The sequence below is a fragment of the Streptomyces sp. NPDC096040 genome (assembly GCF_040303265.1).
Classification (GTDB): Bacteria; Actinomycetota; Actinomycetes; order Streptomycetales; family Streptomycetaceae; genus Streptomyces.
In genome coordinates this window covers 56,966-113,088 of record NZ_JBEOTA010000011.1, presented here as the reverse complement: position 1 = coordinate 113,088, position 56,123 = coordinate 56,966, and the positions used below count along the sequence as shown (strand labels likewise).

Genomic DNA, 56,123 nt, shown 5'->3' with positions numbered 1-56,123 from the left:
GCATGGCGGTAAGTGCCGCCGGCCCACGGACGGCGGCCGCGGCCCAGAGCACGGCGACCGGCACGATCTCGGACGTGAAGCACGTGGTCGTCCTGATGCAGGAGAACCGCAGCTTCGACCACTACTTCGGGCGCCTCAAGGGCGTCCGCGGCTTCGCGGACCGCAGCGGCATCACCCTGAGCGGCGGCTACCCGGTCTTCAACCAGCCCAACGGCTCCGGCCGGCAGTACCCGTGGAAGCTGAGCGCCACCCCCGACGCGGGCGGTCAGGACGGCGAGACCCTCGCCCAGTGCAACGGCGATCTGCCGCACTCCTGGTCCTCCCAGCACTCCGCCTGGAACAAGGGCCGCCTCGACAACTGGGTCGCGGGAGTCGGCAATGTGCGGTCGCTCGGCTATCTGGACCGCTCCGACATCCCCTTCCACTACGCGCTCGCCGACAACTACACGATCTGCGACGCCTACTTCTGCTCCACCCTCAGCGCCACCGGCCCCAACCGCACCTACCTGTGGAGCGGCAAGGTCGACTCCGCCAGCTACGACGGCGGTGACGAGTCCGGACTGACCTGGCAGAACTACGCCGAGGCACTGCAGAACGCCGGGGTGACCTGGAAGGTCTACCAGAACGCCCAGGACAACTACGGGGACAACGGCTGCGCCTACTTCAAGAACTTCGCCGGCGCCAAGGCGGGCAACCCGCTGTACGACCGGGGCATGGCCTCCGTCCCCGGGGTGACGGGCTCCACCCCCGACGACATCGCCGCCGCGATCAGGGCCGACGCCGTCGCCGGCACCCTTCCGCAGGTCTCCTGGGTGGTCGCCAACCAGGCGTTCTCCGAGCACCCCTACGCCCCGCCCGGCGACGGTGCCCACTTCGTCAACCTGGTCTACCAGGCGCTCGCCGCCGACGAGGACGTCTTCAACTCGACCGTCCTGTTCCTCAACTACGACGAGAACGACGGCTACTTCGACCACGTCCCGCCCCCGGCGCCGCCTGCCGGCACGGCCGATGAGTTCCTGAACGGCGTGCCCTACGGCTTCGGGTTCCGCGTCCCGATGATCGTCATCTCGCCCTGGACGCGCGGCGGCTGGGTCTCCTCCGAGGTCTTCGAGCACACCTCGGTGCTCCGATTCCTGGAGACCTGGACCGCGGCCCTCGGCAAGCCCGCCAACTGCCCCAACATCAGCGCCTGGCGGCGCACGGTGAGCGGCGACCTGACCGGCGTCTTCGACTTCACCAACCCGGTCTACGGCGCCGTCTCCCTACCCGCGACCAGCGTGATCGGCTACTCCACCTGCGGCCCGCTGCCCAACCCGGTGCCCACCACCAACGCCCTGCCCACCCAGGAGTCCGGCACCCGCCCGGCCCGCGCGCTGCCCTACCAGCCCAACGGGTACCTGGACCACCTGGAGTTCGGGACCGGCGGCAAGATCCTCGCCTGGTTCACCATGGCCAACCAGGGCGCCCCGGCGACCCGGGCAGCCCACCTCTCCATCCACCCGAACGCCTACCGGGACACCACGCCCTGGCAGTACACGGTGGCCGCGGGCGGAACCGCCTCGGACTACTTCAACATCGGCACGGGCTACGGCGGCGGCAAGTACGACCTGACCATGGCCGGCCCCAACCGCTTCCTGCGCCGCTTCCAGGGCGACGCCACCAAGGCCGGCAAGTCCGCCGAGGTGAGCACCCGTTACGCCGTCGAACCCGGCACTGGCAAGCTCGCCATCTGGTTCAAGCTGACCAACTCGGGTGCCGTGCCGGTGAAGTTCACGATCATCTCGAACAACTACCGCACCGACGGCCCATGGACGTACCCGGTCGCGGCCGGTGCCTCGGTCGAGGACTACTTCAACGCCGTCGCCTACCAGGGCGGCTGGTACGACTTCACGGTCACGGTGGACTCCGACGCGACCTGGTCGCGCCGGTTCACCGGCCATCTGGAGACGGGCTCCGCGAGCGTCAGCGGCTGACGCCTTCGGCGTACAGGTCCGGGCGCGGGGCGAGTTCGACGGTCGTACGGCCGCCGGACTCCAGCGCCCGGACCCCGGCCTCGGCGACCACGGAGGACGCGTAGCCGTCCCAGGCGCTCGGCCCGGTGACCCGGCCCTGCCGGGTGGCGTCCACCCAGGACTGCACCTCGCGGTCGTAGGCGTCGGCGAACCGCACCAGATAGTCCTGCGGCACCTCCTCGCGGGCGGCGCCGGCCGAGGTGACCAGCATGGTGTGGTCCTCGCCGATCCGGGCGCTGCCCCGCTCGCAGACCGCCTCGCAGCGCACCTGGTAGCCGAAGCCGCAGTTGACGAAGACCTCGACGTCGACGAGGGCGCCGCCGTCGGTCTCGAAGAGGACCAGCTGCGGGTCCAGCAGCCCCTGAGGGGCACCCGAGGAGGGCTGCGGGCGCAGCACGGTCACCGCGGTCAGCTCCTGGCCCAGCAGCCAGCGGGCCGCGTCGATCTCGTGCGAGACCGAGCTGTTGATCAGCATGGCGCTGGTGAAACCGGGCGGCGAGGACACGTTGCGATGGGTGCAGTGCAGCATCAGCGGCCGGCCCAGGCCGCCGCCGTCCAGCAGGGACTTCAGGCGCCGGTACTCGCCGTCGTAGCGGCGCATGAACCCGATCTGGGCCAGCCTGCGTCCGAGCCCGGCTTCGGCCTCCACCACCCGCAGCGCACCTGTGGAGTCCGGCACCATGGGCTTCTCGCACAGCACCGGCAGCCCGCGCGTGAAGGCCGCGAGCAGCGGCTCCTCGTGCGCGGGGCCGGGGGAGGCGATCAGCACGGCCTGGACACCGGGCGCGTCCAGGGCGGCCAGCGGATCCGCGTGAACGGTGACCCCGTCAAGACCGGCCACCGCCTCCTTGGCGCGATCGAGGTCGGGGTCGGCGACAGCCGCCACCCTCGCACCGCTCACCACCTGGTCGAGCCGTCGTATGTGGTCCGCACCCATGTGTCCGGCACCCAGTACCGCGACGCCCAGCAGCTCAGCCACGCCCACACTCCCTCTCAGCCGACGATCATGTTCCGAGCCTAGACGTCGGCCGAGCGAGCAGGTTCGTCAGTAGCGCAGCACCCCGGCGATGCCGTTCTCGTCGCCCAGGGTGCCGTCCGGGACGAAGCGGACGTCGGCGCCTGTCTCCAGGCAGCGCTCGACGATCTCGTCCACGATGTCGTCGCGGGCGTCGAGGTCGCCGCTCGTGGCCGGGACCAGGTGGTCGCCGTCGTCACGGACGGCGGTGCGGTAGTTCTCCTCGACGGCCAGGAGCCGGACGCGGCCCTCGCGGGCGCTCTGCCAGACCTCGTCGACACCGGCCGCGAACGTCTTGTGTCCGCGCGCGGATTCCAGTTCCCGGGTCACCGACGCGGTGTTCCGGCGGGCGTCCGCCTCCAGCAGCGGCCGGATCACCTGCCACACGGCCTCCGGACCGGCGTGCGTGAGACCGCCGTGCTGCACGGGGATGCTGTGCCTGGTGACGTTGCCGAACTCCTCCCACAGGGACAGCGCGGCCTGCTCGCCGGTGACGTAGAGGCGCCTCGGCGCCTCACGCAGCAGCGCGGCCATCATGGTGTCCGCGTCCCGCAGGAAGCGCTTGGTGTCCTCGTCGCGGAAGGTGCTGGGCATGTCGCCGATGCGCTGGAGCCGCTCGGCGTCGAAGTTCTCCTGGCTGCGGATCAGCGGGAAGCCTCCCGCCTCGCTCTCGGTGACCCGGTCGACCCCGCCGTTCCACAGCGTGACGCGGTCGGCCGAGATCGACAGCACCCAGAACGGCCGCTCGGCGGCCTGGGCCGAGACCAGGTTGCGGGTGAGGAAGGTGTCCGAGAGCACCACGCGCTCGGGCACGCTGCGGGCCAGCGACCACACCTGGTGCTCACCCGGCGCGGCGAAGATCACCAGACCGTCCTCGGCATGTGCCAGATCGATCTCGGCGAGGGCCCGGTCGAGCTGGTCGAAGACGTCGCTGCGCCGCTCGCGGGTGACCGCGGGATCGGTTTCCAGCTGCTTCTTCGCCTCGGCCACGACATTGCGCAGCCGGACGGGATCCTGGGCGTTGTCGGGCTCGCGGCGGTGCGTCGGCGTCAGCACGGAGACGGCGGGGTAGGGGCGCGGGCGGCGCAGCTCGGCGAGGGTCGAAGGACTGAGTGCGTGCTCCATATCAGCACCATAGGGCCGATTCGCCATTGCGGCATTTGGGGTAATTCTCCCAGTGGAGGTGAGCGTGATGGCCCGGCTGACCGTCGACGGCGACGAGGTCGTCGTCCGCCTGGGCGGGCGGGAGCGGCTGCTCGCCCACCGTGGCCGGGTCAGGGTGCCGCTCGCGCAGGTGCGCGCGGCCTCGGTGGAGCCCGACTGGTGGCGGGTGCTGCGCGGTGAACCGCACCCCGGCCACTTTCTGCCCGACCGGTTCTGTGTCGGCGCCTGGGAGCACCCCGGCGGGCGGGACTTCGTCGCCGTCCACGGGCACGGCCCGGTCGTCCTGGTCGAGTTGGAGCCGTCCGCGCCCTTCGCGCGGCTCGCGGTGTCCGCGGACGACGCCGAGGCCACCGTGGCGGCCATCAGGCGCACGCTGTAACCGTGTTGAGGCCGGCTTCCCGATGACGGTGGCCGGGGCGGCCGGTTACCGTACCCGGCAGTAACCGGATCGCGCCCCAGGAGGCCCCCATGCCGCAGCTCGAAGTCGACGGAGCGGCGCTGACGTACGACGACGAGGGCCCCCGCGACGGCGCCGCCGCGCCCCTGGTGTTCATCCACGGCTGGACCGCCGACCGGCACCGCTGGGACCACCAGATGGCGCACTTCGCCGAGTTGCGCCGGGTGATCCGCCTCGACCTGCGCGGTCACGGCGAGAGCACCGGGGCCGGCGTGAAGACGATCGCGGAACTCTCCGAGGACGTCGTCGCCCTCCTCGACCATCTCAAGGTGGATCGTTTCGTCCCCGTCGGTCACTCCATGGGCGGCATGATCTCCCAGACCCTCGCGCTCACCCATCCCGAGCGGGTCGAGCGGATGGTGCTGGTCAACTCCATCGGCCGGATGACGTACAGCCGCGGCCGTGGTCTGCTGATGGCGGCCTCCACCCTGGCGCCGTTCAAGCTGTTCGTCGCCGCGAACATCCAGCGCGCCTTCGCACCCGGTCATCCCCGCGAGGAGATACGGGAGTACATCCGCGCCTCCGCGGCCACCCCGCGCGAGGTCGTCATGACGTTGTACGGCGCCATGCGGGCCTTCGACGTCCTCGACCGGGCCGGGGAGATCGCCGCGCCCACCCTGATGGTGCACGGTTACCACGACATCCAGCTGCCGGTGGGGCAGATGCTGCGGATGGCCAAGGCCTACCCGGACGCGGTGGTCCGGATCATCGACGCGGGCCATGAGCTTCCCGTGGAGCGGCCGGCCGAGCTGACGGCGGCGCTGGACCGGTTCCTGACGGCGGCGCCGTAGCGCGAGGACGCGACAGCGACAGGTGACCGGCGCCCGGGAAAACCGCGGCGCCGGTTCCGCTTGGGGAACATTTTGCGCTTGGCGTGTTCCGGGCGGGCGGAGCCCGGTCTGGGGCGGAATCGCGGGCCTCGCGCGGGCAAAGCACGGCCGAAAGAGGAGGCCGAGGCGGCCGTTCGTGTTACAGCCAGGTTGACCGTGCCGGGTCCCGGGCGCACGCTCGTTATATAGGTGCTGAATACAAGTGGTTCGCTCGGGCAATCGCCTCCGCCGTGGAGCCGCAGGTGGCGCGGGTTGTCCGGCAGACCGGCAGCAGGAGGTAACGCATGTGTGGCATCACCGGCTGGGTCTCCTTCGACCGTGACCTCACCACCGAGAAGCGCGCATTGGATGCAATGACGGAGACCATGGCCTGCCGCGGCCCCGACGACCGGGGTACCTGGAGCGAGGGCCCCGCCGCCCTGGGCCACCGTCGGCTCGCGATCATCGACCTGCCCGGCGGCCGCCAGCCCATGACCGTCCGTACCCCGGACGGCACCGTCGCGATGGTCTACTCCGGCGAGGCCTACAACTTCACCGAACTGCGCCGCGAACTCGCCGCCCGCGGCCACGAGTTCACCACCGACTCCGACACCGAGGTCGTGCTCCGCGGCTATGTGGAGTGGGGCGACACCGTCGCCGAGCGACTGAACGGCATGTACGCCTTCGCCGTCTGGGACGGCCGCCACGACCAGCTCGTGATGATCCGCGACCGCATGGGCATCAAGCCGTTCTACATGTACCCGACTCCGGACGGCGTCCTGTTCGGCTCGGAACCGAAGGCGATCCTGGCGAACCCGCTGGTCCGCCCCCGGGTCGGCCTCGACGGACTGCGCGAGCTGTTCACCATGGTCAAGACCCCCGGGCACGCGGTGTGGGAGGGCATGCGCGAGGTGGAACCCGGCACCGTCGTCACCGTCGACCGCCACGGACTGCGCACCCGGGCGTACTGGCGGCTGGAGACCCGCCCGCACTCCGACGACCGCGACACCACCGTCGCCACCGTCCGCGAGCTCCTCGACGACATCGTGCGCCGCCAGCTGGTCGCCGACGTGCCCCGCTGCACCCTGCTCTCCGGCGGCCTCGACTCCTCGGCCATGACGGCCCTGGCCGCCCGGCAACTCGCCGCGCAGGGCGAGAAGGTCCGCAGCTTCTCCGTCGACTTCGTCGGCCAGGCCGACAACTTCGTCGCCGACGAACTGCGCGGCACCCCCGACACACCCTTCGTGCACGACGTGGCCAGGCTCGCCCGCACCGACCACCAGGACATCGTCCTGGACGTGAACAGCCTCGCCGACCCCGCCGTCCGCGAGCGGGTGATCCGGGCCCGCGACCTGCCCGCCGGGTTCGGGGACATGGACGCCTCGCTCCTGCTGCTCTTCCGGGCCGTCCGCGACCAGTCCACCGTCGCGCTGTCCGGGGAGTCCGCCGACGAGGTGTTCGGCGGCTACCTGCAGTTCTTCGACGAGGAAGCACGCACCGCCGACACCTTCCCCTGGCTGTACATGTTCGGCCGGCACTTCGGCGACGACACCGACGTCCTGCGCACCGACCTCACCAAGTCCCTCGACCTGGAGTCGTACATCGCCGACGGCTACCGCTCCGCCGTCACCGGCGTACAGCGCCTCGACGGCGAGAGCGACTTCGAGTTCCGGATGCGCCGGATGAGCTATCTCCACCTCACCCGTTTCGTGCGCATGCTGCTCGACCGCAAGGACCGGATGAGCATGGCCGTCGGCCTGGAGGTCCGGGTGCCGTTCTGCGACCACCGGCTGGTCGAGTACGTCTACAACGCGCCCTGGGCCCTGAAGTCCTTCGACGGCCGCGAGAAGACCCTGCTCCGGGAGGCCACCCGGGACGTCCTCCCGCAGTCCGTGTACGACCGGGTCAAGAGCCCTTACCCCTCCACCCAGGACCCGGAGTACGGCCGGGCCCTCCAGGAGCAGGTCAAGGAGCTGCTGACCCGGCCCGACCACCGGGTCTTCGACCTCGTCGACCGCGAGAAGGCGGAGCGGGCGGCCCACCGGACCGGGCTGGGCAGCCAGGTCGCCCGGCGCGGCCTGGAACGCACCCTCGACCTGGCCCACTGGCTCGACCTCTACGCCCCCGAAATCACTCTCGCCTAAGGGCCAGCCCGGCGGATCATGACACACACGCATGCCCCCACCGCGTCGCCGCCCGCCGCGGTGGGGGAGGCTGACTGTCCACGCCTCCTCCGCCTTGCAGCTGCACGCACCACACCCCGCTCACCGGCGTACATGAGGCACCGCTGGGTTCCTGCGACGTGATCCGCCAGGCAGGCCCTGAGCCTCAGCCCGACGAGTCGGCGGTGGCGCCGCGGCTGTCGCCGTCCGCCGGGCAGGAGCTGCCGTCGGCCGGCAGCGTGCCGTACAGCAGGAAGTCGTCGACCTTGCCGTGCACGCACTTGGAGGACGTGTACCCGGTGTGGCCGTCGCCCCTGTTGTCCAGCACCACGGCCGACGCCCCGAGCCGCTTCGCCGTCTCGATCGCCCAGCGGTACGGCGTCGCCGGGTCGCCGCGCGTGCCCACCAGCAGCATCGGGGCGGACGATACGTTCTTCACCTTGTCGCGAATGAAGTCCGTGCCGCGCGGCCGGCCGTAGCACAGCAGCACCTGGGTGAGCCGGAACCGGCCGAAGACCGGAGACGCCTGCTGGTACTCCTTGGAGAGCCGGTCGACATCCTGGGTGAGCCGCCGGGCGCTCGGCCGGTCGGGATCGTCGGCGCAGTTGATCGCCATCAGGGCGGCCGACAGGTTGTCCACGGGGATGTCGCCGCTGGCCACGATCCCGCTGCCACGGCGCTGCCCGACGGGGAGGGCGTAGCCGCCGGAGGCGATGTTCTGCACCCCCCGGGTGTCACCGTCCTCGATCAGGGAGGCCAGCGCCCGCTCCAGCAGCGGCCACAGCTCTTTGCTGTACAGCCCCTGCCCGATGGCGCCCACCAGGTCCTGACCGGAGAAGGGGCCGCCGAAGTCGGACGGGACCGGGTGCTCGTCGAGCGAGCGCACCAGCTCCACGACCGCGTCCCCCGCCTTGCGCCGGTCCTGCCCGAACGGGCACCCGAGGTCGGTGACGCACCAGTCGAGGAAGTCGTCCAGTGCCGTCTGCTGTCCCTGGGCGCCCGCCACCCCCTGCTCGGCCAGTGACTCGGTCAGCGTGTCCACTCCGTCCAGGGCCATACGGCCCACCTTGTGCGGGAACTGCGCCGCGTACACCGCGCCGAGCTTGGTGCCGTAGGAGAAGCCCAGGTAGTTCAGTTTCTTGTCGCCGAGCGCCTGGCGGATGACGTCCAGGTCCCGGGAGGCGTTCACCGTGCCTATGTGGGACAGCACGGGCCCGGAGTTCTCGGTGCACCGGACCGTCAGCTGCTTGAGCATCTTCATCAGGGCCTGCGGATGGGCGATGTCGGGGGGCTTGTCGGTGCCCGCGCCGTCCGAGGACTCGTCCAGGCCGTCGCCGCAGCTGACGGGGGAGGAGCGGCCGACCCCGCGCGGATCGAAGCCGACCACGTCATAGCCGTTGGTCAGGCTCATGAAGTCCTTGCCGCCGAGCCCGAGCCCACTGACGCCCGAGCCGCCGGGGCCGCCGAAGTTCAGCAGCACCGAGCCCCGGGACTTCCCGGTCGCCCGGTAACGGGACAGCGCCAGGTCGATGGTCCCCTTGGCCGGTTTCGCGTAGTCGAGCGGCACGGTCACCTTGGCGCACTGCATGTCCTTGGGCAGCTCCACGTCCTTGCACGCCGTCCAGCGGGCCTTCTGCCGGTAGAAGCGGGTCAGGTCCGGCTCCTTGCCGCTCGCCGCCGCGGTCGCGGGCAGCCCCGCGCCGAGCAGGGCCAGCGCGACGGCTCCGGCGCCGGCGCAGCGACGCACGGCGGGCCGGGTACGGGGCATGGCCGGCATCGAGGGCCTCCAGGGACGCTCCGTGGCGGACCGGAAACGGGGCTTTCGATCACCATAAGCGGGCGTCGGTGAGCACGCCTCCCGGCGAGCCGGCCCGAGCGGGGTGCCGTATTCTGACGCGATCACCGGCTTCAGGCCCCATTACACGATTTTGCCACGGGTTCGATATCAGTGTCGCTCGATGGGGTGAAATGTCGATCGGCCATAACTCACATGGTGCGTTCACGGTTTAACCGGTGCGGGCGAGCGCCCGCATCAATTTCTGGAAGGCAGGGAACCTATGAAACGGGTTACCCGAAACGGTGTGATCGCCGTCGCCGCCGCCTCCGGTGCGATGGCCGTGGCGGGCCCGTCCTGGGCCGACTCCGGCGCGGACGGCACCGCGGCCGGTTCGCCCGGGGTGATCTCCGGTAATGGCATCCAGTTGCCGGTGCATGTCCCGGTGAGCGTGTGCGGGAACACCGTGGACGTGGTGGGGCTCTTGAACCCGGCGGCCGGCAACACCTGCGCCAACGAGGGCGGCGACGCAGGCAAGGGCGCGCCCGGCGGCTCGGCCACGACCGGCGGCGCGTCCGCGCAGGGCACCGAGGACGACTCGCCCGGGGTGATCTCCGGCAACGGCATCCAGCTGCCGGTCCACCTCCCGGTCAACGTCAGCGGCAACAGCGTGAACGTGGTCGGTGCACTCAATCCGGTCACCGGCAACACCTCGGTGAACACCTCCGGCGACCACCCGAACACGCCGGAGACCCCCACCCCGGAGCCGCCCGCCCCCACCCCGGTCAAGACCCACCCCGGCCCCAGGACGCACCCCGTCCAGCCGCCGGCCGCGGTGACCACGCTCGCCCACACCGGGACGGACCTCACGGGCCCGGCCGTCGCGGGCAGTGCGGCGCTGTTGCTCACCGGGACCGTGCTGCGCCGGCGCTTCGGGCGGGGCCGCACGCGCTGACCGTCCGGCACGCGGCCGAGGCGGCGCGCCGAGAAACGTGCCTGCAGGCCCCACCGGACCCCGACCGGTGGGGCCTGCGCCGTGCACCTGTCCCGGTGCGCCGCCTCGGTCAACAAGCCCACCGAAGTGGCTCGTTGTGCATGGCGACGGCTTGATCCCGGCGTGGTGCGACGCCCGGTGATCGGGAAGGATGCTGCGGACGCGGCGCCGGTCGCCGCCCCCGTCCGAACCAGCCGCTGAATGGAGCGCATCGATGACATCTCCGGCCCCCCAGGACCTCGTCGTCACCCAGGCCGCGTCCGACGACTGGCCGGTGGTCCGCGGCTGGGCCGCGGACGAGGGCTGGAATCCGGGGCTGTCGGACGTGCCCGCCTTCTTCGCCCAGGACCCCGAAGGGTTCTTCATCGGCCGCATCGACGGCGAACCGGTGTCGGCCGTCTCCGTCGTCAACTACAGCGCCGACTACGCCTTCCTGGGCTGGTACCTGGTCCGCCCCGACCTGCGCGGCCACGGCCACGGCCTCGCCACCTGGAAGACCGCACTGGCCCACGCCGGCACCCGCACGGTCGGCCTCGACGGCGTGGTGGCCCAGCAGGACAACTACCGCCAGTCGGGCTTCGAACTGGCCTACCGCACCGCCCGGTTCGTGGGTTCCGCCCCGGCCGCCGAGATCCCCGAGGGCGTCCGCCCGGCGCGCGCCGCCGACCTGCCGGCCGTCACGGCGTACGACAGCGCCTGCTGCCCGGCCGACCGGCCGCGGTTCGTGGCCGCCTGGCTGACCGGCACTGGCCACCGGGCCTTCGTACGCCATGACGGCGACCGACTCACCGGCTACGGCGTGATCCGCCCCGGCCAGGACTGCCTGCGCATCGGCCCCCTGTTCGCCGACACCGCCGAGGACGCCCGCGCCCTGTTCACCGCCCTCGTCGCCGAGGCGGCCGGCCGCCAGGTCGCCGTCGACGTGCCCGAGACCAGCGCGGCGGGCGTCGCCCTCGCCGAAGGGGCCGGATTCACGCCCTCCTTCGAGACCGCCCGCATGTACACGGGCCCGGTCCGCGACTACGCCCTGGAGCGGGTCTTCGGGGTGACGACGCTCGAACTCGGCTGAGCGGACGAGCGGTCGCGTCGCCTGCCGTACCGGCGGCGGGAAACGCGTGCCGCCGTCCCAGCACGACGATCGCGAGCGCGGCCGACACCAGCGGCAGCGCGGTCCAGGGCAGCGCTGCCGCCCCCAGCCGGTCCAGGGCGAGGCCGCCGACCAGGGAACCCGCGGCGATGCCGGTGTTGTAGACGGTGGTCTGCAGCGAGGCCGCCGTCCAGGACGTGCAGCAGATCCGCGGCCTGCTCGACTCCGGGCTGACGACGGAGATGATCCGCGCGATCCTCCCGTATCTCTCCGACCCCGACCAGATCCATCCGCCCCGGGCGTGCGTGACCCCGGAGACGGCGGCGCTGCTCAGCGGGCACGTCGAGCGCATCCAGGCCCGCATCGACTGCCTGGCCCGCAACCGGGACCGGCTCGCCGCGTACATGGCGGCCGTGCGGCCGCGCGGGGCCGGGTAATTGCGTTGCCGCGGGGGTCGCGCGGATGGTGGAGTGCTCTGATGGATCATCAAGCGGTGCTCGCTCTGTACGACCGTGACATGCGCGAGGGCGCCCGGCCCGACGGTCCCGGCGCGCGTGTCGAGCGCGTGGGCTCCGTGGTGCGCCAGGTGGCGGACGGCGAGGGATGGAACGGCGTTGTCTGGTCGGACCTGGACGGGGCGACCGCGGATCGAGCGATCGCCGAGCAGATCGACCGTTTCCGGGGGCTGGGCCGCGACTTCGAGTGGAAGCTGTACGGCCACGACCTCCCGCCGGACCTGGGCGCGCGGCTTGTCGAGGCCGGATTACGGCCCGAGCCGGAGGAGACACTGATGATCGCCGAGGGTGCCGGACTGACCGTCGACGCCGGACTTCCGGACGGCGTGCGGGTGGTGACCGCCACGGACGCGGTGGGCGTCGATCTCGTGGTGGACGTCCACGAGAAGGCATTCGGCACGGACGGTTCGCGGCTGCGGCACCGGCTGCTTGCGCGGCTCGCCGAGCAGCCCGACACCGTGGTCGCGGTCGTCGCCCTGGCCGGGGACGAGCCGGTGAGCGCCGCTCGGATGGAGTTGGTGCCGGGGACGCGATTCGCCGGGTTGTGGGGCGGCGGCACGGTGGAAGGGTGGCGGGGGCGCGGTGTCTATCGCGCCCTCGTCGCCCACCGGGCCCGTGCCGCCGCGACTCACGGTTATCGATATCTGCAGGTGGACGCCTCTGCGATGAGCAGGCCGATCCTCGAGCGACTGGGTTTCCAGGCGCTGAGCACGACCACGCCGTACATCTACGCGATGTGAGCGGCGCGCTCCAGCGGTCGGCGCGCTTCGGCCACCAGACCGCTCCCGCTACCGGCGCGCCCTGGTCCGGTCCAGCGCCGCGATACCCAGCGCCGCCAGTGCGATCTGGATGAACCACTCGATCCAGTCCGGCCCCTTGGTGTCCGCCACGCCGAACCCGGCCGCGATCGCCGACCCCAGCAGCGCCGCCACGATGCCGACGACGATCGTCAACAGAATGCCGATGTGCTGGCGGCCGGGAACGACCAGGCGCCCCAGCACACCGATGATGATACCGATGATGATGGCACTGATGATGCCCGAGATCTCCATGTCCGCCCCTCTTCGTCTGAACTCCGCTGGAATCCAATCTGCCCGCTCAATCCGCAGGCAGTCCCGTCCGGTTGTTACAGCGGTTTTCTGTTCACCGACCCGACATGCCATGTACCTTTCAACGAGTCGACGCGTGTAGAAATCTCAAACGAGTTCTACGCGCGCAGAGTTGGCGCCCGCACCGCCTCTACCCCACCCCCTCACGGAGGTTCGCCGGATGCTTGGATCCAGCAGATCCCGCCGCAGAATCACCACCGCCCTGGCCGGGTTCGCCCTGCTCGTCACGGGAGCCGCCCTCCAGGTCGGCACAGCCGCCGCCCCCGCCCACGCGGCCACCACCTACCGCGTCCTGTTCGACGACGGCCATGCCGAGGAGGCAGGCAACGCGGACTGGATCATCTCCACCAGCAAGCCCGACCCGCTCTCCCAGGACTCCTCCCCGTCCTCGGAGACGGACTGGACCGGCGCCCTCTCGTCATGGGGCGTCGATCTCCAGAAGACCGGCAGCTACAGCCTCAAGACCGCCACCAGCGCCCTGACGTACGGCGGTTCGACGACCACCGACCTGTCGAAGTTCGACGCGCTGGTGCTCCCCGAGCCGAACACGCTGTTCACGACCGCCGAGAAGACGGCGATCATGAACTTCGTGAAGAACGGCGGCGGTCTGTTCATGATCTCCGACCACACCGGCGCCGACCGCAACAACGACGGCTACGACGCGGTCGAGATCCTCAACGACCTGATGACGAACAACAGCGTCGACTCGACCGACCCGTTCGGGTTCTCGATCGACACGCTCGACATCAGCTCCGGCTACCCGGCCGCGATCAGCGACAGCACCGACCCCGTGCTGCACGGCTCGTTCGGCACCGTCACCAAGAGTCTGATCGCCGACGGTACGACCGCCACCCTGAAGCCCTCCGACAACTCCAGCGTCAAGGGTCTCCTCTACCGCAGCGGTTACTCCGGCAACACCGGAGCCTTCTTCGCCACCAGCACCTTCGGCAGCGGGCGGGTCGCCTTCTGGGGCGACTCCTCGCCCATCGACGACGGCACGGGCCAGTCCGGCAACACGCTGTACGACGGCTGGAACGACAGCGGCGCCACCAACGCGGCCCTCGCCCTGAACGCCACCGCCTGGCTCGCCGGGAACGGCAGCAGCAGCGGCGGAGGCGGTGGCGGTGGCGGTGGTGGTGGTGGTGGCACCTGCACCGCCGCCCAGCTGCTCGGCAACCCCGGCTTCGAGTCCGGAAACACCACCTGGACCGCCAGCAGCGGGGTCATCACCAACTCCACCAGCGAGGCCGCCCGCACCGGCTCCTACAAGGCCTGGCTCGACGGCTACGGATCGGCCCACACCGACACGCTGTCCCAGTCGGTGACCATCCCGTCCGGCTGCTCCGCGACCCTCAGCTTCTATCTGCACGTGGACACCGCGGAGACCACCACCAGCACCGCCTACGACAAGCTGACGGTGACCGCCGGATCCACCACCCTGGCCACGTACTCCAACCTCAACGCGGCCTCCGGATACGTCCTGAAGAGCTTCGACGTCTCCTCCCTGGCCGGCACGACGGCCACGATCAAGTTCAGCGGCGTCGAGGGGTCGACCCTCCAGACGTCCTTCGTCATCGACGACACCGCGCTCAACGTGAGCTGAGCTGGGCGGACGGTGCCGGCAGCCCCGCCGGAACCGTCCGCTCCACCGCGTTCCAGCCGGAGACCCGCACCCGGGGCTGCGAGCCGTGCAGGTCGGCGATGCGGTAGGTGGCCGTCAGGGTCGCCGACTCGCCCGGCCACAGGCTGACCTCGTTGTCCGACCAGCGCACCGGCAGCACCGGCCTGCCGTTCGCGTCGACCAAGTGGACGTCCGTCAGCAGGGACGGGGTCTTGTCCGTGCCCGTGTTGCGGACCGTCACCGTGGTGGTCGCCATGCCGTCCGCGGCCGTGGTCGACGCCGTGGCCGTGACCGGCACCTGGGCCATCGACGTCAGCCCCTTCAGTTCCGCGTAGCTCGTCGTCGGCGTGTGGTACCAGTCCGTGCCCGCCCAGTCGAGGGTGTCCGGCTTGGTGGAGAGCCAGTAGACGTTGCGGCTCACCTCCTTACCCGTCGCGTCGGTCAGGACCAGCCGCGCCAGGTACGTGGACGACAGTCCGCTCACCGACGTCGGCAGGGTGAGCGCGGTGGTGTGCGCGCCGTCGCCCTTGACCGAGACATCGGTGACGCTCTGGTCGTACTTCTGGGTGCCGTCCGGGTTGAAGAGCGTCGCCCGTGCGGTGAGCCGGGACGCCGAGGTGTGCCGGTTGTTCACCACGGCCACGGAGCGGTCGTCGTACGAGTACTGGATGTGCAGGGCCTCGTTGGCCTTCTTCGCGCCGAAGTAGGCGCCGCCCTGGTCGAGATAACGGTCCATCAGCTGCCAGTGCAGGGACGTCCAGCCGCTGTTGAACATCCAGTAGACGACCCCGGTGGACGGCTTCGAGGAGTCGGTCTGGTTGCGTCCGTACGCCTCGTACTGGGCGCGGACGTTCTCGTACTGGGCGAGCTGCGCCTTGCGTACGTAGTCGGTGAGGCTCTTCGGGGCGCCGTAGCGGCCGGTGAGAGCCTCGTCGTAGATCTTGAGGGTGCCGAAGACCGGGGACGGGGAGCGGTGGTACTGCTTGAGGTCCGGGTTCTTCCAGAGGGTGTCGAGCTCGGCCGGGGTCATCATGCGGCGCAGGGTGTCGAGGGTGGGGATGTCCGGGCCCGCGCTGGTCTCGGAGTTGAAGCCGGTGGCGCCGCCCTCACGCTTGGCGTACCAGTAGTTCGGCGGGATCCAGTCGTAGGGGCCGGTCATCTTCATGCCCGAACTGCCCAGCTGCGGAGTGGAGTTGTCGGAGGCGGCGGAGACCACGGGGGTGGCCCAGTCGGCCGCCTTCAGGGCGTCCAGGTAGGTCTTCTCGATCTTCGCGTCGGGCGCGAAGTCGCTGCCGATCAGGAAGGAGACGACGCTCGGATGGTCCCGCAGCCGGGCGGCCTCGGCGGTCATGGAGGCCTGGGCCACCGGGTAGTCGGCGGCCGTCCACTTCTCGCCGCGCTCGCCGTCGCCGTTGACCTGGCCCTCCCACTTGTCGCAGCACTCCCAGCCGGGCAGCGTGAGGATGCCGTACCGGTCGGCGATGTCGAAGAACTCGTCGGGCTCGATATGGCCTTCCAGACGGATGGCGTTGAGTCCGAGGTCGAGCGCGTACTTCAGGCGGTCCTCGGCATAGGTCCGGTCCCAGCGCAGGAACTCGTCCGGTGACCAGCCGCCGCCCTTGATCAGCAGCCTGCGGCCGTTGATCGAGTACTGGCGGGCGCCGTCGGAGTTCAGCGGTGCCTGGACGTCACGGATGCCGAAGCTCTGATGCGCGGTGTCCGACGCCGTGCCGACGACGGAGGCGGTGAGATCGAGGTCGTAGAGCGGCTGGCCGCCCATGCCGGCCGGCCACCACACCTTCGGGGACGTGAGGTGCAGGCCCGGGACGTCGGCGGGGGTGAAGGTCACGGTCTTGGTCTGGTGGGCTGCGAGGGCGACAGACCGGGTGACGGCCACTCCGGCGACCGTGCCGGAGACCTCGGCCGTGACCGGCGTGTCGGAGTCGTTGCGGGCCTGTGCCCTCACCGTCAGGTCGGCCGTCGCCAGGGACGGCACCGCGAGCCTGGTCACCACGTGCGCGTCGCGCAGCGCCACCGGGCCGCCGCGCCGGACCAGGACGTCACGGACGATGCCCATGTTCTGGTCGGGGGGCGGCTGGAGCCAGTCGATCCAGCCCATGGTGAGGTTCTTGTCCGGGTCGTTGGGCTGGATACGGAAGGCGACCGTGTTCGTCCCGGACCCGACCAGCGAGGTGACGTCCAGCTCATGGTGGGTGTAAGCGCCGGTCACGTCGGTGGTCGTCGCGACCTGGCGGCCGTTGACGTACACGTCCGCCGCCGAGATCACCCCGCTGAAGTCCAGATAGGTGCGCTGCGAGGTGTCCGTCACGGTGAAGTCGCTGCGGTACCACCAGGGCACCTGGAAGGGCGACTTGGGGATCTTCTGCAGATTGGTGGAGACGAACGGGTCGGGGTACGCACCGTCGGCGAGGAGCGCGGCCAGCACCGTGGAGCGGGCGCCCGCCGGATACCAGCCCTTGGCCGGGTAGCCGGGGGAGGAGACCGCCGACGCCGAGTCGCTCACGTCGGCCGTCGACCGGATCGCATAGCCGGACAGCGGGGTCTGCGACCCGGCGGTGGACGGCACACGGGTGATCCGGGCGTGCCCGTGGGCCAGGTCGCGGGCCCCGGCCCAGGCGCTGGTGTTGAGTGAACAGAGCAGGCCCAGGGCCACGGCGGCCGTGGCGAGGCGGTGTCCGGGGCGGCGAGGGAACACGGTGGTCTCCAGGCTCGTAAAGTTAGGAAACTTTACTAACCCGGCTCAAACTAGGGTCCTGAGAGGGCCGTGTCAATCACCATGGCGCCCGCGCGAGTTGGCGGCGCAGGATTCAGGACGTGGCCGACCTGCGCTCGAAGACCAGGTCACGGGCGGTCCCGAGGGCCGTGGCCACCGCGCCGAGCAGCACCGCGTCCTCGCCGAGCCGGCTGGGCGCGAGCTTCGGGCGCAGCGGGGTGAGCGTGCGCAGATGGTCCCGGACCGGGCGCAGCAGCAGGTCGACGCTGTGGCCGACCCCGCCGCCCAGCACCACCAGGTCGGGATCGAGTACGGCCGCGGCCGCCGCCACCGTGTGCGCGATCCGCTCGCCCTCGAGCCGTACCGCCTCGACGGCGGCGGGGTCCCCCTGGCGGGCCGCGTCGAACACGGACTTCGCGGTGAGCTGCCCGCTCATTCCGAACCGGCGCGCCGCCTCGACCACGGCCACCCCCGACACCGCGTCCTCCAGCCGCTCGGATTTGCGCTGCCGCCCGGGCCAGGGCAGGAAGCCGATCTCCCCGGCGAGCCCGTGCGCCCCCGTGAACAGCCGGCCCTCGCTGACGACCCCCATCCCGAGACCGGTGCCGATCATGATGTACGCGAACAGCCGGCTGCCCGCCCCGACGCCGTACGTGTACTCGCCCAGCGCCGCGAGATTGGCGTCGTTGTGCACCTCCAGCGGGACGCCCAACTCGTCGTGCATCCGGTCGAACAGTCCCGCGCGCCCCCAGCCCGGCAGATGCATCGCGTACCGCACCCGCCGCTGCCGCTCGTCGTACACACCGGGCGTGCCCACCACCCCGTGCACCACCTCGGCCGGATCCACCCCCGAGTTGGCGACGACCTGCCGTGCGGTGGTGACCAGCAGGTCGGCCATCGCGCCCGAACCACGGGCCCGGTTGCGCACGTCGGAGCGGGCGACCAGGGTGCCGTCCAGGTCGGCGACCGCCACCCGCAGCCAGCCGCGGCCCACGTCGACGCCGAGCGCGTACCCGGCCGCCGGGTCGGGCGCGTACAGCACGGCCGTGCGGCCGCGCTCCGGAGCATGGGTGCCGACCTCGTGGACCATGCCCGCCGACTCCAGTGCCGCGAGCGCGCTGGAGACCGTCGGCTTCGAAAGCCCGGTCTCACGGGCGAGTTGGGCGCGGGAGGCGGAACCGAGCAGGCGCAGCCGGTCCAGCAGCAGCCGCTCGTTGGTGCTGCGCAGTCGCTGCCGGCTCCAGGGCTGTTCCTGCTGCTCTACGACGTCGCTGGCGGCCATCACACCATTCTCACCGATTCCTGACGCATACTTGACGCATCTAGTAAGGCTCCTTAACTTTATCGGCCATCCCGCCGAATCGGCCGCTGCCCGTCGTCCGCGTCCCGCTCTTCCCTCAGTGCCTCGCTCAGGAGCCCCTATGTCCGGTAGTCCCGATAGTCCCGGTAGTCCCCTCGGTCCTGGTAGTCCGCCGTCCGAAGGCGGTTTCGTCCGGCGCGTCGGCCAGTTCCAGGCCACCGCCATCAACATGAGCCAGATGTGCGGCATCGGCCCGTTCGTGACCATCCCGCTGATGGTGGGTGCGTTCGGCGGCCCGCAGGCGGTGATCGGCTTCGTGGCGGGCGCCGTGCTCGCGCTCTGCGACGGCCTCGTCTGGGCCGAGCTCGGCGCCGCGATGCCCGGCTCCGGCGGCAGTTACGTCTATCTGCGCCAGGCCTTCCAGTACCGCACCGGACGCCTGATGCCGTTCCTCTTCGTCTGGACGGCGATGCTCTTCATCCCGCTGATCATGTCCACGGGCGTGGTCGGCTTCGTCCAGTACCTGGGCTATCTCGCCCCCGGCCTCGGCCGGACCTCGGGCGACCTGATCGGGCTCGGCATCATCGCCCTGGTGGTGCTCCTGCTCTGGCGGGGCATCGAGCACATCGCCCGGATCACCGCCGTCATGTGGACGGTGATGATCGCCTCCGTGCTGCTGGTGATCGTCGCCGCGGCGAGCGACTTCAGCCCGCACCTGGCGTTCACGTACCCGGCGCACGCCTTCGACCTGACCAGCGACCACTTCTGGCTCGGCTTCGCCGCGGGCCTGACCATCGGCATCTACGACTACCTGGGCTACAACACCACCGCCTACATGGGCGCCGAGATCAAGGACCCCGGCCGCACCCTGCCGCGCTCCATCCTCTTCTCGATCGTCGGCATCATGGCTATCTACCTGCTGCTGCAGATCGGCACGCTCGGCGTCATCGACTGGCACCGCATGACGAACCCGGACGACATCGCCTCGACCTCGGTCGCCTCGGCTGTCCTGGAGAAGACCTGGGGCAAGGGCGCCGCCGACACCGTGACCGTCCTGATCCTGATCACGGCGTTCGCCTCGGTCTTCACCGGCCTGCTCGGCGGCTCCCGGGTGCCGTACGACGCGGCCCGGGACCGGGTCTTCTTCCGCCCCTACGAGAAGCTCCACCCCAAGCACCGCTTCCCGATGCTGGGCCTTGCCACCATGGGCGTGATCACCGCCGTCGGCTTCCTGATCGGCCGCCACACCGACCTGGCCACGCTGATCCAGCTGCTCACCACCGTGATGGTGATCGTGCAGGCACTGGCGCAGATCGTGGCGCTCACGGTGCTGCGCCGCCGCCAGCCGGCGCTGAAACGGCCGTACCGCATGTGGCTCTACCCCGTGCCGAGCATCATCGCCTTCGCCGGCTGGTGCGTCATCTACGGCTACGCCGACAAGAACTCCCCGGGCCGCCACCCCATCGAGTGGTCCCTGGCCTGGCTCGCCCTCGGCTGTGTGGCGTTCCTGATCTGGGCGCGCCTGGAGAAGGTGTGGCCGTTCGGGCGGAAGGAGGTCAGCGAGGAGTATCTGACGCCCGAGAGCCCGGTAGCGGTGTAGTCTCCCAGACACACGTCAGCCTCACCCGGCGCGGTCAACTCCCGTCGGGTGAGGCTTTTTTCATGTCCGACACCACTGAAACCGACGTCGTCGTCCGTCCGGCCTCCGTCGAGGACCGCTCTGCCGTCGAACGGCTGTGGCTGATGTTCCGCCACGACCTGTCCGAGTTCCGCCGGCTGCTGCCCAACCCCGACGGCACGTTCCGTAGCGAGCGCGTCGAGGACGCCTTCTCCTCGCCCGACTGGGCGCCGTATCTGTTCGTGCAGGGCGAGCATCCGGTCGGCTTCGCCTTCGTCCGGGGGCTGGGCGGACCCGTGCGGGTGCTCAACAGCTTCTTCGTGGCCCGAGGCGCACGCCGGACAGGCGTCGGGCTGCGGACCGTGCGCGAGGTCCTCACCCGGCATCCGGGCAGCTGGGAGATCGCGTTCCAGTACGAGAACCCAGGCGCCGTCGCCTTCTGGCGGCGGGTCGCGGCCGAGCTCGCGGGCGACGCCTGGACGGAGGAACCCCGTCCGGTTCCGGGCCGGCCGGAGCTGTCGCCGGACGTGTGGATCTCGTTCGATCTGGGGGTATGAGTGCGTGCAGCCCACCGCGGACGTTGACATGCAGGCAGGTGCCTGCATAACGTTGAGTGTGCGAGCAGAGGGCGACAGTGGAATGGACCAGGTCTTCAAGGCGCTGGCCGACGACACGCGCAGACGGTTGCTCGACCGGCTGCACGAGCAGAACGGGCAGACGCTGGGCGAGCTGTGCGAGCGCATCGCGATGACCCGGCAGTCGGTGACCGGGCACCTGGCCGTCCTGGAGGCCGCGAATCTGATCAGCACCGTGCGGCGGGGGCGGGAGAAGCTGCACTACCTCAACCCCGTGCCGCTCCACGAGATCCAGGAGCGGTGGATCGACAAGTTCGAGCGCCCGCGGCTGCGCGCGCTCGGCGACCTGAAGCGACGAGCCGAGGAAGCCATGAGCGACAAGCCCCGCTATGTCTATGTCACCTACATCGCCAGCACCCCCGAGAAGGTCTGGGACGCCCTCACGGACGCCGACCTGACCGCCGTCTACTGGGGGCACTCCAACGTCTCCGACTGGCGGCCCGGCTCCCGCTGGGAGCATGTGCGCACCGACGGCTCCGGCATCGCCGACGTGGTCGGCACCGTCGTCGAGAGCGAGCGCCCGGCCCGGCTGGTCACCAGCTGGGCCGCGCCGGAGCGCGAAGGGGAGCCGGACCGGCACTCCCGGGTCACCTTCGACATCCAGCGGCGCGCCGACATCGTCCGGCTCACCGTCACCCACGAGGACCTGGACGGAGAGGACGAGCTGCGCGGCGTCTCGGCCGGCTGGCCCGCTGTACTCTCCAACCTGAAGTCCCTCATCGAGACCGGCAGCCCGCTCCCGCAGGAGCCCTGGCTGGTGCCCGGCCGGTGACCGCGGCGGGGCCGGTCCGCCGTCACCGGACCGACCCCGCGTCCTCCCTTCCAAGGGGGAGTTCGGTGTGGCTACGCCAGAGGCGTCCGCCGGGCCGTCGAAGCGGCACACACCAGCCCGAGGCAGAAGGCCAGTGCGCCGATGACGATGTTGTTGATGATGACGCCCGTGTCCGGGCTGCGGCCGACCACCCAGGGCGCGACGATCATCCAGAGGCCCATGGCGCACATGGCCCAGCTGAGGCCGTACATGCGCTCCGGAGCCCGGGTGAACCCCAGCGCCAGCAGGCCTATCGCTATGCCGATGATCAGGTTGTGGGTCATCAGCGCCGGCTGGCTGGCCGTGTAGTGGAGGATCCACGGGGACGCCGCGCAGTACAGACCGAGCAGGAACACCGGTCCGTCCACGAGGGCCACATCACGACCGCCGAGCATGCGGTCGTAGCGCTCCCGCATCTCTCCGATATCGGGGTGGCTCGTTATGTCGCTTCTGCCGTGCGAGACGTTGGCCATGAGTCGTCTCCTTTGACTGTGCAGGCCTGACCGCGTCTGGTGCGTGCGGAAATACGCCGCTATCGGACATTGTGCCCTTATTTCTTCTTTATGTGTAGAGCGGGACGCGGATACCGGAAACAGGCGGGGAGCAGGGCGTCCCCGGCCGTCGAGGAACCGCTGACCGCCGCCGTGGAGTGGGACGCAAGTGGGCGTCGTCCGGCGGCCGTTACGACGAGGTCGAGCACCTGGTCGAGCACCTGCTGTCCTGGCATGTCTCCACCGCCCCTGCGCCGTCGCACCCCGCCGCCCGAGCGGCAGGGCGCCGGACCCGTCGCCCCTGGTGGGGGGGTGAAAGGCGCGCGCCGCCGTCCCCTGGTCGTGCTGGGCGGACCCGGCTGGTCCGGTCCGAGGCAGGGGGCCATGCGCGGGGCTGCCTCAGTCGCGGGCGCGGGCTCGCTTGAAGCGGGCGAGGCCCTCGGAGAGCTCGACGACCGGGTCCGGGTAGCCGTCCTGTCCGGCCCGGTCCGGACCCCGCAGCTTCCAGGGCTCGTGCACCGCCGGGCCGTCGATTCCGGCGAGTTCGGGAACCCAGTGGCGGACGTACGCCCCGTCGGGGTCGTAGCGCCTGGCCTGGGTGACGGGGTTGAGGACGCGGTTGGGGCGGGTGTCGGTGCCGGTGCCCGCCATCCACTGCCAGTTGAGCTGGTTGTTGGCGACGTCACCGTCGACCAGGAGGTCCAGGAAGTGGCGGGCGCCCACGCGCCAGTCGACGTACAGGGTCTTGGCGAGGAAACTCGCGGCCAGCAGCCGGCCCCGGTTGTGCATCCAGCCCTCGTGGCGCAGCTGGCGCATCGCCGCGTCGATCACCGGGTATCCGGTGCGGCCCTCCTTCCAGGCCTCGACGTCCTCGCGGGCGGCGTACTCGGAGCGCCAGCGATCGTGTCTGGTCCGGTAGTCGGCGATGGCGGCCGCCGGCCGGGCGGCGAGCACCTGGCGGTGGAAGTCACGCCAGGCGATCTGCCGTACGAAAGCCTCGGCGCCGGGGCCGGCCGCCTTGCGTGACCGGTGGACCAGTTCGACGGGGGAGAGCGTCCCGAAGTGCAGATGGGGCGAGAGACGGGAGGTGGCGTCGCCCGCCAGGTGGTCGTGGCGTTCCTCGTACGTGCCGATCCCGCCGCGCAGCCAGGCCGACAGACGCTTGCGGCCCTCCGTCTCCCCGCCGGCCGCCAGGCCCTCGGACACTCCGGAGAGGCCGGTGCGGGAGGGCAGACCTTCGGAGCCGACCCCGTCCGGGACCCGCACGGTGCGCGGGACGGCGAGCGCGTCCCGCAGCCGCACGCCGGACCACCGGCGGAAGTACGGGGTGAAGACGGCGAAGTGGTCCGAGGAGGCCGGGGTGAGGTCGCCGGGTGTCACGGCGGTGGTCACGGTGTCGTGCACGTGCAGGCGCCGTCCCTCCGACTCCAGCGCCCGGCGCAGCCGCCGCTCCCGCAGCAGGGCGTAGGCGCTGACGTCGCCGGCCAGATGCACTTCGTCGGCGCCCGTCTCGGCGGCCACCTTGCACACCTCCTCGACGACGTCGCCGGAGCGCACCACCAGCCGTCCGCTCCTCTCCCGCAGACCGCCGTCGAGGTCCCGCAGGCAGTCGGCGAGGAACGCCAGCCGGTTGGGCACGGCGAACCCCGCGTCCGTGACGCCCTTGTCGCGTACGAACAGCGGGACCACCTCGCCGGCCTCGTTCGCTGCCCGCAGCGGCGGATGGTCGTGCAGGCGCAGGTCGGCGGTGAACAGGACGACCGAGACGCTCATGGTGCTTCTCCGGGGTCGAATGGCTGGCGGCCGGTGAGGTGCTTCCGGCCCGGCGGGCACCGCGGATGCGGTCGTCAGCCGCCGGGCGTGGGTTCCCTCGCGGGGGTGGCCGGGATGCGGGCCGCGGCGAGCGCGATGTTGCGGGCCATGCCGCCGAACACGACCGCGTGGAAGGGGGAGACGCTCCACCAGTAGGCGTGGCCGAGCAGCCCGTGCGGATGGAAGAGGGCCCGCTGGCGGTAGCGGGTACGGCCGGCGGGGTCCGTGTCGGCGTACATCTCCAGCCAGGCGAGACCCGGCAGCCGCATCTCGGCCCGCAGCCGCAGCAGACGGCCTGGCTCGATCTCCTCCACCCGCCAGAAGTCCAGCGAGTCGCCGGCCCGCAGCCGGACCGCGTCCCGCCGCCCCCGGCGCAGCCCCACCCCGCCCACCAGCCGGTCCAGGCGTCCCCGCACCGCCCAGGCCAGGGGGAAGGAGTACCAGCCGTTGTCGCCGCCGATCCCCTCGATCACCTGCCACAGGGCCTCCCGCGAGGCGTCCACGATCAGCTCCCGCCGGTCCGTGTACAGGCTGCCGCCCGCCCAGTCGGGGTCGGTGGGCAGCGGGTCGCTGGGCGCGCCGGGCACCGCCGCCGACGACCAGCGGGTGGCGACCCGCGCATCACGGACCCGCTGCAGGGCCAGCCGCACCGCCTCGTCGAAGCCGATCGGGCAGCCGGGAGGTTCGGGCAGGTACCGCGCGATGTCGTGCTCGTGGCAGACGACCTCGTGGCGCAGCGACTCGGTCAGCGGCCGGGCGATCGACGCGGGGACCGGGGTGACCAGCCCGACCCAGTGACTGGACAGGCCGGGGGTCAGTACGGGCACGGGGAGGATGACCCGGCGGGGCAGTCCGGCGACCGCCGCGTACCGCAGCATCATGTCGCGGTAGGTCACCACGTCCGGTCCGCCGATGTCGAACGCGCGGCTGACGTCGGCCGGCATCCGGGCACTGCCGACGAGATATCGCAGCACGTCGCGGACCGCCACGGGCTGGATGCGGGTGCGCACCCAGCTGGGGGTGACCATGACCGGCAGACGCTCGGTGAGGTAGCGCAGCATCTCGAAGGAGACGGAGCCCGAACCGATGACGACCGCGGCGCGCAGGACGGTCGTGGGCACACCGGAGTCCAGCAGGATCCGGCCCACCTCGGCCCGCGACCGCAGATGCGGTGACAACTCGGATTCCGCCACGCCCGACGGCGTCAGGCCACCGAGGTAGACGACGCGCCGCACCCCTGCGGCGCGGGCCGACTCACCGAAGATCCGCGCCGCCCTGCGGTCGGTCGCCTCGAAATCGTCGCCGGTGCCCAGCGCGTGCACCAGGTAGTAGGCGACGTCGACGCCCCGCATGGCTTCGGCGACGCGGGCGGCGTCCGTGACATCGCCTCGCACCACCTCCGCCCGCCCGGCCCAGGGGTGGTCGCGCAGCTTGCCGGGGGAGCGCGCCAGACAGCGCACCCGATGGCCCTGGTCGAGCAGCTCCGGCACCAGCCTGCCGCCGATGTATCCGGTCGCCCCGGTCACCAGGCAACGCAGGCCGGGGGCGTCGTCGTCAGCGTTCATCAGCTCTGCGTCCTCCGCGTCTGACCCCCTGGAGATCACTTCCACGCGTGCCGCCGTTTCGGATGCGGCGGTTCCATGGTCCGGCCGCCGGCGACAGCGGTCGACCGGGAGCGGTATACGGCGGCGCCGGGACGTCCGGGGGCTGGAGCGCGCGGGGCCGCTTCCGCGCGCCGTCGGCAGCGGCCCTGTCCGCTCCCTCGGCATGTCCGCGCCCATCGCGGGCAGGCGAACCACAGGAGAGGAGCCCTGTCCAGTCGATGGAAGGACGCTGGAGGTGTCAGCCGCTATGAGCGCGAAGGTGTTGGAGCGTTTCCCTGCCGGATCACCGCGGGGATCCTGGCCGGCGGAGGAGTACGCGGCGGAGCGCCGCGCCGAGGGCGAGCCTGCCACGGTCGTGATGGATCTGCGGACGGACGCCTTCCTGGTCGTGGTCCCCGGCCCGGACGACGACTGACAGTGAGGGACGGCTGAACCCGTCACCCGCGAGGGTTGACTCCGGCGCGCGGGATGACCTCGGCACCGGGGCGGCTGCCTCCGGCACGCGGGACGGCTGACCCCGGGCATCCGCGGGGGCTGACTCCGGCACGCGGGATGACCTCGGCACTGGGGCGGCTGCCTCCGGCACGCGGGACGGCTCCGCCCTGCGGGACGGCTGACCCCGGGCATCCGCGGGGGCTGACTCCGGCACGCGGGATGACCTCGGCACTGGGGCGGCTGACCCCAGGCACCCCCGAGGGCCGGACCTGCCATCCGCGGGGGCTGACCCCCAGGCATCCCCGAGGGCCGGGCCTGCCACCCGCGAGGGTGACTCTGGGCAGCCGGAGCGGCTGTCCCCGTCAGGCGCGACGGCTGCACCGACAACGGCGGTCGGCTGACAGATCCTTGACCGCCGCTTCGGCCTCCGCGATGCTGTGTTGCGATTCACGAGATGCGTGTCGTAATGGGCAACATCTCGCCCCCTCTGTCAGCCGAGGAGTGGCCATGTCCCAGCAGGTCCATGCCGTCGTCGCGCGGAGCAAGGGCGCCCCTGTCAGCCTGGAAACGATCGTGGTGCCCGATCCCGGGCCGGGTGAGGCGCTGGTCAAGGTCGAGGCCTGCGGGGTCTGCCACACCGATCTGCACTACCGGGAGGGCGGGATCGGCGACGACTTCCCGTACCTGTTGGGACATGAGGCGGCGGGGGTCGTCGAGGCGGTCGGCGACGGGGTCACCGACGTGGCACCCGGCGACTTCGTCATCCTCAACTGGCGGGCCGTGTGCGGACAGTGCCGCGCCTGTCTGCGCGGGCGGCCGTGGTACTGCTTCAGTACGCACAACGCCAGGCAGAAGATGACGTTGACCGACCGAACGGAACTCTCCCCTGCCCTCGGGATCGGCGCCTTCGCCGAGAAGACGCTGGTGGCGGCCGGACAGTGCACCAAGGTCGACCCGGCCGCGTCCGCGGCGGCCGCCGGGCTGCTCGGCTGCGGGGTGATGGCGGGCATCGGCGCCGCCCTCAACACCGGTGGCGTCGGACGCGGAGACAGCGTCACCGTGATCGGCTGCGGCGGCGTGGGCGCCGCGGCGGTCCTCGGCTCGAACCTGGCCGGGGCGGCGAGGATCATCGCGGTGGACATCGACGACCGCAAGCTGGACACGGCGCGGAAACTCGGCGCCACCCACACGGTCAACTCCCAGGAGAACGACGCCATCGAAGCGGTGCGGGAGTTGACCGGCGGCTTCGGCGCCGACGTCGTGATCGAGGCGGTGGGGCGGCCGGAGACCTACCGGCAGGCCTTCTACGCCCGTGACCTCGCCGGGACCGTCGTGCTGGTCGGCGTCCCCACCCCGGAGATGAAGCTGGAGCTGCCGCTGCTGGACGTCTTCGGCCGGGGCGGGGCGCTCAAGTCGTCCTGGTACGGGGACTGTCTGCCCTCCCGTGACTTCCCGATGCTCATCGACCTCTGGCTGCAGGGCCGCATCGACCTGGACGCCTTCGTCACCGAGACCATCGCCCTGGACGAGGTCGAGAAGGCCTTCGAGCGGATGCGCCACGGTGACGTCCTGCGCTCGGTGGTGGTCCTGTGATGAGCCAGGAGCGGACAGACCGCGGTTTCTGAAACCGCCCCCGCGACGACGCGGCCCTGCCCCGGTGACGGGCCCTCGCACGGCACCGGAGCAGGGCCGTCGGCGCACTCGAAGGGATGCCTGTTTCCCCTGTTCACCCCTGCTTTCGAGGGCGCTTCGGCGTGCCCGGGGACCGGCCGTCGCGGCCCGTGCGAACCAGCGCGTGAACGCCTTGACAACGCTTCGGAGCCGCCCTCAGACTGGCGTTGCGCTCATCGCAATCCGTTTCGCTATACGCACCGAGGTGTCATGATGATTCCCGCGTGCCGTCTCGCGGATCTGCCGCGAGGCGAGGCTCACCGGCTCGATATCGACCCGCCTGTCTCGGTGTTCCACACCGAGGACGGCGAGCTCTTCGCCATCGACGACACGTGCACCCACCAGGACGCCTCGCTCGCCGACGGCTGGCTGGAGGGCCGCGAGGTCGAATGCCCCCTGCACGCCTCCAAGTTCGACCTGCGGACCGGTGCCGTGGACGCACCCCCGGCCAAGCGTCCGGTCCGCACCCACGAGGTCGTCGTCGAGGACGGCACGGTCTACGTCCGGCTGTCCCCCGACGCGCCCAACCTGCCGCCGTGCGTCGCCGCCCGGCTCGCCGGAGGCGCGGCGTGAGGACGGTGGCCGTGGTGGGTGCCTCGCTGGCCGGTCTGTCGGCCGCGCGCTCGCTGCGGCAGCGGGGGTACGACGGCCGGCTGGTCGTCATCGGCGATGAGCCTCATCGCCCGTACGACAGACCGCCGTTGTCCAAGGAGTTCCTGGCCGGCACCCTCGGCGAGGCGGACCTGGCGCTGGAGCGGGACGACGAGGAACTCCGTGCGGAGTGGCTGCTCGGGATGCGCGCCACCGGGCTCGACCGCACCGGACGGGCGATCCGGCTCGCCGACGGCCGGGAGGTCCGCGCCGACGGCGTGGTCGTCGCGACCGGGGCCGCCGCCCGCACCCTGCCCGGCACCGAGGGCCTCGCCGGGGTCCATGTGCTGCGCACCCTCGACGACGCCCGCGCCCTGCGGGGCGATCTTTCCCGGGGCGGCCGCCTTGTGGTGATCGGCGGCGGGTTCGTCGGCGCCGAGGTCGCCTCCACGGCGTACGCCCTCGGGCTCGACGTGACCGTGATCGAGGCGGCGCCGACCCCGCTGGCCGGACCGCTCGGACAGGTCATGGGGGCCGTGGTCTCCGCCCTCCACGCCGACCACGGGGTACGGCTTTTGTGCGGGGTGGGGGTCAAGGGGCTGAGCGGCGAGCGGCAGGTGGACGCCGTACTCCTGGAGGACGGCCGCAGTGTGCCCGCCGACACCGTCGTCGTCGGCGTGGGGGCGCGCCCCTGCGTCGAATGGCTGGAGGGTTCCGGCGTCGTGCTCGACAACGGCGTGAAGTGCGGTGCCGACGGGCGTACCAGCGTGGCCGGAGTGGTCGCCGTGGGCGACTGCGCCAACTGGTACGACCCGCACACCGGCGACCACCGCAGGGTCGAGCACTGGACCGGCGCACTCGAACGGCCGGCCGCCGCCGTCGCCGCGCTCCTCGCGTACGGGGCGACGGAACCGGGCGTCCCCCGGCCGCCGTACTTCTGGTCCGACCAGTACGGCGTGCGGATCCAGTTCGTCGGGCGCGCCGCCGGGGCCGACGAGGTGACGGTCGAGGAGGGCTCGACCGACGACCGCAGCTTCCTCGCCGTCTACCGGCGGGCGGGTCGTCCGGTCGCCGTGCTCGGGATGGACCAGCCGCGCCTGTTCACGCGCTGGCGCAAGCAGTTCGGCACCACCGCGTCCTGACCCGGCGCCCGCGCCGTCCCACCGAACCACGACGTTCTCCGAGGAGTGCACCGTGACCTCGACCAGCCTGCCGGACAGCCTGATCGCCACCCTCCCCGGTTCCGCCTACACGGATCCCGGGATCTTCGCCCAGGAACAGGAACGCATCTTCGAGACGATGTGGTTCTGCGTCGCCCGCGCGGCGGACCTGCCGAAGCCCGGCGCGTTCCGCACGGTCGACGTGGGCCGGGAGAGCATCCTGGTCACCCGCGCGCGGGACCGTTCGGTCCGCGCCTACTTCAACGTCTGCCGGCACCGCGGGGCCAAGCTCCGCACCGAGGACACGGGCGAGGTCAGGCACGCCTTCCAGTGCCCGTACCACGCCTGGACCTACGACCTCGACGGCAGGCTGGTCGCGGCACCCAACCTCACCAGGATGCCCGACGTGGGCCGGACCGAGTACGGCCTGGTGGGCGTGGCCGTACGCGAGTGGCTCGGCTATGTGTGGGTGTGCCTCGCGGAGGACCCGCCCTCCTTCGAGGAGGATGTGATGGGGGCCGTCGTCGAGCGGCTGGGCGACACCGGCTCGATCGAGCACTACGACATCGACCACCTCTCGGTGGGCCGCCGGATCGTCTACGACGTACGGGCGAACTGGAAACTCATCATCGAGAACTTCATGGAGTGCTACCACTGCGCCACCATCCACCCCGAACTCACCGAGGTGCTGCCCGAGTTCGCCGACGGTTACGCGGCGCAGTACTACGTGGGCCACGGCGCCGAGTTCGGCGCGGACATCCAGGGCTTCACCGTCGACGGTTCGGAGGGGCTCGACCGCATCCCCGGAGTCGCCGCGGACCAGGACCGGCGCTACTACGCGATCACCGTGAAACCGCAGGTGTTCATCAACCTCGTCCCCGACCACGTGATCTTCCACCGGATGTACCCGGTGGCCGTCGACCGGACGGTCGTCGAGTGCGACTGGCTCTACCTGCCGCACGTCGTGGAGAGCGGCAGGGACGTCAGCCGGTCCGTGGAACTCTTCGACCGGGTCAACCGCCAGGACTTCGACGCCTGCGAACGCACCCAGCCCGGGATGAGCTCACGGCTGTACGCCAAGGGCGGAGTGCTGGTGCCCAGCGAGCACCACATCGGCGCCTTCCACGACTGGGTCCACGAGCGGCTCGATACCCGGCAGCCGGAGTGAAGGAGAGAGGGCGCCCGTGGCCCGCGGGGAACGCGGACGCGGGCCGTACGGCGGTCGTCCCCGGGGTGGTCAGCCCAGGTAGCCCATGCGGTGGCTGATCTCGTCCGCGCCCTTGACCAGCACCGGAGCCAGTTCGTGCATACGCTCCTCGGTGAACCGGTAGGACGGCCCGGACGCGCTGATCGACGCGACGACCTTGCCCTCCCGGTCCCGGATCGGCGCGGCCATGGCGTGCAGCCCGATCTCCAGCTCCTCCAGCGTCCAGGCGTAACCGCGCTCCCGGGCCTCGGCGAGGTTCTTCTCCAGCTTCGCCTTGGAGGAGATGGTGTGCGGCGTGAGCTTCTTCAGGCCCCCCTCCGAGACCAGCGCGGCCCGTGCCTTCGCCGGCAGATGGGCCAGCATGATCTTGCCGCTGGAGGTGGCGTGCAGCGGGGTCAGCTGGCCGACCCAGTTGTGCGCGGTGACGGCGGCCGTACCGCGCACCTGGTAGAGGTTGATCGCGTAGTGCTCCTGCATCACCGCGATGTTGACCGTTTCGCCGATCTCGTCGGCCAGCCGCTCGCACACCTGCCGGCCCTGCTGGGTGACGTCGATACGCCCGGTGACCGCGCCCGCCAGACGTACGATGCCGAAGCCGAGCGCGTACTTGCCCCGTTCGCCCGCCTGCTCCACCAGACCGCGCGCCTCCAGGGCGCCGAGCAGACGGAACGCGGTCGACTTGTGTACGTCGATCTCGGCGGCCACCTCGCTCACGCCCGCCTCGCCGCGCTGGGCGAGGATCTCCAGGACGCTGATGGCGCGGTCGACGGACTGCACGCCGCCGGAAGATGAGCCGTGCGTTTCGGTATCCGGACTGTAGTTGCTCATAACGGAACTATACGCGGAGTAAACAACAGCACCCAAGAAACGCGATGTGAACAAAGATCTTACAAGTTGCGTTGTTCGCAACCTAGTGCGCATAGCGATACCCGTACTAGCATGCCGCGCACATCGACGGCGCGAGCGGGACGAGGCGGCATGGATCCCTTGCAGTACGACTTCGTCATCGTCGGCGGCGGATCGGCCGGCAGCGCACTGGCGAACCGGCTCTCGGCCGACCCCGGCAACCGGGTGCTGGTGCTGGAGGCCGGCCGCCCGGACTACCCGTGGGACGTGTTCATCCATATGCCCGCGGCGTTGACGTACCCCATCGGAAGCCGTTTCTACGACTGGAAGTACGAGTCCGAGCCGGAGCCCCACATGGGCGGCCGCCGTGTCTACCATGCCCGCGGCAAGGTCCTGGGCGGCTCCAGCAGCATCAACGGGATGATCTTCCAGCGCGGCAACCCCATGGACTACGAGCGTTGGGCCGCCGACCCCGGCATGGAGACCTGGGACTACGCCCACTGCCTGCCGTACTTCCGCCGCATGGAGAACTGCTTGGCCGCCGACCCCGACGACGAGTTCCGCGGCCACGACGGCCCCCTCGTCCTGGAACGCGGCCCCGCCACCAACCCGCTCTTCTCCGCCTTCCTCAAGGCCACCCAGGAGGCGGGCTACGCACCCACCGACGACGTCAACGGCTACCGGCAGGAGGGCTTCGCCAAGTTCGACCGCAACGTGCACCGCGGCCGGCGCCTGTCCGCGTCCAAGGCGTACCTGAAGCCCGCCAGGAAGCGGCCCAACCTCACCGTCACCACCCGCGCTTTCGTCACCCGCGTCCTCTTCGAGGGGAAAAAGGCCGTCGGCGTCGAGTTCCAACGGGGCACGGGCGCCCTCCGGCAGGTCCGGGCCGCGGAGGTCATCCTGTGCGGCGGCGCGATCAACTCCCCGCAGTTGCTCCAGCTTTCGGGCGTCGGCAACGCCGAGGAACTGCGCGCCCTCGGCGTCGACGTCGTCCACGATCTGCCGGGCGTCGGCGAGAACCTCCAGGACCACCTGGAGGTGTACATCCAGTACGCCTGCAAGCAGCCCGTCTCCGTACAGCCGTACCTGGCGAAGTGGCGGGCCCCCTTCATCGGCCTGCAGTGGCTGTTCCGCACGGGACCGGCCGCCACCAACCACTTCGAGGCGGGCGGCTTCTGCCGCGGCAACGAGGACGTGGACTACCCCAACCTGATGTTCCACTTCCTGCCCGTCGCGGTCCGCTACGACGGCTCCGTGCCCGCCGGCGGCCACGGCTACCAGGTCCATGTCGGGCCCATGTACTCCGACGCCCTCGGCTCGGTGAAGATCAGGAGCAGGGACCCGCGCGAACACCCGGCGCTGCGCTTCAACTACCTCTCCACCGAGCAGGACCGCCGCGAGTGGGTCGAGGCGGTCCGGGTGGCCCGCGAGCTCCTCAACCAGCCCGCCCTCGCCCCCTACAACGACGGGGAGATCTCGCCCGGTCCGTCGGTGGCGACGGACGAGGAGATCCTCGCCTGGGTCGCCAGGGACGGCGAGACCGCCCTGCACCCGTCCTGCACCTGCAAGATGGGCACGGATGCGATGTCGGTCGTCGACCCGCTCACCATGCGGGTGCACGGAGTGGACGGACTGCGCGTCGTGGACGCCTCGGTGATGCCGTACGTCACCAACGGCAACATCTACGCCCCGGTGATGATGATCGCCGAGAAGGCGGCCGACCTCATCCTCGGCAAGGAGCCGCAGGCGCCGTCCAAGGCCGCCTACTACCGGCACCGCGACGCCCAGAAACAGGCGGGGTAGCGCACTCTCCCCGGACCCCTTGACGGCGGTCGGTCCGTTCGTCAGGGTGTTCCACCAAAAGCAATCCAATGCACAATGCGCAACGATTTCGGGCTCGAAGGGCGCGACCGTGGCAGATCTGTACGTGGATGGTGAATGGCGGACGGCCGTGGCCGGCGGCCAACGCGAGATCCGCTGTCCGGCGGACGGCACCCTCGTCGCCACGGTCTCGGAGGCGACCCGCCCCGACACCGAGGCCGCGATCGCCGCGGCCCGGCGCGCCTTCGACGACGGCCCCTGGCCGCACACCCCTGAGCGGGAACGCGGCGCGCTGCTGCTGCGCACCGCCGACATCATCGAGCGCGACGCCAAGGAATTCGCCCGCGCCGAATCCCTCGACACCGGCAAGCGGCTGGTGGAGAGCGAGTACGACATCGCCGACGTCGTCTCCTGCTTCCGCTACTACGGCGGCATCGCCGGCACCAACGCCGGACGGGTGGTCGACACCGGCCGCGACGACGCGCTCAGCCGGGTCACCTACGAACCCGTCGGCGTGTGCGGACTGATCACCCCCTGGAACTACCCCCTGCTGCAGGCCTCGTGGAAGGTCGCCCCGGCCCTTCTCGCGGGCAACACCGTCGTCCTCAAGCCCAGTGAGCTCACCCCCTCCACCGCGATCCTGCTGATGAGGTCCCTTGCGGAAGCGGGCCTTCCGGCCGGCGCCGCCAACCTCGTGCTGGGCGCCGGCGCCGAGGCGGGTGCGCCGCTCGCCGAGCACCCGGGCGTCGACATGGTGTCCTTCACCGGCGGACTGCACACCGGCCGGCACCTCATGGCCACGGCCGCCGCCACGGTGAAGAAGGTCGCCCTCGAACTCGGCGGCAAGAACCCCAACGTCGTCTTCGCCGACGCCGACTTCGCCAGCGCCGTCGACTTCGCCCTCACCGCCGTCTTCCTCCACTCCGGGCAGGTCTGCTCGGCCGGCGCCCGGCTGATCGTCGAGGACACGATCCACGACGCCTTCGTCGACGAGGTCGTGCGCCGCGCCAGGCTCATCCGCCTCGGCGGCCCCTTCGACCCCGAGACCGAGACCGGGGCGCTGATCTCCGCACAGCACCGCGAGAAGGTCGAGGCGTATGTCGCCGCCGGCCTCGCCGAGGGCGCCGTAGTGCGCTGCGGCGGCGCGCGCCCCGACGACCCCGCGCTGGCGAACGGCTTCTACTACCCGCCCACCGTCCTCGACGAGTGCCGGCAGGACATGCGGGTGGTGCACGAGGAGTCCTTCGGCCCCGTGCTCACCGTGGAGCGCTTCCAGGACGAGGACGACGCCGTCCGCATCGCCAACGACACGGAGTACGGCCTCGCCGGCGCCGTCTGGACGCAGGACGCGGGCAGGGCACAGCGGGTCGCCCGCAGGCTGCGCCACGGCACTGTGTGGATCAACGACTACCACCCCTATGTGCCGCAGGCGGAATGGGGTGGCTTCGGGCACTCCGGCGTGGGCCGCGAGCTGGGACCGACCGGCCTGGACGAGTACCGGGAGCCCAAGCACGTCTGGCAGAACATCCGACCCCGGCCGCAGCACTGGTTCCGCGGCTGACGCCGAAGAGAGGCCGATCATGACCCCAGCGCAGACCGAGGTGTCGCAGCGGCGCGACACGTCCCAGGACCCCGGGGGGCGCACCCCGGTCATCTCCGTGCGCCGGCTGTGGAAGGTGTTCGGGCCGAAGGCCGACGAGGTGCCGGGCTCCGAGGAGTTGTGCGGGCTGACCCGCCGCGAGCTGATGGACCGCACCGGCTGCACCGCCGCCGTACGGGACGTCGGCTTCGAGGTGTCGCCCGGCGAGGTCTTCGTCGTCATGGGCCTGTCCGGGTCCGGCAAGTCCACCCTGGTGCGATGTCTGACCCGGCTGATCGAACCCACCGCCGGAGAGGTCGTCTTCGAGGGTGAGGACATCCGGGGCGCCGACGCCCGGCGGCTGCGGGAGCTGCGGCGCAGCAAGTTCTCCATGGTCTTCCAGCACTTCGGTCTGCTGCCGCACCGCAAGGTCGTCGAGAACGTGGCGTTCGGCCTGGAGATCCGGGGCATGGGCAGGGCCGAACGGACCAGGAAGGCCATGGAGGTCGTCGAACTGGTGGGCCTCGCCGGATACGAGAACTCCTACCCCGACCAGCTCTCCGGCGGTATGCAGCAACGCGTCGGTCTCGCGCGCGCCCTCGCCGGCGACCCCGACGTCCTCTTCTTCGACGAGCCGTTCTCCGCGCTGGACCCGCTGATCCGCCGTGACATGCAGAGCGAGGTCATCCGTCTGCACCACGAGGTCGGCAAGACCATGGTGTTCATCACCCACGACCTCTCCGAGGCACTGAAGCTCGGCGACCGCATCCTGATCATGCGGGACGGCAGGATGGTCCAGTGCGGCACCGGCGACGAACTCGTCGGCGCCCCGGCGGACGACTACGTACGGGACTTCGTCAAGGACGTGCCGCGCGGCGACGTCCTCACCCTGCGCTGGATCATGCGGCCCGCCACTCCCGAAGATGCCCTGGACGGACCCGAGTTGGGCCCGGACGTCGTGGTCCGCGAGGCCACCCGGGCGGTGCTCGCGGCCGAGAAGCCGGTGAAGGTCGTCGAGCACGGCAGACTGCTCGGAATCGTCGGCGACGAGGAGATCCTGGCTGTCGTCGCCGGAGCCGTCGGCGTCAAAGCCGTCGACGCCGGGCAGGAAGGCGGCGCCTGATGGCCGCCGTCGCCGACACGACCGCGCCGGGCGTCACCCTGCGCCACAAGGTCGGCCGCCCCATGGTGGTGGGGGCGATCCTGGTCGTCTGGCTGGTGCTCTTCGCCGTACTGCGCGGCAGGCAGACGCTGACCCTGGCCGCCGCCGACCTCACCGGCCTGCACCGCTGGCTGAACGACGTCAACGACAGCATCGGTGCCAACCGCAACTCCAACCCGGTCTTCCTCTACTTCTTCAACGAGATCCGGCTGGCCATCGACAACCTGGTGACCTTCGTCCGGTCGCTGATCTCGCAGCCCGCCGGCTCCCGCCCGGTCCCGCAGGTCGGCTGGCTCGGTGTCGTCGGACTTGCCGGTTACGTGTCCTGGGCCGTGGGCAACTGGCGGGTCGCGCTGCTGGCCGCGGCCGGCTTCACGTTCTTCGGGTTGCAGGGTCTGTGGCAGGAGAGCATGGACACCCTGGCGCTTACTCTGTCGGCGGTCCTGGTGGCCCTGCTCATCGGCATCCCGCTGGGCGTCTGGGCCGGACTCTCCGACCGGTTCAACCGGATCATGACGCCCTTCCTGGACTTCATGCAGACGATGCCGACCTTCGTCTACCTCGCCCCCCTGACCCTGATCTTCCTCATCGGCGGGGCCTCCGCCGTGATCACCACGGTGATCTACGCGGCACCCCCCGCCATCCGTATCACCGCGCACGCCATCCGCTCGGTACCCGAGACGACCGTCGAGGCAGCCGACTCGCTCGGCGCGACACGGAGGCAGCAACTGCTGAAGGTGCTGCTGCCGATGTCCCGGCGCACGGTGGTGATGGGCGTCAACCAGACCATCATGGCCGCCCTGGCCATGGTCACCATCGCCGCCCTGATCGACGCGCCCGGCCTCGGCAAGACCGTCGTCCAGGCCCTGCAGTCCCTCGACGTCGGCACCGCCTTCAACGCCGGACTCGCCATCGTCGTCATGGCCGTCGTGCTCGACCGGGTCACCACGGCGGCCGCCGTCCGCACCGAAGTCCGCACCACCGGCGGCCCGTTCCTGAAGTGGCGCCGCCCGCTGCTGGCGGCCGGCGGGATCGCGGCCGCCGTCCTCGTCCACCTCTCCCACACCTACGTCTGGGCGGCCGAGTTCCCCGGCGACGGCACCGTCGGCACGCACATCGCGAGCGCCGCCGACACCGCGACCACCTGGCTCCAGGACCATCTCTCGGGTCTGACCAACGCCCTGCGGGACGCCCTCACCAACGGACTGCTCAACCCGTTCCAGACGCTGCTCACCGACTCCCCGTGGTGGCTCGTCGGCGCCACCCTGGTCGCGCTCGGCGCGGTCATCGGCGGCCGGTGGGCCGGGGCGACGGCCGCCGTGTGCGTCGGGCTGCTGGTCGGCACGGGCGTGTGGTCGGACAGCATGACCACCCTCGCCTCGACCGCCGTTGCCACCGTGCTGGTGATGCTGCTCGGCGCCGTCGTCGGTGTGTGGATGGGCCGCAGCGCGCTGGCGGACCGGCTGATCCGGCCGACCCTGGACGCCGCGCAGGTCATGCCGCCGTTCGTCTATCTCGTGCCGTTCCTGGCGCTCTTCGGCGCGACCCGCTTCACGGCGATCGTCGCGGCCGTCGTCTACGCGGCGCCCGTCGCGATCAAGATCATCGCGGACGGGGTGCGGAACGTGCCCGAGTCCACCGTGGAGGCGGCCACCTCGGCCGGGTGCAACACCTGGCAGATCATCACCAAGGTCCAGCTGCCGATGGCACGCGGCGCCCTGACCCTCGCGACCAACCAGGGCCTGATCTATGTGCTGTCGATGGTTGTGGTGGGCGGCCTGGTAGGGGCGGGCGCCCTCGGCTACGACGTCGTGGCCGGTTTCTCGCAGGGTGAGCTGTACGGCAAGGGACTGGCGGCGGGGCTCGCCATCGTACTGCTCGGAGTCATGTTCGACCGGATCACTCAGGCTGCGGCGCGACGCACCCGGGCATAAGGAGCGCGACACCATGGCACAACACTGGCGAGCCGGCGCGGCCGGCCTGGCCGTCCTCGGACTCACCCTCACGGCCTGCGGCGGAGCGAAGGTCGGCGAGGACACCTCGGCCGGCTCGAAGTCCTCGGGCGGCAAGTGCGGCACCTTCAACCTGGCCGTCAACCCGTGGGTGGGCTACGAGGCGGACGCGGCGGTCGTCGCGTACGTCGCCGAACACGACCTCGGCTGCACGGTCGAGAAGAAGGACCTCAAGGAGGAGATCGCCTGGCAGGGCTTCGGCACCGGCGAGGTCGACGCCGTCCTGGAGAACTGGGGCCACGACGATCTCAAGAAGAAGTACATCACCGGGCAGAAGTCGGCCGTGGAGGCCGGGTCCACCGGCAACAAGGGCATCATCGGCTGGTACGTCCCACCGTGGCTCGCCAAGGCGCACCCGGACATCACGAACTGGCGGAACCTCGACAAGTACGCCACCGAGTTCAAGACGTCCGAGTCGGGTGGCAAGGGCCAACTGCTCGACGGCGACCCGTCGTACGTCACCAATGACGCCGCCCTGGTGACGAACCTGAAGCTGAACTTCAAGGTGGTGTACGCGGGCAGCGAGACCGCGCTCATCCAGGCCTTCCGCACGGCCGAGAAGAACAAGCAGTGGCTGATCGGCTACTTCTACGAACCGCAGTGGTTCCTCTCCGAGGTGCCGCTGGTGAAGGTGGACCTGCCCAAGTACACGACGGGCTGCGACGCCGACGCGGCGAAGGTCGCCTGCGACTACCCCGTCTACGACCTGGACAAGATCGTCAGCGCGAGCTTCGCCAAGTCGGGCAGCCCGGCGTACGACCTGGTGAAGAAGTTCAACTGGACCAACGACGACCAGAACACCGTGGCCAAGTACATCGCGGTGGACAAGATGTCGGACGACGCGGCGGCCAAGAAGTGGGTCGACGCCAACCGCGACAAGGTCGACGCCTGGCTGAAGTAGCGGGGGCGCGAAACGGCCGGTCCAGTACGCCCGGCGGGCGGTGCGCAGCTTGTGCGCACCGCCCGCCGGGCGTTGCCGTTCGTACGGCTGGATTCCGGCCGTGTCCCGGCCTGTTCTCCGACGTCACCGGACCCCTTGACACCCCTCCTAGACGACAGGCACATTGAGTTGCGCAGCCTGAATCGCGTTGCGTACAAGGCAACTGCACCGGTCTCAAGTTCGGAGGTTGGGCGATGGCGGGACCCCGAGTGGTCATCATCGGAGCGGGCGTCGTGGGAGCCGCCCTCGCGGACGAGATCTCCGCGCGCGGCTGGACCGAGGTGACCGTGGTCGACCAGGGCCCCCTGCCGGCCACCGGAGGCTCCTCCTCGCACGCCCCCGGCCTGGTCTTCCAGACCAACCCGTCGAAGACCATGACGGAGCTGGCCCGCTACACCGTCGAGAAGTTCTCCTCCCTCGACGTCGACGGCCGGCCCTGTTTCCTCCAGGTCGGCGGCCTCGAAGTCGCCACCACCCCCGAGCGACTCGCCGAACTCCACCGCCGCCACGGCTGGATCACCGCCTGGGGCATCGAGGCGCGGATCCTCACCCCCGAGGAGTGCGTCGAACAGCACCCGCTGGTGAACCCGGACCGGGTCCTCGGTGGCCTACTCGTCCCCACCGACGGCATCGCCAAGGCCGTGCTCGCCGTGGAGGCCCAGATCCGCCGGGCCGGCGAGCGCGGCGTCCGCTTCCTCGCCCGCCACGAGGTCCTCGACGTACGCAGGAGCGATGGCCGCGTCACCGGTGTGCTGACCGATCAGGGCGAGATCCCCGCCGACATCGTGGTGTGCTGCGCCGGCATCTGGGGCCCGAAGATCGCCCGCATGGTCGGCATGAACCTGCCGCTCACCCCGCTCGCCCACCAGCTCGCCTGGACCGGCCCGGTCCCCGCCCTCGCCGGCCAGACCGAGGAGGCGGTCCGCCCGATCCTGCGCCACCAGGACGCCGACCTCTACTACCGCGACCGCTTCGACGGCCTCGGCATCGGCTCCTACGGCCACCACCCGATGCCCGTCTCCGCGGACGACATCCTGTCCGTCGACGAGGCCGAACAGATGCCCTCGGTCCTGAAGTTCACCGAGGAGGACTTCGAGGACGCCTGGACCGAGACCCGGTCACTGCTGCCCGCGACCCGCGAGGCCAAGGTCGAGGAGGGCATCAACGGCCTGTTCTCCTTCACCACCGACGGCTACCCGCTGCTCGGCGAGTCCGCGGATGTCAAGGGCTTCTGGGTCGCCGAGGCCGTCTGGGTCACCCACTCGGCGGGCGTGGGCCGGGCCGTCGCCGAATGGCTGGTGGACGGCCACTGCTCGTCCTTCGACCTGCACGAGTGCGACATCAACCGCTTCGAGCCGCACCAGCTCGCCCCGGAGTACGTCCTGGCCCGCGACTGCCAGAACTTCGTGGAGGTCTACGACATCCTCCACCCCCTCCAGCCGAGCGGGAAGCCCCGCCCGATCCGCACCAGCCCCTTCTACGCCCGTCAGCAGGAACACGGCGCGTTCTTCCTGGAGGCCAACGGCTGGGAGCGGCCCCAGTGGTACGAGGCCAACGCCGGCCTGGTCGAAGGCCGCGCCATCCCCACCCCCGACGACTGGGCCGCGCGGTACTGGTCGCCCGTCGTCGGCGCCGAGGCCCAGGTCACCCGCGAGACGGTCGCGATGTACGACATGACCGCCCTCAAGCGCCTGGAGGTCTCCGGGCTCGGTGCCGCCGACTTCCTGGAGGGCCTGGTCACCGGGAAGGTCGCCAAGTCCGTCGGCTCGGTGACGTACACCCTGCTCCTCGACCACGACGGCGGCATCCGCAGTGACATCACCGTCGCCCGCCTCGACCGCGACCTCTTCCAGGTCGGCGCCAACGGCAACCTGGACCTCGACTGGCTCACCCGCCACCTCCCCGTCGAGGGCGGGGTTCAGGTCCGCGACATCACCCCCGGCACGTGCTGTATCGGCCTGTGGGGCCCGCTCGCCCGCGAGGTCCTCCAGCCGCTCACCGACCAGGACTTCTCCAACGAGGGCCTCAAGTACTTCCGCGCCCAGCGCGCCTACATCGGCTCGGTGCCGGTCACCGCGATGCGGCTGTCGTACGTCGGCGAACTCGGCTGGGAGCTGTACACCACCGCCGACCAGGGCGCGAAACTCTGGGACACCCTGTGGCGGGCGGCCGAACCGCTCGGTGGCGTCATAGCCGGGCGGGGCGCCTTCAACAGCCTTCGGCTGGAAAAGGGTTACCGCTCCTTCGGTACCGACATGACCTACGAACACGACCCCTACGAGGCCGGCGTCGGCTTCGCCGTCAGGCTGGACAAGGGCGACTTCGTCGGCAAGGCCGCGCTGGAACGGCGCAGGACGGATGTGCGGCGCCGGCTGAGCTGCCTCACCATCGACGACCCACGGGCCGTCGTCATGGGCAAGGAACCGGTGTACGACGGCGAGCGCGCGATCGGTTACGTCACCAGCGCGGCCTACGGCTACACGGTCGGCAAGGGCATCGCGTACGCGTGGCTGCCGGCGGAGCTGGCGGTGCCCGGCACAACCGTGTACATCGGCTACTTCGACCGGCGAGTGGAGGCTGTGGTGGCCGAGGAGCCGTTGTTCGATCCGGCGATGACCCGTCTGCGTGGGTGAGGCTTTGGCGCGGCGCCAGGGCCGACACCGACCGCACGGTCACCCGCAGGACCGGGGCGTCGCGGAGTGGAGACCGGCTCAGCGGGGTCCCGCGAGCCGCTCCAGATGTGCCGTGCGTGATGCGGCGGTCTGACCCTGGACCAGGAGGAACAGGGCCTCCCGGGCCAGGCGTTGGGCGCGTTCGGTGACGGTCAGCGCCCGGCCGCCTCCCGTCACCACGGCCGCCGTGGTCGCCGTACGCATCAGCGTGAACGCCTCCGCCCGCAGCGCCAGCCGCTCCTGCGCGTGCTCCCGCGGTACCGGATGGTCCGCGAGCGCGTAGGCCCGGCGGCGGACCTCGCCGGCACGGGCCCGCAGCGGAGCCGCGTACTCCTCGTCCACCAGGGCCAGGGCCGCCTCCGTGATCCCGAAGACGGCCGGGCTGGTGTTGAGGGTTTTCGGGCGGTCCGTCGCCGCCCAGTCCTCGTACGGCATCCGGAGCGCGACCGCGTCCTTTGGTACCCGCAGGCCGTCCAGGTCCAGGGACACCGTCCGGGACGCGGTGAGCGCGGCCAGGCGCATCGGCTCCGACGGGCGCAGGCCCGGCTGCTCCCGTGCCTCGACGAAGGCGAACAGGGCCTCGTCGTCCTCGGTCACCCCGGCCAGCAGCATGACGTCGTTCAGGCCCCAGCCGGTGTACCAGGGGACGGTGCCGTGGAAGCGCCAGCCGGCTCCTGCCCGCCGGACGCGCACGGGGACACGCGGGTACGACCGCAGATGCGCGTACGCCACCCCGGACAGCAGCTCACCCCGGGCCAGCGGGCCCAACAGGCGGTCCCGCACCGGGAGTTCGGCCTTCGCCAGGGTCAGTACCGGCGTGTGGTGCTGCGTCTGCACGAACCACGTCGAGCAGCAGGCCCCGGCCAGGATCTCCGCCGTCTCTCGTACGACGGCCGCGGGCGCCGCCGAGCCGCCGTACTCCACCGGCGCGTTCACGCCGAGCAGGCCCGAGCGCCTGATCGCCTCGATGTGGCTCACCGGAACGCCCTCCTGGTCGACGCGTTCCGCGGCGGGGGAGAGGAGGCCGTCGGCGAGTTCCCGGGCGCGGGTGACGAGCGGATGTGCGGAGATGGTCATGGACGGGATTCTTTCGACTGTTCGGGGTGGGGTGTCGATCCGGGGGCCCGCCGTTCGTGTAGAAGGCGAGCACACCCCACGACGAACGAGGAGAACGTCATGAAGCACTACCTGCTCAGCGTGGTCCAGCCGGCCGACGGCACCCCGCCCCCGCCGGACGAGATGGCCACGATCATGCGCGATGTCGAGGCGTTCGACGACGAGCTGCGCGCGGCCGGGGCCTGGGTGTTCTCCGGCGGACTGCACGGACCGGACACGGCCACGACGCTGCGCCCGAAGGACGGCGACGTGCTGGTCACCGACGGGCCCTACGCCGAGGGCAAGGAGTACCTCGGCGGGATCAGTCTGATCCGGGCGGAGGACCTGGACGCCGCCCTGGAGTGGGGACGCAAGGCCGCCCTGGCCACCCGGCTGCCGATCGAGGTGCGGCCCTTCGTGGATCAGTTCTGATGGCGGATGCCGCCGACGTGGAGGCCGTCTTCCGTGCCGAGTACGGGCGCGCGGTCTCCGTTCTCGTCCGCTTCCTCGGCGACATCGACCTCGCCGAGGAAGCGGTCCAGGACGCCTTCGCCACGGCACTGGACAGATGGCCGGAGAGCGGGGTGCCCCCGAGCCCGGCCGGGTGGATCATCACCACCGCCCGCAACCGCGCGGTCGACCGGCTGCGCCGTGAGTCCTCCCGGGACGCGCGGCACGCCGAGGCCGTCCGGCTGTACGCGCCCGACCCAACGGCCGAGGAGGGCCCCGTGCGCGACGAACGGCTCCGGCTGATCTTCACCTGCTGCCACCCCGCGCTCGCCCCGCAGGCCAGGGTCGCCCTCACCCTGCGCCTGCTGGGCGGGCTCGGCACCGCCCAGATCGCCCGCGCCTTCCTGGTGCCCGAGCCGACCCTGGCCCAGCGCCTGGTCCGGGCCAAGGCCAAGATCCGCGACGCGGGCATCCCCTACCGGGTGCCGAAGGACGCCGACCTGCCCGAGCGGCTCAGCGGTGTGCTGGCCGTCGTCTACCTGATCTTCAACGAGGGGTACGGCGGTGATGCCCAGCTGTGCGTGGAGGCCGTACGCCTGGGGCGGCTGCTGTACGGGCTGATGCCGGACGAGCCCGAGGTCGCCGGGCTGCTGGCGCTGATGCTGCTGGTCGAGGGCCGGCGGCCCGCGCGGAGGCCGGCGGGCGGTGAGCTGGTGGCGCTGCCCGAGCAGGACCGCGGGCTGTGGGACCGGGAGCTGATCGGGGAGGGACAGGACCTGGTACGGCGGTGTCTGCGCCGCAACCGCCCGGGGCCGTACCAGATCCAGGCCGCGATCAACGCCGTGCACAGTGACGCACCGACCGCCGAGGCCACCGACTGGGGACAGATCCTGCGGCTGTACGACCAGCTCATGGCCGTCGACCGGTCTCCGGTGGTCGCGCTGAACCGGGCGGTCGCGGTGGCCGAGGTCGAGGGCCCCGGCAAGGCCCTCGACCTGGTCGACGCACTCGACCTCGACCGCTATCACGTCCTGCACGCCGTCCGGGCCGACCTGCTGCGCCGCCTCGGCCGCGACGACGAGGCGGTGGGGGAGTACGACACCGCCATCGAGCTTGCCGACGGGCTGCCCGACCGGGCATACCTTCTGCGGCGGCGCGCCGAGCTCTCGGCCTGATCGGTGTGTCCACGACAGGGGGGACGGGGGCACTTTGGAAAGTGGTTCCGCGGTGGCGGAATTTACTTCGGCCGCTGAAAGGTTGCAATATGCATCCGTCTGTTCGACACTCAGCCGGGCCGTAAGGCCCGTACGCACCACCAGCGAGGCATCCGTGAACGAGTCCACCCCCGAACAGCCCGCCGACGTCGTGGCCAGGCTGCGCGCCACCTTCCGTACCGGCCGCACCAAGCCCGTCGAGTGGCGCACCGGTCAGCTGCGCCGGCTGCGCGCCCTGCTCACGGAGCGCGGCGACGAGCTGGCCGCCGCCCTCCACGCGGACCTGGGCAAGAGCGCCGGTGAGGCCCGCCGCACGGAGATCGACTTCACCGTCCGGGAGATCGACCACAGCCTCGACCACCTGGACGAGTGGCTGCGCCCGGAGTCCGCCCCCGTCCCGGCGCACCTGGGCGGCGACGCGACCGCCTGGACGCAGTACGACCCGCTCGGCGTCGTCCTCGTCATCGCCCCGTGGAACTACCCCGCCCAGCTGCTGCTCGCCCCGATGGCCGGCGCCCTCGCCGCGGGCAACGCGGTCGTCGCCAAGCCGAGCGAGCTGGCCCCGGCGACCTCGGCCGCACTGGCCCGGCTGCTCCCGGCCTATCTCGACACCGAGGCCGTCGCCGTCGTCGAGGGCGGTGTCCCGGAGACCACGGCCCTGCTCGCCGAACGCTTCGACCACATCTTCTACACCGGCAACGGCGCGGTCGGCCGTATCGTCATGCGCGCCGCCGCCGAGCACCTCACCCCGGTCGCCCTCGAACTCGGTGGCAAGTCCCCGGCGTTCGTCGACCGGGATGTCGACCTCGCGGTGGTCGCGGACCGGCTGGTACGCGGCAAGTTCCTCAACGCGGGGCAGACCTGTGTCGCCCCCGACTACGTCCTGACCGACCCCGAGACGGCCGCCGCCCTGGAAACCGCCCTGGTCGAGGCCGTCCGGACGGTGTACGGAACGGAGCCCAAGGAGTCCGGCGAGTACGGCCGGATCGTCAACGAGCGGCACTTCGACCGGCTCAGCGGACTGCTCGGCTCGGGCCGGGTGGCCGTGGGCGGCGACACCGACCGCGCCGCCAAGTACATCGCGCCCACCGTGCTCGCGGATGTAGACCCGGCGTCACCGGTGATGCAGGAGGAGATCTTCGGCCCGATCCTGCCCATCGTCACCGTCCCGGACCTGGACGGCGCGATCGGCTTCATCAACGACCGCGACAAGCCCCTCGCGCTCTACGTCTTCAGTGAGTCCGGCGACACCCGGGACCGGATCGCTGCCGAGACCTCCTCCGGCGGTCTCGGCCTCGGCCTCCCGGTCGCCCATCTCACCGTCTCCGATCTGCCGTTCGGTGGGGTGGGGGAGAGCGGCATGGGCAGCTACCACGGCCGCCACTCCATCGAGACGTTCAGCCACCGCAAGGCGGTGCTCGCGAAGCCGCTGAGCTGACCCCTCAACTCCCCGGGCCCGGCAGCGTCGACACGCTGCCGGGCCCGACCGCTGCCCTGTCGGGCGGCCACAGGGAGCCCGACGTGCCGGTTCCCGGGCGCAATTGCGAAAACCACCGGTCGAAGATCGACTTCCGAATGACTGGTCTACACCCTTGACTGGTACAGACCAAAGCAGTTGAGTGTGCCTCACACCCCCCACCGCGGCCGCTCCCCCTAGTGGGGTGCGGCCGTGCTCCGCAAAGGAGTTGATCCGTGTCGAGGCGCCGTATCGCCGCACTCCTGACCTCGCTCGCCATAGGCGGCTCCGCCCTGGTGCTCCAGGCGGCCCCCACAGCCTCCGCCGCCGGGTTCGTCGTCAGTGAGGCGCAGTTCGACCAGATGTTCCCGAACCGGAATTCCTTCTACAGCTACAGCGGCCTCACCGCCGCGCTCAGCGCCTACCCGGCCTTCGCCAACACCGGCAGCGACACCGTCAAGAAGCAGGAGGCCGCCGCCTTCCTCGCCAACGTCAGCCACGAGACCGGCGGACTGGTCTACATCGTCGAGCAGAACACCGCCAACTACCCGACGTACTGCGACTGGAGCCAGTCCTACGGCTGCCCGGCCGGCCAGGCCGCCTACTACGGGCGCGGCCCCATCCAGCTCAGCTGGAACTTCAACTACAAGGCGGCCGGCGACGCACTCGGCATCGACCTCCTCGACAACCCCTGGCAGGTCGAGAACAACTCCTCCGTCGCCTGGAAGACCGGCCTTTGGTACTGGAACACCCAGACCGGCCCCGGCACCATGACCGGCCACAACGCCATGGTCAACCAGGCCGGCTTCGGCCAGACCATCCGCAGCATCAACGGCTCCCTGGAGTGCGACGGCAAGAATCCGGCACAGGTGCAGAGCCGGGTCAGCGCCTACCAGAAGTTCACGCAGATCCTCGGTGTGGCGGCGGGCAACAACCTCTATTGCTGACCCCCCTGTCAGGCGCCGTGTGCCAGACTCCGTCGATGACCTCCGAAACGATCACCGCGGACGCCTCCGGCACCTGGAAACTCGGCGACCTGCCCGTCCACCGTCTCGGCTTCGGCGCGATGCGGCTGACGGGCAGCGCCGCCTTCCACCACGGCACACCGAGCGACCGCACCCGCTCGATCGCCGTACTGCGCAAGGCCGTAGAGCGCGGCGTGAACCACATCGACACGGCGGCTTTCTACTTCTCCGCCCTGCGCTCGGCCAACGAACTCATCAACGCCGCGCTGTCCCCGTACCCCGACGACCTGGTCATCGTCACCAAGGTCGGCCCTTCCCGCGACTACTCCGGCGAGTGGGCCACCTCCGCCCGGCCCGACCAGCTGCGCGGTCACGTCGAGGAGAACCTGCGCCAGCTCGGCCGCGACCACCTCGACGTCGTCAACCTCCGCCGGATGGGCCAGGACTCGATCGCCGAGCACTTCGGCGCCCTCGCCGAACTTCGTGAGGCAGGTCTGGTCCGGCACCTCGGGGTCTCCGACGTCGAACCGCGCCATCTCGACGAGGCGCTGGCCATCGCCCCCGTGGTGTGCGTGCAGAACCGTTGGGGACTCGACATGCGGGGTGCGGCCACCAACGAACTGGTCCGCCTCTGCGGCGAACGCGGCATCGCCTTCGTACCGTTCTTCGCCGTCGCGGGCGAGGCCGGGGCGCGTGGCGCCACCGAGGACCACGACGACGCCGTCCTCGCCATCGCCCGCGCACACGAGGCCAGTCCCGCGCAGATCCGCCTCGCCTGGACCCTGCACCAGGGTCCGCACGTCCTCGCCATCCCCGGCACCGGCAACCCGGACCACTTGGCCGAGAACGTGGCGGCGGGCGCCATCCGCTTCAGCGAAGCGGAGCTGTCCCGGCTGAACGCCCTGCACACCGGGGCGGTCTGACGGTCCTCAGGCCGTCCAGACCCCGTCCCGCATCAGATGCCGACCGCGCAGCTCCCGCTCCCCGTGCCACGCCTCCACCGCGTACGGCCGGAGCCGGAACCAGGCGTACGACGGGCTGTCCCCGCGCGGGTCCCAGCCCGTCTTCGCCCGCAGCGCCTCGGCCGCCGGCCCCGGTACGTCGGCCGAGGAGAAGACGGTCACCTCCCCGTCGAGCAGGACGACATCCCGTGTGTCGCCGAGCGCGAGCCTGGCCCGGCCGCCGTCCCGCAGATTGCGGCCGGTCGGGCTGGTGATCCGGGTGGACACCCACACCGCCTCCCCGTGCCAGACGAACCAGAGCGGCACGAGACACGGCAGCCCGGCGGCGTCCGCCGTGGCCACCCAGACGTCCGTCTCCCGTTCCAGCCGGGACAGTACCTCGCGCTTGCGCCGCTCGGGGGAACGGACGGGATTCGTGATCTTCATGGCCGCGAAACTACCGGCCACATCCGCCCCACACCTCGGGCGCGGGTCCTAGGTCTGCGGTACCGCCCGGCGCCGCCCGTCCGACTACGCTGTCGTAGACGATCTGCCGGACTGTGGGCGAAGCAGGGGTGAGGAAGCTTCCATGGCCGACGCGAAGGACGAACGCCGCCCCGCCGGTGAGCTGGAGGCGAGCGTCATGGCCGCGCTCTGGGCCGCCGGTGTGCCCCGGACCCCAGGACAGGTCCAGCGCAGCCTCGGCGCGGACCTGGCTCGCACCACCGTGACGACGATCCTCGCTCGGCTGCACGACAAGGGTGTGGTGGACCGGCACCGTCAGGGGCGCGGTTTCGTCTACTTCCCCGTCCAGGACGCGCAGGGCCTGACCGCGAAGCGCATGCACAGCGAACTCGACCGCGACAGCGACCGAGAGACCGTACTCGCCCGCTTCGTCGCCCAGCTCAGCCCCGACGACGAGCGTGTCCTGCGGAGTCTGCTGGAAGCCGGCGAGCAGCCCGGGGCGTCATGACCGAACCGCTGATCCTGCCCCTGGCTGGTGGTGTTCGTGCCGCCCGGGCGCTCTCCCGGCGGGCCCTGGACCGGCGGGCGCCCACCGCCACGCTCGGGTGATCACCGCCGCGGCCGTCGTCCTCGCGGGCTGCTCCCCGACCGCGCTCGGCGCGTTCGTCCTGGCCGGGCTGCTCAAGCCGCCGTTCTTCGCGGTGCTCGGTGAGCTGGTCCGGCCGCCGCACACGGCCATGTCCGCTGTCAGGGTGCTGTCTCTTGCGGGGCGGGCCAGCCGGTCCTTCGTGAACAGCGATTGGCGTTCGATACGTTTTACGTATAACCTCTCGCGCTAACCGCTCCACCGAAAGGCCCCCATGCGACGCGTCGCCCTGGTCACTCTCGTCGTCGGTGACTACGACGAGGCGATCCGCTTCTACACCGAGGCTCTCGGGTTCCGGCTGGTCGAGGACGCGCCGCGGTCCGACGGGTCCCGTTGGGTCCTCGTGGAGCCCGGGACGGAGGGGCACGGCACCGGACTGCTGCTCGCCCGCGCCAAGGGCGACGAGCAGCGCGCCCGGGTCGGCGACCAGACCGGCGGGCGGGTCGGCTTCTTCCTGCACACCGACGACTTCGCCCGCGACCACGCCCGGATGACCGCCGCCGGCGTGACCTTCCTGGAGGAGCCGCGGCACGAGCCGTACGGTACCGTCGCCGTCTTCCAGGACCTGTACGGCAACCGCTGGGACCTGCTCCAGCCCGCCGCCTGACCGATCAACCGGAACCACCCGCCGAGGAAACCTCCGCCATGACTGCTACGCGCGTAGACGCCGACGTGATCCGCCGCCTCCCCAAGGCCGTCCTGCACGACCACCTCGACGGCGGACTGCGCCCCGCCACCCTCGTCGAGCTCGCCGCCGAGGTCGGTCACACCCTGCCCACCACCGACCCGGACGAGCTGGCCGCCTGGTACTTCGAGGCCGCCAACTCCGGTGACCTGGTCCGGTACATAGCCACCTTCGAGCACACCCTCGCAGTCATGCAGACCGAGGAGGGGCTGCGGCGTGTCGCCGAGGAGTACGTCCTCGACCTCGCCGCCGACGGTGTGGTGTACGGCGAGGTGCGCTACGCCCCGGAGCTGAACGTCAAGGGCGGGCTCACGCTCAACGAGGTCGTGGAGAGCGTGCAGGAGGGGCTCGCCGCCGGTATGGCGAAGGCCGCTGCCGCCGGTACGCCCGTCCGGGTCGGCACCCTGCTCTGCGGGATGCGGATGTTCGACCGGGTCGGCGAGGCGGCCGCGCTGGCCGTCGCCTACCGGGACGCCGGTGTCGTCGGCTTCGACATCGCCGGCGCCGAGGACGGCTTCCCGCCCGCCGACCACCTCGCCGCCTTCGAGCACCTGCGCCGCGAGAGCGTGCCGTTCACCATCCACGCCGGTGAGGCGCACGGCCTGCCCAGCATCCACCAGGCGATCCAGGTGTGCGGCGCCCAGCGCATCGGGCACGGTGTGCGCATCACCGAGGACATCGCCGGCGACAAGCTCGGCCGTCTGGCGAGCTGGGTGCGCGACCGCCGGATCGCCCTGGAGATGTGCCCCACCTCCAACCTCCAGACCGGCTGCGCCACCTCCATCGCCGAGCACCCGATCACCGCGCTGAAGGAGCTGGGCTTCCGGGTCACCCTCAACACCGACAACCGGCTGGTCTCCGGTACGACGATGACCCGGGAGATGTCCCTGCTGGTCGAGGAGGCCGGCTGGACGGCCGAGGACCTGCGCACGGTCACGGTGAACGCCGTGAAGAGCGCGTTCATCCCGTTCGACGAGCGCAGGGCCCTCATCGAGGACGTCGTCCTGCCGGGTTACGCCTCCGTGCTCTGAAACAGTCCCCGCACATAGGCGGCCTGTCCGACGTGCTGTAGGTCGTCGGACAGGACGCTCACCAGCCGTACGCCCAGCGTGACCGGCGGATCCCAGCGGGTGTCCACGATCCGTTCGAGGTCCTTCGCGGGGAGTTCGCGCAGCACACCCAGGGTCTGCTCGTGCACCGCGTCGTAGTAGCCGGTCAGCAGGTCGCCGGAGTCCACCGTGACCTTCGCGACCTTCGCGGGCGTATGGCCGTACCCGTGGTCACGGGGCGGCAGGTCGAGGCCGAAACGCTTCTCCCAGCCCTGGGCCAGCCACACCTGGTCGAGGTCGAAGGCGTCGGCGACATGGTCGTCCTGTATCCGGGTGAGGTGCCAGACCAGCCAGGTGATGGAGTTGGCGCCGGGGGCCGGGGGTTTGTTGAGCAGGTCGGGGTCGAGGCCGTCGAGAGCGGCGTGGACTTCTTCCTGGATGCGGCTGAAGCCGTCGATGAGGATGTCCCTTGCATGCATGTGACCACGATCGCCCATCGCGGGTCGTCATGCGTCCGGAACCCAGCTTCCGTGGAACCCCAGCGGCACCCGGCCCGGCAGGTGGATCCGCGCCAGCGGCTCGCCGGTGAAGTCCTGTGCGGCGAGGATCAGCAGGTCGGCGGCGCCGCGGTCGGGGTTGTGGACATAGGCGAGCGTGAAACCGTCGTCCTCCTGGGCCGCGTGTTCGCCGGGCACGAACACCGCCTCGCCCGCGGCCGCGCCCCTGGGCAGCCGGTGGACCTGGGCCGTGCCGCGCGCGAAGTCGTGCTTGAGGAGGGCGTTGGAGAAGGCGTGGTCCGGTGGATTGCCGTCCCCGGCCAGATACGCCAGTGACATCTCGGCGGCCGCCGCCGAGTAGCCGTAGCGGTGCCGGCGGGAGACCAGTTCCTCGTTGACGCGCGGGAATTCCTGCGGCCGGTCGTCGAGGGTGCGCCTGCGGACATGGCCGTGGCGCAGGTCGACCGTCCAGCGTTCGAGCCTCGCGGTGCCCACCGCGTGCGGTCCGTCCGTGTGCTGCCCGGCCACGTCGAACGGCGCCGGATACGTCGTCAGGTCGATCACCACGGAATCACCCTCGTCGTACGCGTTGAGGGTGTGCGAGTAGAACACCGGGTCGACGCCGAACCAGCGGACCTCGCCCCCGGACCGGGGCATCACCCCCACCCGGGCCGGGTGTTCCCGGTTCCAGACGTACGGCACCAGGGCGCCGGCCTCGGCGGCCGCCGGGTCGAAGGTGACCGGGATGTCGAAGACGACCACATGCTTCCCGGTGAGCGCGAAGTCGTGCATCATCGGCGCGTCCCGCACCGGGATCCGGGTGGTGCGCGCGACCCGGCCGGTGGGGTCCACGACCAGATGCCGGACGTGGTCCCAGGTCGGGTAGTAGGTGATCGCGTGCAACTCGTCCGCGCGCGCGTCGTACTTGGTGTGCGCGGTGAACGCGCCCTCCAGCGTGCCCCGGAAGTCGTAGGCGCCCACCGTGTTGAGCTCGCCGTCCAGCTCGTACGGCAGCGGGCCGCTCTCCTGGAGCGCGAGGATCCGTCCCCGGTAGGGGATCACATGCGTGTTGCAGGCGAAGTCGTCCGGCGGCACCGGGCCCGGGTAGGACTCGCCGAGCTTCGCCGTCACCTGGGAGGAGCGCACCCAGCGGTTGCGGTACCACTCGGCGCGTCCGTCGCGCAGCCGTACGCCGTGCACCATGCCGTCGCCGAGCATCCAGTGATGGGCGCGCGGATCCTCCAGGCCCAGGACGTTCGGGCCGTTGCGCAGGAAACGGCCGTTCAGCTCGCGCGGGACACGGCCGGTGACCGGCAGGTCGAAGGCCGTGAGTTCCTCGGTGACCGGGGCGAACGCGCCCTCCAGGAACGGGTGGTGACGATCCGCTGGGCTCTCTGCTGCCGCCGCCGCCTGCCGGGTCGCCGTTCCCGTCAGCGCGCCCGCTGCCGCGAGGCCCGCCGCGCCGCGCAGCACCGTACGCCGTGTGTGTTCCGCCATCCTCGTACTCCCCGTCGTCGTTCGTGGACATCCACGAGTCTGCGCCGACGGGAAGCCGAGGTCAGGAGGGGTGGACCCCCTCCTGGGGTGGTGTCAGGCCCCCTGTTTCGAGGAGGGTGACCAGCGCCCGGGCTGCCGGGCTCGTGGCCGTTTCGGGCGGCAGCAGGGCGACCGTCTCGTATGCGGCCTCGTCCGTGTCCTTGAGCGCGAGTGCGGTGAGCGAGGGCCGCTTGTGGCGGAAGTGACGGGGTACGACGGCGATGCCGAGGTTCTCGTCGACCAGGTCGAGGAGGCTGTGCACGTCGTTGACCTCCAGCGCGACCGTGCGCCGTACGCCTGCCGCGGCGAAGGCCGAGTCGGTCGTGCGGCGCGGGCCCCAGTCCGGGTGGAAGTCGACGAACACCTCCCCGCCGAGGTCCGCCGGGAGCACCGCCGGGCCGGCCGTGGCCAGCCGGTGGCTGGGATGGCACAGCACGGTCATCGGCTCGCCGGTCAGGGCCACCGAGCGCAACTGGTCGGTGTCGTCCTGGGTGCGGTAGGCGAAGGCCAGGTCCAGCCGGCCCGCCGCCACCTCCTCGGCCAGCGCGCCCGAACCGGCCTGCCGCAGCCGGATTTCGACGTCCGGGTGCCGGCGCCGGAAGGCGGCAAGGAGTCCCGCCACATGCACCCCGGCGATGCACTGCTCGGTGCCCAGCGCCAGCGTCCCGCGCAGCACGCCCTGCACGGCGGCCACCGCCTCGTGCGCCGAGCGCACCTGCGCGAGGATGCGCTCCGCCTCACCGAGCAGCGCGCGGCCCGCCTCGGTGAGGGTCACCCGGCGGGTCGTCCGTACGAACAGGGGCGCCCGCAGTTCCCGCTCCAGGGCCCGGATCGAGGCGGACAGGCCCGACTGGGACACCAGCAGCCGTTCCGCGGCCCGGGTGAAGTGCTGGTCCTCGGCGACGGCGACGAAGTGCTGGAGGTGGCGCAGTTCCATGATTGAGAATCGTAGCCGCACAATTCCATCGGATTCTTCTGTTGGACTGCTGCCCGGCGCTCGGGAAAGAGTGGCAAAGGTAGACAGTGTGCCAACCCCTCTGGAGTCGCGTTGTACACCGCACACCCCGACCGCTACGCCGACATGCCGTACCGCCGCAGCGGCCGCAGCGGCCTGAAGCTCCCCGCGCTGTCGCTCGGCCTGTGGCACAACTTCGGGCCCGACCGGCCCGTGGCGACCCAGCGCGCCATCCTGCGCCGCGCCTTCGACCTCGGCGTCACCCACTTCGACCTGGCCAACAACTACGGGCCGCCGCCCGGCGCCGCCGAGTCGGCGTTCGGCGAGGCGCTGAAGGAGGACTTCGCGTCCTACCGCGACGAGCTGGTCATCTCCACCAAGGCCGGCTATCTGATGTGGCCCGGCCCGTACGGCGAGTGGGGTTCGCGCAAGTACCTGCTGTCGTCGCTGGACCAGTCCCTGACCCGGATGGGCCTGGACTACGTCGACATCTTCTACTCGCACCGCCCGGACCCGGAGACTCCGCTGGAGGAGACGATGGGAGCCCTGCACTCCGCGGTCCAGCAGGGCAAGGCGCTCTACGTCGGCATCTCCAACTACTCGGCGGAGCAGACCCGGGAGGCCGCCCGGATCCTCGGCGAGCTTGGCACCCCGCTCCTCATCCACCAGCCGCGCTACTCGATGCTCGACCGCCGCCCGGAGACCGAGGGCGTCCTGGACGCGCTCGACGAGCTCCAGGTCGGCTCCATCGTCTTCTCCCCGCTGGAGCAGGGCCTGCTCACCGGCCGCTACCTCGACGGCATCCCCGAGGGGTCCAGGGCCGCGAGCGACAGCCCGTTCCTGAACTCGGACGCGGTCACCGAGGAGCTGGTCGGCAGGCTGCGCGCCCTCGACGAGGTCGCCAAGGGCCGCGGCCAGACCCTCGCCCAGCTCGCCCTGTCCTGGGTGCTGCGCGGCGGCCGGGTGACCTCGGCGCTGATCGGCGCGAGCAGCCCGCGGCAGGTCGAGGACTGCGTCGGCGCCATCGGCAACCTGGACTTCGACGCCGAGGAACTGGCCCGGATCGACGCGATCGTCAACCAGTGAGCGACATCGTCGTCAACCGGTGACCGGCATCGTCGTCACCCGGTGACGCGCTCGGTGAGGCGGACGCACACCGCGTCCCCCTCACCCCTGCCGATCGCCTCGCGGACGTCGGCCTTCACGGGGAGCTTGTGCGTGCCGTCCCCCAGGGCCATGAAGGAACTCCGGAACGGATGCCCGTCGACCGTCCCGCGGACCTTGACGAGCCCTCTGGTGCCGAAGAACCTGGCGGAGTCGGGCCAGATCACATAGGTCCAGCCGCCCTTGTTCATGCTCCTGCGCAGGACGGCGGTGAACTCCACGTCCAGCCGTACGGTGGTACTCATGGCGGTCCTCCGCTCGCGGTGGTCTCTTGCTCAGGAGACCGCCGCGGGCGGGGAAACTCATCGTGGACGCCGGCTCAGGCCCCGGTCGGCACCCGGTCCAGGAAGCCCAGGACCTGCCGGATCCGGCCGTCCTCACCGAGCGTGACCACGTCAAAACCGGCCACCGGTGCCGTGCCGTCGTTCTCGTTCACCAGCTCCCAGCCGAAGCGCGCGGTGTCGTGGTGGCCGTCGACGGCCCCGAGCGGACGGAACACGAAACCCGGGAACTGCTCGTGCGCCGCGGCGATCACGGCCGTGATCTGCGCATGCCCGGAGACGTCGGCGAGCGGGTCGGTGTAGGTGCCCTCCGGCGTCCAGGCCTCGGCGACCGCCTTGCTCAGCGCCTCGGGCTCGGTGGCGTTCCAGGCCTCGAAGTAGCGGGCGGCGGCGGTCTGGTAACGGTCGGTGTTCACGGACATGGCGAATCAGCCTCCATCGAGGTCGTCACTGCTGGTCAGGGGATCGATCGCGGCTTGCGGCGATCCGTTGACACCACCATGCCCGGATCCGCGTGACGGATCGATTACCCCTCGGGTAATGAAGGCCGGCCCGTACAGCTCACGCATTTCGGCCAATTCGCGGGGGGAATATGCCAAGAGACTGGCCGGAAAGGTGTGGTGACACTGTTTCGAAAGTGAACATACTCGAATGTCAGGAGCACTTCACCGCACAGGAGTCGCACGGAAATCCGGCCCGCGACGGCACACCGGCGAGCTACGGGGGAGTGATCGTGCACGACGAATTCCTCTGTCATGTCACGGCGTACGGCGTCTGCGGCGGGCAGCGCATCGGCGTTCCCCTCGGCACCTACCGTGCGCCGACCCTGGCCCTTGCGCTGTGGTGGTTACGGGACCGGGCCTCGTGGATCGCGGAAAGGCTGGATCCCTTACCCGAGAACCCC

The 56,123-nt window shown here is 70.9% G+C and carries 51 protein-coding genes and 1 pseudogene (2 of these 52 running past the window's edge); 35 read left to right on the top strand and 17 right to left on the bottom strand.

The features are described 5' to 3' along the window. On the top strand, positions 1 to 1,973 hold the 3' portion of the coding sequence (locus tag ABTY98_RS16960; protein ID WP_352221691.1) for a phosphocholine-specific phospholipase C. It extends 55 nt beyond the left edge of the window; 1,973 of the gene's 2,028 nt are visible here — the last part of the coding sequence; the start codon falls outside the window, past its left edge; it ends in the stop codon at positions 1,971 to 1,973. On the opposite strand, the gene ABTY98_RS16955 is transcribed toward ABTY98_RS16960, so the two are convergent. Together ABTY98_RS16955 and ABTY98_RS16950 are read right to left on the bottom strand one after the other, a co-directional pair. After that, the gene (locus ABTY98_RS16955; protein WP_352221690.1) at positions 1,963 to 2,991 is read right to left on the bottom strand and encodes a Gfo/Idh/MocA family protein; all 1,029 of its coding nucleotides are present in this window, start codon (positions 2,989 to 2,991) and stop codon (positions 1,963 to 1,965) included. The two genes, ABTY98_RS16960 and ABTY98_RS16955, sit on opposite strands and share 11 nt — an antisense overlap. Positions 2,992 to 3,057: 66 nt before the next feature. Continuing rightward, entirely contained in the window at positions 3,058 to 4,152 is a 1,095-nt protein-coding gene (locus ABTY98_RS16950; RefSeq protein WP_352221689.1) for a baeRF3 domain-containing protein, read from the bottom strand. A gap of 67 nt (positions 4,153 to 4,219) precedes the next feature. Here ABTY98_RS16950 and ABTY98_RS16945 point away from each other — a divergent pair, with 67 nt between their 5' ends. The 3 genes from ABTY98_RS16945 to asnB all read left to right on the top strand — a co-directional run bounded on the left by ABTY98_RS16945 (position 4,220) and on the right by asnB (position 7,601). Next, positions 4,220 to 4,570: a hypothetical protein gene (locus tag ABTY98_RS16945; protein WP_352221688.1), complete on the top strand. Its 351-nt coding sequence runs from the start codon at positions 4,220 to 4,222 to the stop codon at positions 4,568 to 4,570. A gap of 89 nt (positions 4,571 to 4,659) precedes the next feature. After that, positions 4,660 to 5,439 carry an alpha/beta fold hydrolase gene (locus ABTY98_RS16940; RefSeq protein ID WP_352221687.1) on the top strand — a complete coding sequence of 260 codons (780 nt, stop codon included), beginning with the start codon at positions 4,660 to 4,662 and terminating at the stop codon, positions 5,437 to 5,439. 323 nt (positions 5,440 to 5,762) lie between these two features. Then, positions 5,763 to 7,601, top strand: a complete 1,839-nt coding sequence (gene asnB, locus ABTY98_RS16935; protein WP_352221686.1) for an asparagine synthase (glutamine-hydrolyzing) — start codon at positions 5,763 to 5,765, stop codon at positions 7,599 to 7,601. Between the two features lie 184 nt (positions 7,602 to 7,785). Here asnB and ABTY98_RS16930 read toward each other — a convergent pair whose 3' ends face one another. Continuing rightward, positions 7,786 to 9,396: an alpha/beta hydrolase gene (locus tag ABTY98_RS16930; protein WP_352221685.1), complete on the bottom strand. Its 1,611-nt coding sequence runs from the start codon at positions 9,394 to 9,396 to the stop codon at positions 7,786 to 7,788. Between the two features lie 304 nt (positions 9,397 to 9,700). Here ABTY98_RS16930 and ABTY98_RS16925 point away from each other — a divergent pair, with 304 nt between their 5' ends. From ABTY98_RS16925 to ABTY98_RS16910, 4 genes are all read left to right on the top strand, one after another. Next, the gene (locus ABTY98_RS16925; protein ID WP_502994244.1) at positions 9,701 to 10,348 is read left to right on the top strand and encodes a chaplin; all 648 of its coding nucleotides are present in this window, start codon (positions 9,701 to 9,703) and stop codon (positions 10,346 to 10,348) included. Between the two features lie 253 nt (positions 10,349 to 10,601). Then, positions 10,602 to 11,456 carry a GNAT family N-acetyltransferase gene (locus tag ABTY98_RS16920; protein ID WP_352221683.1) on the top strand — a complete coding sequence of 285 codons (855 nt, stop codon included), beginning with the start codon at positions 10,602 to 10,604 and terminating at the stop codon, positions 11,454 to 11,456. 185 nt (positions 11,457 to 11,641) lie between these two features. Further along, on the top strand, positions 11,642 to 11,911 hold the full coding sequence (locus ABTY98_RS16915) for a MerR family transcriptional regulator (protein ID WP_352221682.1): 270 nt from the start codon (positions 11,642 to 11,644) through the stop codon (positions 11,909 to 11,911). A gap of 41 nt (positions 11,912 to 11,952) precedes the next feature. Further along, positions 11,953 to 12,729, top strand: coding sequence for a GNAT family N-acetyltransferase (locus ABTY98_RS16910; RefSeq protein WP_352221681.1), 777 nt, complete (start codon positions 11,953 to 11,955; stop codon positions 12,727 to 12,729). A 48-nt stretch (positions 12,730 to 12,777) separates the two neighbouring features. Here ABTY98_RS16910 and ABTY98_RS16905 read toward each other — a convergent pair whose 3' ends face one another. Then, positions 12,778 to 13,041: a GlsB/YeaQ/YmgE family stress response membrane protein gene (locus tag ABTY98_RS16905; protein ID WP_352221680.1), complete on the bottom strand. Its 264-nt coding sequence runs from the start codon at positions 13,039 to 13,041 to the stop codon at positions 12,778 to 12,780. A gap of 217 nt (positions 13,042 to 13,258) precedes the next feature. Between ABTY98_RS16905 and ABTY98_RS16900 the strand changes: the two genes are divergently transcribed. Then, positions 13,259 to 14,701 carry a hydrolase gene (locus ABTY98_RS16900; RefSeq protein ID WP_352221679.1) on the top strand — a complete coding sequence of 481 codons (1,443 nt, stop codon included), beginning with the start codon at positions 13,259 to 13,261 and terminating at the stop codon, positions 14,699 to 14,701. Here ABTY98_RS16900 and ABTY98_RS16895 read toward each other — a convergent pair. Together ABTY98_RS16895 and ABTY98_RS16890 are read right to left on the bottom strand one after the other, a co-directional pair. After that, positions 14,688 to 17,435: a glycoside hydrolase family 2 protein gene (locus ABTY98_RS16895; protein ID WP_352221678.1), complete on the bottom strand. Its 2,748-nt coding sequence runs from the start codon at positions 17,433 to 17,435 to the stop codon at positions 14,688 to 14,690. The genes ABTY98_RS16900 and ABTY98_RS16895 overlap by 14 nt on opposite strands. Positions 17,436 to 17,547: 112 nt before the next feature. Next, a complete protein-coding gene (locus ABTY98_RS16890; RefSeq protein WP_352221677.1) occupies positions 17,548 to 18,735 on the bottom strand; it encodes an ROK family transcriptional regulator in 1,188 nt (395 codons plus the stop codon). A 139-nt stretch (positions 18,736 to 18,874) separates the two neighbouring features. On the opposite strand from ABTY98_RS16890, the gene ABTY98_RS16885 reads away from it, so the two are divergent. From ABTY98_RS16885 to ABTY98_RS16875, 3 genes are all read left to right on the top strand, one after another. Further along, on the top strand, positions 18,875 to 20,353 hold the full coding sequence (locus ABTY98_RS16885) for an APC family permease (RefSeq protein ID WP_352221676.1): 1,479 nt from the start codon (positions 18,875 to 18,877) through the stop codon (positions 20,351 to 20,353). A 62-nt stretch (positions 20,354 to 20,415) separates the two neighbouring features. After that, on the top strand, positions 20,416 to 20,928 hold the full coding sequence (locus ABTY98_RS16880) for a GNAT family N-acetyltransferase (RefSeq protein WP_352221675.1): 513 nt from the start codon (positions 20,416 to 20,418) through the stop codon (positions 20,926 to 20,928). An 82-nt stretch (positions 20,929 to 21,010) separates the two neighbouring features. Further along, the gene (locus ABTY98_RS16875; RefSeq protein WP_352221845.1) at positions 21,011 to 21,778 is read left to right on the top strand and encodes an ArsR/SmtB family transcription factor; all 768 of its coding nucleotides are present in this window, start codon (positions 21,011 to 21,013) and stop codon (positions 21,776 to 21,778) included. 71 nt (positions 21,779 to 21,849) lie between these two features. Here the strand turns inward: ABTY98_RS16875 and ABTY98_RS16870 are convergent, their stop codons facing one another. After that, positions 21,850 to 22,290 carry an SPW repeat protein gene (locus ABTY98_RS16870; RefSeq protein WP_352221674.1) on the bottom strand — a complete coding sequence of 147 codons (441 nt, stop codon included), beginning with the start codon at positions 22,288 to 22,290 and terminating at the stop codon, positions 21,850 to 21,852. A gap of 176 nt (positions 22,291 to 22,466) precedes the next feature. On the opposite strand from ABTY98_RS16870, the pseudogene ABTY98_RS16865 reads away from it, so the two are divergent. Then, positions 22,467 to 22,698: pseudogene (locus tag ABTY98_RS16865) on the top strand (hypothetical protein); the annotation flags it as partial. Positions 22,699 to 22,707: 9 nt separating this feature from the next. On the opposite strand, the gene ABTY98_RS16860 reads toward ABTY98_RS16865, so the two are convergent. Together ABTY98_RS16860 and ABTY98_RS16855 are read right to left on the bottom strand one after the other, a co-directional pair. Further along, entirely contained in the window at positions 22,708 to 24,081 is a 1,374-nt protein-coding gene (locus tag ABTY98_RS16860; protein WP_352221673.1) for a cryptochrome/photolyase family protein, read from the bottom strand. Positions 24,082 to 24,155: 74 nt separating this feature from the next. Next, complete coding sequence (locus ABTY98_RS16855) at positions 24,156 to 25,685, bottom strand: SDR family oxidoreductase (protein ID WP_352221672.1); 1,530 nt, start codon at positions 25,683 to 25,685, stop codon at positions 24,156 to 24,158. A 286-nt stretch (positions 25,686 to 25,971) separates the two neighbouring features. On the opposite strand from ABTY98_RS16855, the gene ABTY98_RS16850 reads away from it, so the two are divergent. From ABTY98_RS16850 to ABTY98_RS16830, 5 genes are all read left to right on the top strand, one after another. Then, positions 25,972 to 26,139, top strand: coding sequence for a DUF8839 family protein (locus ABTY98_RS16850; protein ID WP_352221671.1), 168 nt, complete (start codon positions 25,972 to 25,974; stop codon positions 26,137 to 26,139). 527 nt (positions 26,140 to 26,666) lie between these two features. After that, a complete protein-coding gene (locus ABTY98_RS16845) occupies positions 26,667 to 27,752 on the top strand; it encodes an S-(hydroxymethyl)mycothiol dehydrogenase (protein WP_352221670.1) in 1,086 nt (361 codons plus the stop codon). Positions 27,753 to 28,040: 288 nt separating this feature from the next. Continuing rightward, the gene (locus ABTY98_RS16840) at positions 28,041 to 28,403 is read left to right on the top strand and encodes a bifunctional 3-phenylpropionate/cinnamic acid dioxygenase ferredoxin subunit (protein ID WP_352221669.1); all 363 of its coding nucleotides are present in this window, start codon (positions 28,041 to 28,043) and stop codon (positions 28,401 to 28,403) included. Next, complete coding sequence (locus tag ABTY98_RS16835) at positions 28,400 to 29,563, top strand: NAD(P)/FAD-dependent oxidoreductase (protein WP_352221668.1); 1,164 nt, start codon at positions 28,400 to 28,402, stop codon at positions 29,561 to 29,563. The genes ABTY98_RS16840 and ABTY98_RS16835 overlap by 4 nt, the downstream gene beginning before the upstream one ends. A 52-nt stretch (positions 29,564 to 29,615) precedes the next feature. After that, complete coding sequence (locus ABTY98_RS16830) at positions 29,616 to 30,749, top strand: aromatic ring-hydroxylating oxygenase subunit alpha (protein ID WP_352221667.1); 1,134 nt, start codon at positions 29,616 to 29,618, stop codon at positions 30,747 to 30,749. 69 nt (positions 30,750 to 30,818) lie between these two features. Here the strand turns inward: ABTY98_RS16830 and ABTY98_RS16825 are convergent, their stop codons facing one another. Further along, entirely contained in the window at positions 30,819 to 31,616 is a 798-nt protein-coding gene (locus ABTY98_RS16825) for an IclR family transcriptional regulator (protein ID WP_352221666.1), read from the bottom strand. Between the two features lie 150 nt (positions 31,617 to 31,766). Between ABTY98_RS16825 and betA the strand changes: the two genes are divergently transcribed. From betA to ABTY98_RS16795, 6 genes are all read left to right on the top strand, one after another. Next, positions 31,767 to 33,437, top strand: a complete 1,671-nt coding sequence (betA, locus tag ABTY98_RS16820) for a choline dehydrogenase (protein ID WP_352221665.1) — start codon at positions 31,767 to 31,769, stop codon at positions 33,435 to 33,437. Between the two features lie 109 nt (positions 33,438 to 33,546). Then, a complete protein-coding gene (locus ABTY98_RS16815) occupies positions 33,547 to 35,016 on the top strand; it encodes an aldehyde dehydrogenase family protein (RefSeq protein ID WP_352221664.1) in 1,470 nt (489 codons plus the stop codon). Positions 35,017 to 35,035: 19 nt separating this feature from the next. Next, the gene (locus tag ABTY98_RS16810; protein WP_352221663.1) at positions 35,036 to 36,157 is read left to right on the top strand and encodes a quaternary amine ABC transporter ATP-binding protein; all 1,122 of its coding nucleotides are present in this window, start codon (positions 35,036 to 35,038) and stop codon (positions 36,155 to 36,157) included. Then, positions 36,157 to 38,130, top strand: coding sequence for an ABC transporter permease (locus ABTY98_RS16805; protein ID WP_352221662.1), 1,974 nt, complete (start codon positions 36,157 to 36,159; stop codon positions 38,128 to 38,130). The genes ABTY98_RS16810 and ABTY98_RS16805 overlap by 1 nt, the downstream gene beginning before the upstream one ends. Positions 38,131 to 38,143: 13 nt before the next feature. Beyond that, positions 38,144 to 39,109, top strand: a complete 966-nt coding sequence (locus ABTY98_RS16800; protein ID WP_352221661.1) for an ABC transporter substrate-binding protein — start codon at positions 38,144 to 38,146, stop codon at positions 39,107 to 39,109. A gap of 233 nt (positions 39,110 to 39,342) precedes the next feature. Then, positions 39,343 to 41,781, top strand: coding sequence for a GcvT family protein (locus ABTY98_RS16795; protein ID WP_352221660.1), 2,439 nt, complete (start codon positions 39,343 to 39,345; stop codon positions 41,779 to 41,781). Positions 41,782 to 41,859: 78 nt separating this feature from the next. On the opposite strand, the gene ABTY98_RS16790 is transcribed toward ABTY98_RS16795, so the two are convergent. Next, complete coding sequence (locus ABTY98_RS16790) at positions 41,860 to 42,897, bottom strand: acyl-CoA dehydrogenase family protein (RefSeq protein ID WP_352221659.1); 1,038 nt, start codon at positions 42,895 to 42,897, stop codon at positions 41,860 to 41,862. A gap of 99 nt (positions 42,898 to 42,996) precedes the next feature. On the opposite strand from ABTY98_RS16790, the gene ABTY98_RS16785 reads away from it, so the two are divergent. The 5 genes from ABTY98_RS16785 (at position 42,997) to ABTY98_RS16765 (ending at position 47,923) form a co-directional block, all read left to right on the top strand. After that, positions 42,997 to 43,347 carry a YciI family protein gene (locus ABTY98_RS16785; protein ID WP_352221658.1) on the top strand — a complete coding sequence of 117 codons (351 nt, stop codon included), beginning with the start codon at positions 42,997 to 42,999 and terminating at the stop codon, positions 43,345 to 43,347. After that, the gene (locus ABTY98_RS16780; RefSeq protein ID WP_352221657.1) at positions 43,347 to 44,540 is read left to right on the top strand and encodes an RNA polymerase sigma factor; all 1,194 of its coding nucleotides are present in this window, start codon (positions 43,347 to 43,349) and stop codon (positions 44,538 to 44,540) included. Before ABTY98_RS16785 ends, ABTY98_RS16780 begins: the two co-directional genes overlap by 1 nt. A gap of 52 nt (positions 44,541 to 44,592) precedes the next feature. Then, positions 44,593 to 46,017: an aldehyde dehydrogenase family protein gene (locus ABTY98_RS16775; protein ID WP_352221656.1), complete on the top strand. Its 1,425-nt coding sequence runs from the start codon at positions 44,593 to 44,595 to the stop codon at positions 46,015 to 46,017. Positions 46,018 to 46,271: 254 nt separating this feature from the next. Further along, positions 46,272 to 46,982, top strand: coding sequence for a chitinase (locus ABTY98_RS16770; RefSeq protein ID WP_352221655.1), 711 nt, complete (start codon positions 46,272 to 46,274; stop codon positions 46,980 to 46,982). A 35-nt stretch (positions 46,983 to 47,017) separates the two neighbouring features. Beyond that, the gene (locus ABTY98_RS16765; RefSeq protein WP_352221654.1) at positions 47,018 to 47,923 is read left to right on the top strand and encodes an aldo/keto reductase; all 906 of its coding nucleotides are present in this window, start codon (positions 47,018 to 47,020) and stop codon (positions 47,921 to 47,923) included. A 6-nt stretch (positions 47,924 to 47,929) separates the two neighbouring features. Here the strand turns inward: ABTY98_RS16765 and ABTY98_RS16760 are convergent, their stop codons facing one another. After that, the gene (locus ABTY98_RS16760; protein ID WP_352221653.1) at positions 47,930 to 48,388 is read right to left on the bottom strand and encodes a pyridoxamine 5'-phosphate oxidase family protein; all 459 of its coding nucleotides are present in this window, start codon (positions 48,386 to 48,388) and stop codon (positions 47,930 to 47,932) included. 142 nt (positions 48,389 to 48,530) lie between these two features. On the opposite strand from ABTY98_RS16760, the gene ABTY98_RS16755 reads away from it, so the two are divergent. The 4 genes from ABTY98_RS16755 to ABTY98_RS16740 all read left to right on the top strand — a co-directional run bounded on the left by ABTY98_RS16755 (position 48,531) and on the right by ABTY98_RS16740 (position 50,768). Next, positions 48,531 to 48,914: a BlaI/MecI/CopY family transcriptional regulator gene (locus ABTY98_RS16755; protein ID WP_352221652.1), complete on the top strand. Its 384-nt coding sequence runs from the start codon at positions 48,531 to 48,533 to the stop codon at positions 48,912 to 48,914. A gap of 97 nt (positions 48,915 to 49,011) precedes the next feature. Next, entirely contained in the window at positions 49,012 to 49,245 is a 234-nt protein-coding gene (locus ABTY98_RS16750; protein ID WP_352221651.1) for a hypothetical protein, read from the top strand. Between the two features lie 21 nt (positions 49,246 to 49,266). Continuing rightward, on the top strand, positions 49,267 to 49,659 hold the full coding sequence (locus ABTY98_RS16745) for a VOC family protein (protein WP_352221650.1): 393 nt from the start codon (positions 49,267 to 49,269) through the stop codon (positions 49,657 to 49,659). Between the two features lie 38 nt (positions 49,660 to 49,697). Beyond that, positions 49,698 to 50,768, top strand: coding sequence for an adenosine deaminase (locus ABTY98_RS16740; RefSeq protein ID WP_352221649.1), 1,071 nt, complete (start codon positions 49,698 to 49,700; stop codon positions 50,766 to 50,768). Here the strand turns inward: ABTY98_RS16740 and ABTY98_RS16735 are convergent. The 3 genes from ABTY98_RS16735 to ABTY98_RS16725 form a co-directional block, all read right to left on the bottom strand. After that, complete coding sequence (locus ABTY98_RS16735; protein WP_352221648.1) at positions 50,750 to 51,265, bottom strand: mycothiol transferase; 516 nt, start codon at positions 51,263 to 51,265, stop codon at positions 50,750 to 50,752. The two genes, ABTY98_RS16740 and ABTY98_RS16735, sit on opposite strands and share 19 nt — an antisense overlap. 27 nt (positions 51,266 to 51,292) lie before the next feature. Continuing rightward, positions 51,293 to 52,780, bottom strand: coding sequence for a carotenoid oxygenase family protein (locus ABTY98_RS16730; RefSeq protein WP_352221647.1), 1,488 nt, complete (start codon positions 52,778 to 52,780; stop codon positions 51,293 to 51,295). A 61-nt stretch (positions 52,781 to 52,841) separates the two neighbouring features. Then, positions 52,842 to 53,756, bottom strand: a complete 915-nt coding sequence (locus tag ABTY98_RS16725) for a LysR family transcriptional regulator (RefSeq protein WP_352221646.1) — start codon at positions 53,754 to 53,756, stop codon at positions 52,842 to 52,844. Positions 53,757 to 53,867: 111 nt separating this feature from the next. Here ABTY98_RS16725 and mgrA point away from each other — a divergent pair, with 111 nt between their 5' ends. Then, positions 53,868 to 54,860 (top strand): L-glyceraldehyde 3-phosphate reductase, encoded by a 993-nt coding sequence (mgrA, locus tag ABTY98_RS16720; RefSeq protein ID WP_352221645.1) that lies wholly within the window; start codon positions 53,868 to 53,870, stop codon positions 54,858 to 54,860. A gap of 35 nt (positions 54,861 to 54,895) precedes the next feature. Here mgrA and ABTY98_RS16715 read toward each other — a convergent pair whose 3' ends face one another. Then, a complete protein-coding gene (locus tag ABTY98_RS16715) occupies positions 54,896 to 55,183 on the bottom strand; it encodes a DUF1905 domain-containing protein (RefSeq protein ID WP_352221644.1) in 288 nt (95 codons plus the stop codon). Positions 55,184 to 55,257: 74 nt separating this feature from the next. Beyond that, a complete protein-coding gene (locus ABTY98_RS16710) occupies positions 55,258 to 55,641 on the bottom strand; it encodes a nuclear transport factor 2 family protein (protein WP_352221643.1) in 384 nt (127 codons plus the stop codon). 311 nt (positions 55,642 to 55,952) lie between these two features. Between ABTY98_RS16710 and ABTY98_RS16705 the strand changes: the two genes are divergently transcribed. Continuing rightward, a protein-coding gene (locus ABTY98_RS16705) for a hypothetical protein (RefSeq protein ID WP_352221844.1) crosses the window boundary here: on the top strand, positions 55,953 to 56,123 show its 5' portion. Its footprint extends 240 nt past the window's final position; 171 of the gene's 411 nt are visible here — the first part of the coding sequence; its start codon is at positions 55,953 to 55,955; its stop codon lies beyond the right edge, outside the window.

Bases quoted from the DNA above. Each gene is read 5' to 3' on its own strand.
- ABTY98_RS16950 (WP_352221689.1), bottom strand. From the start codon at position 4,152: ATGGAGCACGCACTCAGTCCTTCGACCCTCGCCGAGCTGCGCCGCCCG.
- ABTY98_RS16945 (WP_352221688.1), top strand. From the start codon at position 4,220: ATGGCCCGGCTGACCGTCGACGGCGACGAGGTCGTCGTCCGCCTGGGC.
- ABTY98_RS16940 (WP_352221687.1), top strand. From the start codon at position 4,660: ATGCCGCAGCTCGAAGTCGACGGAGCGGCGCTGACGTACGACGACGAG.
- asnB (WP_352221686.1), top strand. From the start codon at position 5,763: ATGTGTGGCATCACCGGCTGGGTCTCCTTCGACCGTGACCTCACCACC.
- ABTY98_RS16930 (WP_352221685.1), bottom strand. From the start codon at position 9,396: ATGCCGGCCATGCCCCGTACCCGGCCCGCCGTGCGTCGCTGCGCCGGC.
- ABTY98_RS16920 (WP_352221683.1), top strand. From the start codon at position 10,602: ATGACATCTCCGGCCCCCCAGGACCTCGTCGTCACCCAGGCCGCGTCC.
- ABTY98_RS16910 (WP_352221681.1), top strand. From the start codon at position 11,953: ATGGATCATCAAGCGGTGCTCGCTCTGTACGACCGTGACATGCGCGAG.
- ABTY98_RS16905 (WP_352221680.1), bottom strand. From the start codon at position 13,041: ATGGAGATCTCGGGCATCATCAGTGCCATCATCATCGGTATCATCATC.
- ABTY98_RS16900 (WP_352221679.1), top strand. From the start codon at position 13,259: ATGCTTGGATCCAGCAGATCCCGCCGCAGAATCACCACCGCCCTGGCC.
- ABTY98_RS16890 (WP_352221677.1), bottom strand. From the start codon at position 18,735: ATGGCCGCCAGCGACGTCGTAGAGCAGCAGGAACAGCCCTGGAGCCGG.
- ABTY98_RS16885 (WP_352221676.1), top strand. From the start codon at position 18,875: ATGTCCGGTAGTCCCGATAGTCCCGGTAGTCCCCTCGGTCCTGGTAGT.
- ABTY98_RS16880 (WP_352221675.1), top strand. From the start codon at position 20,416: ATGTCCGACACCACTGAAACCGACGTCGTCGTCCGTCCGGCCTCCGTC.
- ABTY98_RS16875 (WP_352221845.1), top strand. From the start codon at position 21,011: ATGGACCAGGTCTTCAAGGCGCTGGCCGACGACACGCGCAGACGGTTG.
- ABTY98_RS16870 (WP_352221674.1), bottom strand. From the start codon at position 22,290: ATGGCCAACGTCTCGCACGGCAGAAGCGACATAACGAGCCACCCCGAT.
- ABTY98_RS16860 (WP_352221673.1), bottom strand. From the start codon at position 24,081: ATGAGCGTCTCGGTCGTCCTGTTCACCGCCGACCTGCGCCTGCACGAC.
- ABTY98_RS16855 (WP_352221672.1), bottom strand. From the start codon at position 25,685: ATGAACGCTGACGACGACGCCCCCGGCCTGCGTTGCCTGGTGACCGGG.
- ABTY98_RS16850 (WP_352221671.1), top strand. From the start codon at position 25,972: ATGAGCGCGAAGGTGTTGGAGCGTTTCCCTGCCGGATCACCGCGGGGA.
- ABTY98_RS16845 (WP_352221670.1), top strand. From the start codon at position 26,667: ATGTCCCAGCAGGTCCATGCCGTCGTCGCGCGGAGCAAGGGCGCCCCT.
- ABTY98_RS16840 (WP_352221669.1), top strand. From the start codon at position 28,041: ATGATGATTCCCGCGTGCCGTCTCGCGGATCTGCCGCGAGGCGAGGCT.
- ABTY98_RS16825 (WP_352221666.1), bottom strand. From the start codon at position 31,616: ATGAGCAACTACAGTCCGGATACCGAAACGCACGGCTCATCTTCCGGC.
- betA (WP_352221665.1), top strand. From the start codon at position 31,767: ATGGATCCCTTGCAGTACGACTTCGTCATCGTCGGCGGCGGATCGGCC.
- ABTY98_RS16810 (WP_352221663.1), top strand. From the start codon at position 35,036: ATGACCCCAGCGCAGACCGAGGTGTCGCAGCGGCGCGACACGTCCCAG.
- ABTY98_RS16805 (WP_352221662.1), top strand. From the start codon at position 36,157: ATGGCCGCCGTCGCCGACACGACCGCGCCGGGCGTCACCCTGCGCCAC.
- ABTY98_RS16800 (WP_352221661.1), top strand. From the start codon at position 38,144: ATGGCACAACACTGGCGAGCCGGCGCGGCCGGCCTGGCCGTCCTCGGA.
- ABTY98_RS16795 (WP_352221660.1), top strand. From the start codon at position 39,343: ATGGCGGGACCCCGAGTGGTCATCATCGGAGCGGGCGTCGTGGGAGCC.
- ABTY98_RS16790 (WP_352221659.1), bottom strand. From the start codon at position 42,897: ATGACCATCTCCGCACATCCGCTCGTCACCCGCGCCCGGGAACTCGCC.
- ABTY98_RS16785 (WP_352221658.1), top strand. From the start codon at position 42,997: ATGAAGCACTACCTGCTCAGCGTGGTCCAGCCGGCCGACGGCACCCCG.
- ABTY98_RS16780 (WP_352221657.1), top strand. From the start codon at position 43,347: ATGGCGGATGCCGCCGACGTGGAGGCCGTCTTCCGTGCCGAGTACGGG.
- ABTY98_RS16765 (WP_352221654.1), top strand. From the start codon at position 47,018: ATGACCTCCGAAACGATCACCGCGGACGCCTCCGGCACCTGGAAACTC.
- ABTY98_RS16760 (WP_352221653.1), bottom strand. From the start codon at position 48,388: ATGAAGATCACGAATCCCGTCCGTTCCCCCGAGCGGCGCAAGCGCGAG.
- ABTY98_RS16755 (WP_352221652.1), top strand. From the start codon at position 48,531: ATGGCCGACGCGAAGGACGAACGCCGCCCCGCCGGTGAGCTGGAGGCG.
- ABTY98_RS16745 (WP_352221650.1), top strand. From the start codon at position 49,267: ATGCGACGCGTCGCCCTGGTCACTCTCGTCGTCGGTGACTACGACGAG.
- ABTY98_RS16740 (WP_352221649.1), top strand. From the start codon at position 49,698: ATGACTGCTACGCGCGTAGACGCCGACGTGATCCGCCGCCTCCCCAAG.
- ABTY98_RS16735 (WP_352221648.1), bottom strand. From the start codon at position 51,265: ATGCATGCAAGGGACATCCTCATCGACGGCTTCAGCCGCATCCAGGAA.
- ABTY98_RS16730 (WP_352221647.1), bottom strand. From the start codon at position 52,780: ATGGCGGAACACACACGGCGTACGGTGCTGCGCGGCGCGGCGGGCCTC.
- ABTY98_RS16725 (WP_352221646.1), bottom strand. From the start codon at position 53,756: ATGGAACTGCGCCACCTCCAGCACTTCGTCGCCGTCGCCGAGGACCAG.
- ABTY98_RS16715 (WP_352221644.1), bottom strand. From the start codon at position 55,183: ATGAGTACCACCGTACGGCTGGACGTGGAGTTCACCGCCGTCCTGCGC.
- ABTY98_RS16710 (WP_352221643.1), bottom strand. From the start codon at position 55,641: ATGTCCGTGAACACCGACCGTTACCAGACCGCCGCCGCCCGCTACTTC.